At 37.7% G+C, this 57,671-nt stretch carries 50 protein-coding genes (2 of these 50 running past the window's edge); 12 read left to right on the top strand and 38 right to left on the bottom strand.

Annotation, left to right across the window (positions count from 1 at the left end):
* Positions 1–1,093 carry the 3' portion of a hypothetical protein gene (locus tag WNY98_RS02970; RefSeq protein ID WP_024591590.1) on the top strand. 122 nt of this gene lie to the left of the window's left edge, so the window shows 1,093 of its 1,215 coding nt (coding positions 123–1,215); its start codon lies beyond the left edge, outside the window; its stop codon occupies positions 1,091–1,093.
* A gap of 69 nt (positions 1,094–1,162) precedes the next feature.
* Here WNY98_RS02970 and WNY98_RS02965 read toward each other — a convergent pair whose 3' ends face one another.
* Entirely contained in the window at positions 1,163–2,038 is an 876-nt protein-coding gene (locus WNY98_RS02965; protein WP_342877081.1) for a DNA replication terminus site-binding protein, read from the bottom strand.
* 761 nt (positions 2,039–2,799) lie between these two features.
* On the opposite strand from WNY98_RS02965, the gene WNY98_RS02960 reads away from it, so the two are divergent.
* Positions 2,800–4,149 carry a 3-deoxy-7-phosphoheptulonate synthase class II gene (locus WNY98_RS02960; RefSeq protein ID WP_024597884.1) on the top strand — a complete coding sequence of 450 codons (1,350 nt, stop codon included), beginning with the start codon at positions 2,800–2,802 and terminating at the stop codon, positions 4,147–4,149.
* 63 nt (positions 4,150–4,212) lie between these two features.
* Here WNY98_RS02960 and WNY98_RS02955 read toward each other — a convergent pair whose 3' ends face one another.
* A complete protein-coding gene (locus WNY98_RS02955) occupies positions 4,213–5,022 on the bottom strand; it encodes a pyruvate, water dikinase regulatory protein (protein ID WP_024597885.1) in 810 nt (269 codons plus the stop codon).
* 157 nt (positions 5,023–5,179) lie between these two features.
* Here WNY98_RS02955 and ppsA point away from each other — a divergent pair, with 157 nt between their 5' ends.
* On the top strand, positions 5,180–7,555 hold the full coding sequence (ppsA, locus tag WNY98_RS02950) for a phosphoenolpyruvate synthase (RefSeq protein WP_024597886.1): 2,376 nt from the start codon (positions 5,180–5,182) through the stop codon (positions 7,553–7,555).
* Between the two features lie 69 nt (positions 7,556–7,624).
* On the opposite strand, the gene WNY98_RS02945 is transcribed toward ppsA, so the two are convergent.
* Positions 7,625–7,834: a hypothetical protein gene (locus WNY98_RS02945; protein WP_342877080.1), complete on the bottom strand. Its 210-nt coding sequence runs from the start codon at positions 7,832–7,834 to the stop codon at positions 7,625–7,627.
* Between the two features lie 145 nt (positions 7,835–7,979).
* Here WNY98_RS02945 and WNY98_RS02940 point away from each other — a divergent pair, with 145 nt between their 5' ends.
* Positions 7,980–11,027: an FAD-binding and (Fe-S)-binding domain-containing protein gene (locus WNY98_RS02940; RefSeq protein ID WP_342877079.1), complete on the top strand. Its 3,048-nt coding sequence runs from the start codon at positions 7,980–7,982 to the stop codon at positions 11,025–11,027.
* A 152-nt stretch (positions 11,028–11,179) separates the two neighbouring features.
* Here WNY98_RS02940 and WNY98_RS02935 read toward each other — a convergent pair whose 3' ends face one another.
* Positions 11,180–12,373, bottom strand: coding sequence for a cation:proton antiporter (locus WNY98_RS02935; protein ID WP_294119962.1), 1,194 nt, complete (start codon positions 12,371–12,373; stop codon positions 11,180–11,182).
* The gene (locus WNY98_RS02930; protein ID WP_294119960.1) at positions 12,373–13,584 is read right to left on the bottom strand and encodes a tyrosine-type recombinase/integrase; all 1,212 of its coding nucleotides are present in this window, start codon (positions 13,582–13,584) and stop codon (positions 12,373–12,375) included. The genes WNY98_RS02935 and WNY98_RS02930 overlap by 1 nt, the downstream gene beginning before the upstream one ends.
* A 148-nt stretch (positions 13,585–13,732) precedes the next feature.
* Here WNY98_RS02930 and WNY98_RS02925 point away from each other — a divergent pair, with 148 nt between their 5' ends.
* Together WNY98_RS02925 and WNY98_RS02920 are read left to right on the top strand one after the other, a co-directional pair.
* Complete coding sequence (locus tag WNY98_RS02925; RefSeq protein ID WP_024597891.1) at positions 13,733–14,296, top strand: YSC84-related protein; 564 nt, start codon at positions 13,733–13,735, stop codon at positions 14,294–14,296.
* 403 nt (positions 14,297–14,699) lie between these two features.
* The gene (locus WNY98_RS02920; RefSeq protein ID WP_342877078.1) at positions 14,700–15,386 is read left to right on the top strand and encodes a hypothetical protein; all 687 of its coding nucleotides are present in this window, start codon (positions 14,700–14,702) and stop codon (positions 15,384–15,386) included.
* Positions 15,387–15,392: 6 nt separating this feature from the next.
* Here the strand turns inward: WNY98_RS02920 and WNY98_RS02915 are convergent, their stop codons facing one another.
* The 4 genes from WNY98_RS02915 to WNY98_RS02900 all read right to left on the bottom strand — a co-directional run bounded on the left by WNY98_RS02915 (position 15,393) and on the right by WNY98_RS02900 (position 20,083).
* Complete coding sequence (locus tag WNY98_RS02915) at positions 15,393–16,439, bottom strand: patatin-like phospholipase family protein (RefSeq protein WP_342877077.1); 1,047 nt, start codon at positions 16,437–16,439, stop codon at positions 15,393–15,395.
* A 129-nt stretch (positions 16,440–16,568) separates the two neighbouring features.
* Positions 16,569–17,975 carry an alanine/glycine:cation symporter family protein gene (locus WNY98_RS02910; protein WP_007377576.1) on the bottom strand — a complete coding sequence of 469 codons (1,407 nt, stop codon included), beginning with the start codon at positions 17,973–17,975 and terminating at the stop codon, positions 16,569–16,571.
* Positions 17,976–18,101: 126 nt separating this feature from the next.
* The gene (locus tag WNY98_RS02905) at positions 18,102–19,013 is read right to left on the bottom strand and encodes an arginine deiminase-related protein (RefSeq protein WP_342877076.1); all 912 of its coding nucleotides are present in this window, start codon (positions 19,011–19,013) and stop codon (positions 18,102–18,104) included.
* Positions 19,010–20,083 (bottom strand): ornithine cyclodeaminase, encoded by a 1,074-nt coding sequence (locus WNY98_RS02900; protein WP_342877075.1) that lies wholly within the window; start codon positions 20,081–20,083, stop codon positions 19,010–19,012. Before WNY98_RS02900 ends, WNY98_RS02905 begins: the two co-directional genes overlap by 4 nt.
* 171 nt (positions 20,084–20,254) lie before the next feature.
* On the opposite strand from WNY98_RS02900, the gene WNY98_RS02895 reads away from it, so the two are divergent.
* Complete coding sequence (locus WNY98_RS02895) at positions 20,255–20,686, top strand: Lrp/AsnC family transcriptional regulator (RefSeq protein WP_004334897.1); 432 nt, start codon at positions 20,255–20,257, stop codon at positions 20,684–20,686.
* A 196-nt stretch (positions 20,687–20,882) separates the two neighbouring features.
* Here the strand turns inward: WNY98_RS02895 and WNY98_RS02890 are convergent, their stop codons facing one another.
* The 5 genes from WNY98_RS02890 to WNY98_RS02870 form a co-directional block, all read right to left on the bottom strand.
* A complete protein-coding gene (locus tag WNY98_RS02890; protein ID WP_342877074.1) occupies positions 20,883–21,287 on the bottom strand; it encodes a helix-turn-helix domain-containing protein in 405 nt (134 codons plus the stop codon).
* Positions 21,288–21,562: 275 nt separating this feature from the next.
* Positions 21,563–22,537 (bottom strand): transposase, encoded by a 975-nt coding sequence (locus WNY98_RS02885; protein WP_342877088.1) that lies wholly within the window; start codon positions 22,535–22,537, stop codon positions 21,563–21,565.
* Between the two features lie 143 nt (positions 22,538–22,680).
* Complete coding sequence (locus WNY98_RS02880) at positions 22,681–23,694, bottom strand: patatin family protein (RefSeq protein WP_342877073.1); 1,014 nt, start codon at positions 23,692–23,694, stop codon at positions 22,681–22,683.
* Positions 23,695–23,987: 293 nt separating this feature from the next.
* The gene (locus WNY98_RS02875) at positions 23,988–24,977 is read right to left on the bottom strand and encodes an LLM class flavin-dependent oxidoreductase (RefSeq protein ID WP_342877072.1); all 990 of its coding nucleotides are present in this window, start codon (positions 24,975–24,977) and stop codon (positions 23,988–23,990) included.
* 141 nt (positions 24,978–25,118) lie between these two features.
* A complete protein-coding gene (locus WNY98_RS02870; protein WP_342877071.1) occupies positions 25,119–25,862 on the bottom strand; it encodes a siderophore-interacting protein in 744 nt (247 codons plus the stop codon).
* A gap of 122 nt (positions 25,863–25,984) precedes the next feature.
* On the opposite strand from WNY98_RS02870, the gene WNY98_RS02865 reads away from it, so the two are divergent.
* From WNY98_RS02865 to WNY98_RS02855, 3 genes are all read left to right on the top strand, one after another.
* Positions 25,985–26,404: a MarR family winged helix-turn-helix transcriptional regulator gene (locus WNY98_RS02865; RefSeq protein ID WP_076924666.1), complete on the top strand. Its 420-nt coding sequence runs from the start codon at positions 25,985–25,987 to the stop codon at positions 26,402–26,404.
* An 81-nt stretch (positions 26,405–26,485) separates the two neighbouring features.
* A complete protein-coding gene (locus tag WNY98_RS02860; RefSeq protein WP_076924667.1) occupies positions 26,486–26,899 on the top strand; it encodes a S24 family peptidase in 414 nt (137 codons plus the stop codon).
* Positions 26,887–28,146: a Y-family DNA polymerase gene (locus tag WNY98_RS02855; protein WP_076924668.1), complete on the top strand. Its 1,260-nt coding sequence runs from the start codon at positions 26,887–26,889 to the stop codon at positions 28,144–28,146. Before WNY98_RS02860 ends, WNY98_RS02855 begins: the two co-directional genes overlap by 13 nt.
* A 20-nt stretch (positions 28,147–28,166) precedes the next feature.
* Here WNY98_RS02855 and WNY98_RS02850 read toward each other — a convergent pair whose 3' ends face one another.
* From WNY98_RS02850 to WNY98_RS02830, 5 genes are all read right to left on the bottom strand, one after another.
* The gene (locus tag WNY98_RS02850; protein ID WP_342877070.1) at positions 28,167–28,628 is read right to left on the bottom strand and encodes a hypothetical protein; all 462 of its coding nucleotides are present in this window, start codon (positions 28,626–28,628) and stop codon (positions 28,167–28,169) included.
* A 438-nt stretch (positions 28,629–29,066) separates the two neighbouring features.
* Entirely contained in the window at positions 29,067–29,585 is a 519-nt protein-coding gene (locus WNY98_RS02845) for a DUF4240 domain-containing protein (RefSeq protein WP_342877069.1), read from the bottom strand.
* Positions 29,585–29,776 carry a YwbE family protein gene (locus WNY98_RS02840; RefSeq protein WP_007583223.1) on the bottom strand — a complete coding sequence of 64 codons (192 nt, stop codon included), beginning with the start codon at positions 29,774–29,776 and terminating at the stop codon, positions 29,585–29,587. The genes WNY98_RS02845 and WNY98_RS02840 overlap by 1 nt, the downstream gene beginning before the upstream one ends.
* A gap of 68 nt (positions 29,777–29,844) precedes the next feature.
* A complete protein-coding gene (locus tag WNY98_RS02835) occupies positions 29,845–30,126 on the bottom strand; it encodes a hypothetical protein (protein WP_076924672.1) in 282 nt (93 codons plus the stop codon).
* Positions 30,127–30,140: 14 nt separating this feature from the next.
* Positions 30,141–30,353, bottom strand: coding sequence for a hypothetical protein (locus tag WNY98_RS02830; RefSeq protein ID WP_294119928.1), 213 nt, complete (start codon positions 30,351–30,353; stop codon positions 30,141–30,143).
* A gap of 100 nt (positions 30,354–30,453) precedes the next feature.
* On the opposite strand from WNY98_RS02830, the gene WNY98_RS02825 reads away from it, so the two are divergent.
* Positions 30,454–31,263, top strand: coding sequence for an ion transporter (locus tag WNY98_RS02825; protein ID WP_007583228.1), 810 nt, complete (start codon positions 30,454–30,456; stop codon positions 31,261–31,263).
* Positions 31,264–31,351: 88 nt separating this feature from the next.
* Here the strand turns inward: WNY98_RS02825 and WNY98_RS02820 are convergent, their stop codons facing one another.
* Positions 31,352–32,476 (bottom strand): DUF748 domain-containing protein, encoded by a 1,125-nt coding sequence (locus WNY98_RS02820; protein ID WP_342877068.1) that lies wholly within the window; start codon positions 32,474–32,476, stop codon positions 31,352–31,354.
* 477 nt (positions 32,477–32,953) lie between these two features.
* On the opposite strand from WNY98_RS02820, the gene WNY98_RS02815 reads away from it, so the two are divergent.
* A complete protein-coding gene (locus tag WNY98_RS02815) occupies positions 32,954–34,114 on the top strand; it encodes a GGDEF domain-containing protein (protein WP_076924674.1) in 1,161 nt (386 codons plus the stop codon).
* A gap of 151 nt (positions 34,115–34,265) precedes the next feature.
* Here the strand turns inward: WNY98_RS02815 and WNY98_RS02810 are convergent, their stop codons facing one another.
* From WNY98_RS02810 to WNY98_RS02725, 18 genes are all read right to left on the bottom strand, one after another.
* A complete protein-coding gene (locus WNY98_RS02810) occupies positions 34,266–36,155 on the bottom strand; it encodes a bifunctional diguanylate cyclase/phosphodiesterase (RefSeq protein WP_342877067.1) in 1,890 nt (629 codons plus the stop codon).
* Between the two features lie 176 nt (positions 36,156–36,331).
* Entirely contained in the window at positions 36,332–37,471 is a 1,140-nt protein-coding gene (asd, locus tag WNY98_RS02805) for an aspartate-semialdehyde dehydrogenase (protein WP_182720332.1), read from the bottom strand.
* A gap of 220 nt (positions 37,472–37,691) precedes the next feature.
* Positions 37,692–40,394, bottom strand: coding sequence for a TonB-dependent receptor (locus tag WNY98_RS02800; RefSeq protein ID WP_294119919.1), 2,703 nt, complete (start codon positions 40,392–40,394; stop codon positions 37,692–37,694).
* Positions 40,395–40,458: 64 nt separating this feature from the next.
* Entirely contained in the window at positions 40,459–44,547 is a 4,089-nt protein-coding gene (locus tag WNY98_RS02795; protein WP_342877066.1) for a hypothetical protein, read from the bottom strand.
* A gap of 284 nt (positions 44,548–44,831) precedes the next feature.
* The gene (locus WNY98_RS02790) at positions 44,832–46,160 is read right to left on the bottom strand and encodes a tetratricopeptide repeat protein (RefSeq protein WP_342877087.1); all 1,329 of its coding nucleotides are present in this window, start codon (positions 46,158–46,160) and stop codon (positions 44,832–44,834) included.
* A 69-nt stretch (positions 46,161–46,229) separates the two neighbouring features.
* Positions 46,230–46,835: an energy transducer TonB gene (locus WNY98_RS02785; protein ID WP_076924680.1), complete on the bottom strand. Its 606-nt coding sequence runs from the start codon at positions 46,833–46,835 to the stop codon at positions 46,230–46,232.
* A 9-nt stretch (positions 46,836–46,844) separates the two neighbouring features.
* Positions 46,845–47,255 (bottom strand): biopolymer transporter ExbD, encoded by a 411-nt coding sequence (locus WNY98_RS02780; RefSeq protein WP_024591042.1) that lies wholly within the window; start codon positions 47,253–47,255, stop codon positions 46,845–46,847.
* Between the two features lie 53 nt (positions 47,256–47,308).
* Positions 47,309–47,836, bottom strand: a complete 528-nt coding sequence (locus WNY98_RS02775; protein ID WP_024591043.1) for a MotA/TolQ/ExbB proton channel family protein — start codon at positions 47,834–47,836, stop codon at positions 47,309–47,311.
* 3 nt (positions 47,837–47,839) lie between these two features.
* The gene (locus WNY98_RS02770; RefSeq protein ID WP_342877065.1) at positions 47,840–49,219 is read right to left on the bottom strand and encodes a MotA/TolQ/ExbB proton channel family protein; all 1,380 of its coding nucleotides are present in this window, start codon (positions 49,217–49,219) and stop codon (positions 47,840–47,842) included.
* A gap of 10 nt (positions 49,220–49,229) precedes the next feature.
* Positions 49,230–49,982, bottom strand: a complete 753-nt coding sequence (locus tag WNY98_RS02765; protein WP_342877064.1) for a DUF3450 domain-containing protein — start codon at positions 49,980–49,982, stop codon at positions 49,230–49,232.
* 241 nt (positions 49,983–50,223) lie between these two features.
* Positions 50,224–50,838: a DsbA family protein gene (locus WNY98_RS02760; protein WP_342877063.1), complete on the bottom strand. Its 615-nt coding sequence runs from the start codon at positions 50,836–50,838 to the stop codon at positions 50,224–50,226.
* Positions 50,839–50,851: 13 nt separating this feature from the next.
* The gene (locus WNY98_RS02755) at positions 50,852–51,934 is read right to left on the bottom strand and encodes a GGDEF domain-containing protein (protein WP_342877062.1); all 1,083 of its coding nucleotides are present in this window, start codon (positions 51,932–51,934) and stop codon (positions 50,852–50,854) included.
* Between the two features lie 5 nt (positions 51,935–51,939).
* Complete coding sequence (locus tag WNY98_RS02750; RefSeq protein WP_342877061.1) at positions 51,940–53,829, bottom strand: methyl-accepting chemotaxis protein; 1,890 nt, start codon at positions 53,827–53,829, stop codon at positions 51,940–51,942.
* 255 nt (positions 53,830–54,084) lie between these two features.
* Positions 54,085–55,341: a sugar MFS transporter gene (locus WNY98_RS02745; RefSeq protein WP_170071476.1), complete on the bottom strand. Its 1,257-nt coding sequence runs from the start codon at positions 55,339–55,341 to the stop codon at positions 54,085–54,087.
* An 84-nt stretch (positions 55,342–55,425) separates the two neighbouring features.
* Positions 55,426–56,319 carry a transporter substrate-binding domain-containing protein gene (locus WNY98_RS02740; RefSeq protein ID WP_342877060.1) on the bottom strand — a complete coding sequence of 298 codons (894 nt, stop codon included), beginning with the start codon at positions 56,317–56,319 and terminating at the stop codon, positions 55,426–55,428.
* Positions 56,320–56,389: 70 nt separating this feature from the next.
* The gene (locus WNY98_RS02735; protein ID WP_024598161.1) at positions 56,390–56,908 is read right to left on the bottom strand and encodes an RNA methyltransferase; all 519 of its coding nucleotides are present in this window, start codon (positions 56,906–56,908) and stop codon (positions 56,390–56,392) included.
* Positions 56,908–57,420 (bottom strand): YcgN family cysteine cluster protein, encoded by a 513-nt coding sequence (locus tag WNY98_RS02730; protein ID WP_024598160.1) that lies wholly within the window; start codon positions 57,418–57,420, stop codon positions 56,908–56,910. Before WNY98_RS02730 ends, WNY98_RS02735 begins: the two co-directional genes overlap by 1 nt.
* A 97-nt stretch (positions 57,421–57,517) precedes the next feature.
* Positions 57,518–57,671, bottom strand: the 3' end of a protein-coding gene (locus WNY98_RS02725) for a DUF885 domain-containing protein (protein ID WP_342877059.1). The gene runs 1,688 nt beyond the window's last position; the window shows 154 of its 1,842 coding nt (coding positions 1,689–1,842); the start codon falls outside the window, past its right edge; its stop codon occupies positions 57,518–57,520.

Raw genomic sequence — 57,671 nt, 5'->3', positions numbered from 1 at the left:
GCGAATTTCTATTGAAAATGCAGCTCATGGATTACGTGCATATTCAAACACGTTTAATCATTATGATTTGTGGGGACGTTTTGTACGTTCTGGCTATAAAAAATTACCACTTGAAGAAGCACCTAAAAAAACAATTATCACGCGTAAAATATCTGAAAAAGTAGATGGTATTTTATACGATGGCGAAATAAAAATAACTCCCGCTGTTGTAAGTACGCGCAAAGATGGCGAAGACGTAGAATACCTTGTCTGGCCATCAGATAGAGAAGAAAAAGTTGAACGCGCACTTATTCGTTTGGCCTCTAAAGGCAAAATAGTCAAAATTAATTTTAAGTCCGGTATTCAATACGCGGTTGTTTTTTCTATGAACGAATTAGCCCAAGAGCTTAAAGCGGTAGGGCAGTCTATGCCATATCCTGCAATTAAAGAATCTCTTGAAGCATTGCAAGGTTCTAAACTTTCGTTTAAATATTCTGCAACAGATACTAAAAATTCTGATATAGATGATTCGTTTTACGAGTCAAATATGAACTTTTTATCGTCACTTCATTTTAGCGGCAAGAAGGGTCAGGGTGGCAATGTAAAATGTGTCGCCTGTTTAAATGCATTTGTTCATAACATGATTGATAACCTTGAATACAAAGGTTATTACTTTAATAGTGCACAAGAATTAAAACGTGGATTATCGCGTTGGATGATGCTGCGTTTGTATCATCTTTGGCGTTATGCTGCGCCAGGTAAAACTTATCATTTTAGACTGCTGTCTATCATGGAAAAATATGGCTCTATTTATTCAACGGATGATATTACCGAAAATAAATTAAAAGCGCTGCGTCGTGATATGACCACTACTATGAAAGACTTGATTGAAAAAGGCGCAATATCAGAATACAGTATTACTAATGTAAAAGATGATAAAACAGGTAATATTATTGATTACACCTACGAAATGCATCCATCTGATCAGTTTTGTGATGAAATACTTACACTGAATAAACACAACAAACGCATTGAAATTCAAGGTGGTAAACGAATTGTTGAAAATGCAGTGCTGATTGATGAAGATAAAATCGAAGAGATAGTAGAAAAGTAATAAACATTATTTAAATACTTAAACACATTACCAAAAAGGCCACATATTGTGGCCTTTTTAACATAATCACTATCGATCTACCTGCTCTAAATATAGCCTATCGACTAAAAAATCGTACTCGCGTTTACGCGGGTGAGCTTCTGGTTTTTGATAGTCAGGTAATATACCTAATTTTACGTCTGGCTCTGGATTAATCAAAATAAAGGGCAATGCGGCACTAACATGATAGCGGTTTTGTGCAGTATATCTCACATTAACTTGTGGGCTTACACGAGTGGGGCGACGAATCCTTAGTTTTTCTTTTTCACCTAAGCTGGCAACTCGTAACTGTTCTTGAGCTACAAGTGATTGCCATTTTTGTTGATCAATCATTCTTGGATTTCTATAACCGGCCGATTTATCGAGCATCTCGAGAGCCATTTTTTTTGTTAGCGTTTTTGTTGCGTGTTTGTGCATCCAAGTAAATCTAACTGAAAATGGAGAGTCACTTTCACAATGAATTTTGCGATATGCAGCAAGTGTAATTAAATTCGGCATCGCATTATGAACAGCTTCAAAACGAGCATCGTTATTATCTATTGCAACTATGCATGCTTTAAAGTCTGCTTTAGCTTTATTTACTTGAGCAATTCGGTTATTTAATGCTTCTTTATTAGCATTTTTTATAACTAACAAACCGGGATGGCGCTTTAATACACGACTACTTAAGCCTTCTTTTTTATAAATATCGGTAAACGAATTGAGAATAGCCCTATGGGCTATGTCACCAGATATTTTTTCGGTGATAATTGACTCTGGAACAATATTCTCATTAAGACTACTAATATCAGGAAGTCGATAATACTCAGCTTTTGAATAGTCACATTCTTTAAGCTCTTCAACTAACCTTACCGTCAGTTCATTCATTAAATCGAACTGACTTCTAATTTGAACTTTACTTACCATAACCCACCAAGAACACATCTTACTTAAAAGGATTATCGCATATTTCTTAGCTATTTGATTATTTTTTACTAAGTTTTACTCAGTGCTAAGATTTAAATTTTAAATCAAATAAGTATGATGTGTTCTTTTAACTGTGCTTTTTAATATAGTTAAGCAGCGCGTATACGATTGCATGCAGTCAGGAGCAAAGCAAAGCATAGTAGGGGAATGCAAGAGGCGGCAAACCAACAAAACATGTACAACATCTTAATTAAACTATTACTTAAAAGGTGAAACACTCTGCTGATATATTATTTAAATAGTGGAACAGTATTGAGAACGCCATACGCATAAGCAATCGCATACCTTGAAAATACTCATCTCTTATTATATGTAGCTATGTAACGCCTTATCACACAATTTAACAACATCCTACTTGATAGATATAATATTTTATTTAACCTGTAAAGTTAAGATTACAATAGATTGAGTTTAAGCATGATGTGTTCTCAATCAAACTGTTCACTAATGTTACTTTGCTACATTCTATCTCCAAGTAGCTAAAATATAACCAATTGTATTTTATCTCATTGTTTTATAATGTTTTAAATTAAATTAAAAACAAACTTATCAAGTGGCAATAATTCAATTTTTGGCTATAAACCTCATAAATACTTACCTCATAACTAAATAATTAGTAAATAGTGAATTTAGTCCTTGAACTTAGGTGCCTGCATACGTTAATTTCTTCTTATCAGGTAATGTAGGAATGAGGAAAGAACATGCAATCGTGGAACCCAAATAGCTGGAGAGAGCTGCCAATACTGCAGCAACCACAGTACCCAGATCAAGAAATACTAAAATCAGTTGAAGGCCAATTAAAGACGGCTCCGCCTTTAGTTTTTGCTGAAGAAACGAGAAGTTTATTTAAACAACTTGAAGACGTGTGCGAAGGTCGTGCATTTTTACTTCAAGGTGGTGACTGTGCAGAATCATTTAGTGACTTTAATGCCGCTAATATTCGCGATACGTTCAAAACAATCTTACAAATGGCTGTTGTATTAACTTACGGCGGTAAATGCCCTGTAGTTAAAATTGCGCGTATGGCGGGTCAATATGCTAAACCACGTTCAGCAGACTTAGAAACAATTAATGGTGTGTCTTTACCATCTTATCGTGGCGACATCATTAATAATATTGAGTTTACGGAAGAAGCGCGTATCCCAGATCCACAACGTTTAATGACTGCATATCACCATAGCGCGGCAACATTAAACTTATTACGTGCATTTGCACAAGGTGGCCTTGCCGATCTTCACCAGGTTAACCGTTGGAACATGGGCTTTGTAGCTGCAAACCCACTTAAAGAAAAATACCAACAACTTGCAGACAAAATTCAAGACGCACTCGAATTTATGGAAGTGTGCGGAATTAACTCTACAATTGCGCCAAGCTTAAAAGAAACTGATTTATATACCTCTCACGAAGCATTACTACTTGGTTACGAAGAAGCGCTTACTCGTCGCGACCACTTATCAGGTGACTGGTACGATTGTTCTGCTCATTTTGTATGGATTGGTGAGCGTACACGTCAACTTGACCATGCACATATTGAGTTTTTCAAAGGTATTAAAAATCCTATCGGTGTTAAAGTTGGCCCAGGTATGGAACCTGATGACCTAATTCGTTTAATTGATGCATTAAACCCAGATAACATTCCTGGTCGCTTAACGCTAATTACACGCATGGGTGCAGACGTACTACCAGAAAAACTTCCAGCCCTCGTAAGAAAAGTTCAGCAAGAAGGTCGTAAAGTAATTTGGAGCTCTGATCCAATGCACGGCAATACTGAAAAAGCGACGTCAGGATACAAAACGCGTAACTTCGACAATATCATGCGCGAGATCAGCCAATTCTTCGCAGTTCATAAAGCTGAAGGTTCATACGCAGGTGGTGTTCATCTAGAAATGACAGGCCAGCACGTAACAGAGTGTACTGGTGGTGCTTACGGTTTATCTGACGATGACTTAGCACAGCGTTATAAAACGCAGTGTGACCCACGTCTTAATGCCGACCAAGTATTAGAGTTAGGCTTTTTAGTAGCTGACTTACTAAAAGACGCACGTAAATAATATTTGTTAATATTAAAAAAACCGCTTAAATGCGGTTTTTTTGTTTTTAGTCTCATCAATTAGTTAGTACTTACGTCGCTCTAGGTCTGTCTCTGTCAGTATCTTTGCAGATATCTCTTCTACCGAATGATGCGTAGAATTAAAGTAAGCAATTTTATGACGCTTATAAAGCATTTCTACTTCACGCACCTCAATACGACACTGTTTAATAGATGCATACTTAGAATTAGCCATACGTCTATGCCTTATAGCCGCAAGTCTTTCAGGGTCAATCGTAAGCCCAAATAACTTATGTTTATAAGGTATTAAGCACTTAGGTAAACCCTCATTATCTAAGTCTTCTTCTGTAATAGGATAGTTAGCCGCTTTAATGCCATATTGTAGCGCTAAGTATAAGCTGGTTGGTGTTTTACCACTTCGGCTAACACCAATTAAAATAATGTCAGCTTCAGAAAAGTTTTTAATATTGCCGCCATCATCATTCATAAGAGCATAGTTAACTGCATCAATTCTAAAATCATAACTTTTTTCATGAATAGAATGCGTGCGGTGCATTTTTGGAACAGGGGCTACATCTAGTTCTTTTTCTATTTTTTCGCTGTATGTAGTTAAAAAATCATAGGTCACTGCATCAGCCGATTTTATAATTTCACTCAAACTATGATTTACAAAAGTAAAAAACACGAAAGGCTTTTCGCCGGTTTTTGCAGCTGTCGCATTAATTAATGCTTTAATTTCGCGGGCTTTTTCTTCAGTTTCTACAAATGGAATTGTTTTATGATTAAAATCGATAGGGAACAACGACAAAGTAGCATGCCCAAACACTTCTGAAGTAATAGCTGTTCCATCTGATATATAAAAAGCAGTTCTCATAATTAACCTTTTTATTGCGTTTAAATCCCTAAAATGGGTTTCTCACGGTTTACGTGAGGACTATTGCCAGTGTAGAATGATGGTGACCTTTATAAAAGGTTTTCTTTCTTAACTCTCACAGTTAGACCTACAATTAGTTTTTTTTGGAGAAAGATCCGTGCAAGAATACGTTCTCTGGTATCAAGAGCTTGGTATGCAAGATGTTCCTCGAGTTGGCGGTAAAAACGCATCACTTGGTGAAATGATTTCAAACCTAGCAAACGCTGGTGTACAAGTACCGGGTGGTTTCGCAACTACCGCAGATGCTTTTAATGAGTTTTTAGATCAATCAGGACTCACAGCAAAAATTCACGACATTCTAGATACACTTGATGTTGATGATGTAAATACACTCGCTAAAGTCGGTGCAGACATCCGCCAATGGATAATCGACACACCATTCCAACCAAACCTAGATCAAGCCATTCGCGACGCATATAGCCAACTCCACGGCGACACTACAGCAGATGTTTCATTTGCAGTGCGTTCATCAGCTACCGCTGAAGATATGCCAGATGCATCATTCGCAGGCCAGCAAGAAACTTTTCTAAACGTAGTTGGTATCGATTCAGTAATGGTCGCTATTAAACACGTATTTGCTTCATTATTTAACGACCGTGCAATCTCGTATCGTGTTCACCAAGGTTACGATCACCGTGGTGTAGCATTATCAGCGGGTATTCAACGCATGGTACGTTCAGATAAATCAGCATCTGGCGTAATGTTTAGTATTGATACAGAGTCTGGTTTTGAAGACGTTGTATTTATTACATCAAGCTACGGCTTAGGTGAAATGGTTGTACAGGGCGCAGTTAACCCTGATGAGTTTTATGTTCATAAACCAACACTCCTAAAAAACAAACCTTCAGTAGTACGGCGTAACATTGGCTCTAAAGCCATTCAAATGATTTACTCAGAAGACAAAGCACATGGTAAGCAAGTAGACATCGTTGATGTTGCCCCTGAGCTTTCAAATAAATTTTCGATTACAGATGAAGAAGTGCAAGACCTTGCCAAGCAAGCTGTAATCATTGAAAAACATTACGGTCGTCCAATGGACATCGAATGGGCAAAAGACGGTAACGACGGCAAACTATATATCGTTCAAGCTCGTCCAGAAACTGTTCGCTCAAACGAAGACGCTAACGTTATGGAACGTTTTCAATTAAACGGTACTAGCAACGTTGTTGTTGAAGGCCGTGCAATTGGTCATAAAATTGGTAGCGGTGTTGTTCGTGTTCTTGATTCAATCAAAGAAATGGATCAGGTACAAGTAGGCGACATTTTAGTAACCGATATGACCGACCCTGATTGGGAACCAATCATGAAACGTGCAGCAGCGATTGTTACAAATCGTGGTGGGCGTACATGTCATGCGGCAATCATTGCACGTGAACTAGGTATTCCAGCAGTTGTTGGTTGTGGCAACGCAACTGATTTAATTAAAGCGGGTCAAGAAGTAACCGTATCGTGCGCCGAAGGCGATACCGGCTTTATTTACGAAGGTATTTTAGATTTTGAAATACTAACGTCACGCGTTGATAAAATGCCAGAACTACCAATGAAAGTTATGATGAACGTGGGTAACCCCGATCGTGCATTTGACTTTGCACGCTTACCGCATGCAGGTGTTGGCCTTGCGCGAGTTGAATTTATTATCAACCGTATGATTGGCGTTCATCCAAAAGCATTATTAAATTTTGATGCTCAAACAGATGCATTAAAAGCAGAAATCACAGATATGATTGCCGGTTACGAATCACCAGTAGAGTTTTATATAACAAAACTGGTTGAAGGTATTTCTACTCTAGGTTGTGCATTTGCACCAGAGCGTGTAATTGTTCGTATGTCTGATTTTAAATCAAACGAATACGCAAACCTAGTTGGCGGCCAGCAATACGAGCCGGAAGAAGAAAACCCAATGATTGGTTTTCGTGGTGCCGCACGTTATATCTCAGAAGATTTCCGCGATTGTTTTGCACTAGAGTGTGAAGCTATTAAACGCGTTAGAAATACAATGGATATGCAAAACATAGAAATCATGATCCCATTCGTACGTACCCTTGAAGAAGGCAAACGCGTAATTGAACTACTAGAAGAGCATGGCCTTAAACGTGGCGAAAATGGTCTTAAAGTAATCATGATGTGTGAACTTCCTTCAAATGCATTACTTGCTGATGAATTTTTAGAAATGTTTGATGGTTTTTCTATCGGCTCTAACGATTTAACACAGCTAACGCTTGGTCTTGATCGTGACTCTGGTTTAATTGCACATTTATTTGATGAACGTAATCCAGCAATTAAAAAGCTACTTTCTATGGCTATTAAAACAGCTAAAGAAAAAGGAAAGTACGTTGGTATTTGTGGACAAGGTCCTTCAGATCACGAAGACTTTGCAGCATGGTTAGTAGAGCAGGGCATTGACTCTGTTTCATTAAACCCAGATACAGTAATAGAAACATGGTTGTACCTAGCTAAAAAATTAGCAAAGTAACAAGTATGTAAGCTATAAAAATGCCAGCAATTTATTGCTGGCATTTTTATTTGTTAAATTAAAAGTAAATTAGCGGGCTAATTTTTTATCCAAATAGGCACACGACTTAGTTAATGCCTTTTGGCACAGTGATAAGTAATGTCGTGCTTTAGGATAGTAAGGCGAAAAACATAATAAACCCGCCATAAAAAATATGAGTGATGGACCAGGTACAATAGCAAAAAATGATCCTAGCAAAATAAATAACACACCAATGATCTGTAATAGTAATTTTTTCATATAACACGCCTCGCTAATGGTTAACTTGAGTATAATTTAAGCTGGATTAAAATCGACTAAAAGAGTGTTACAAACTGTAAAATCTTCAATTTCTATTCGCCATCACCATGATATAATTAGTCAAATGCCCTAAAATATCGCCGTCATGATAGCAACAATTACACAGCAAGATGCCGCGACAGAACTTGTCGCTAATTACCTAAGTACCATTAAAAATAAAGGTTTTACCGGAGATACCGATGCAAGTTATGCAACGCGTATTACTGCTTCAACCGATAACAGTGTGTATCAGCAAATACCGCAAGGTGTTATTTTTCCAAAAAACGAAAAAGATATTCAACTCGCATTGCAAACAGCATCTCGTGACCCGTTTTTATCATTAACGTTTGGTCCTCGTGGCGGTGGAACAGGTACTAACGGTCAATCGCTAACACCTGGTATTGTTGTAGATTTGTCACGCTATATGCGCGAAATTATTGAAATTAATGTAGAAGAAGGCTGGGTACGGGTTCAAACTGGCGTCATAAAAGATCAGCTTAATGATTTTTTGAAACCTTATGGCTTTTTCTTCTCACCCGATTTATCTACCAGTAACAGGGCAACTATTGGTGGCATGATAAGTACTGACGCATCGGGGCAAGGTTCGTTAGTTTACGGCAAAACAAGCGACCATGTTTTAGGGTTGACAACTTATTTAGTTGACGGCACACCTATGTGCACTTCACCAATCGACATCGATAAAGCAAAAATTATAGCCGACCAAGACTCACTTATTGGCAATTTATATAAAACAGTTTTAGATATTTCGATTAATGAACGCGCTGCTATTTTAGCTAAGTTTCCTCGGTTAAATCGTTTTTTAACCGGGTACGACCTAGAGCATGTACTAAGTGATGACTTACTTACTTTTGACATGAGCCGACTAATCACCGGGTCAGAAGGGTCATTAGGTATAGTAACTGAAGCTAAATTAAACCTGACGCCTATTGCCGAGTTTAAAACGCTTATTAATATTAAGTACGATAGTTTCGATTCAGCATTACGCCATTCACCATTTTTAGTCGATGCACGCGCAACATCAGTAGAAACAGTTGATAGCAAAGTTTTAAACTTAGCGCGCGAAGATATCATTTGGAATTTAGTATCGGACTTAATAACCGACGTACCAAATAAAGATATGCAAGGCCTTAACATGGTCGAGTTTAATGCAGTATCAAACGATGATATAAAAGACAAAGTAGACACGCTTTGTAAACTTCTAGATGAATGCGTAAAAAATCAAACTAATGGCGTTATTGGTTATCAGTTAACTAGTGATAAAAGCGACATACTAAAAATTTACGCAATGCGTAAAAAGTCAGTGGGTTTATTAGGTAATGTTAAAGGCAGTCAAAAACCGCTCGCTTTTGCAGAAGATACCGCCGTACCACCAGAAAACTTAGCAGATTATATTGTCGAATTTAGAGCTCTGCTCGACAGTCATAATTTACAATATGGTATGTTTGGTCATGTTGATGCAGGGGTTTTACACGTACGCCCGGCACTTGATATGTGCGACCCAGAACAAGAAAAACTACTTAGAACTATTTCAGATCAAGTAGTAAAACTCACCGCTAAATACGGCGGTTTAATGTGGGGCGAACACGGTAAAGGTTATCGTAGTGAATATAGCCCTGAGTTTTTTGGTGAGCATTTATATACCCAACTTCGTAAAATAAAAACAGCATTCGATCCTAACAACCGAATTAACCCCGGCAAAATATGCACTCCTATTGATAGTGAAGACTCACTAGTTAGTGTGGATGGACAAAAGAGATCGCACTTCGATAAGCAAATATCAATAGAAGTTAAAACTAGTTTTAACAATGCAATGACCTGTAATGGTAATGGCATATGCTTTAATTACGATGAAAACTCACCTATGTGCCCATCGTATAAAGTGACTGGTGATCGTCGTAATTCACCAAAAGGACGTGCAAGTTTAATGCGCGAATGGCTTCGTCTGCAAGAGTCAAAAAATGTAGATTTGCTCGAAGTAGAAAAACAGCTTAATAAAGGTGAAGTGATTACCTGGTGGGAACGTTTTGTTCATAGCCGCGAAAAACGAAAAGGTATTTACGACTTTTCACACGAAGTTAAAGCGTCAATGGATGAGTGTTTAGCATGTAAAGCATGTACAACTGCCTGCCCAATAAAAGTAGATGTTCCTACTTTTCGTTCACGCTTTTTAAATTATTATCATAGTTATTATGCGCGCCCGTTAAAAGATTACCTTGTTGGCAATATAGAAAATAGCGCGCCATTAATGGCAAAATTTGCAAAAGTTATAAACCCAATTGTTAAAACATCATTAGTCAGTAATGTTATTAAAAAAACCGTTGGTTATGTTGATACACCACAGTTAAGTATTCCAGCACTTTCAAAGCGTGTTACTAAAGTACAACAATTTGATTTTGATTTATTAAATAAATTAAATGCAGAACAACAAAGCGAATACGTATTAATAGTACAAGACCCATTTACGAGTTTTTACGAAGCAGAACTAGTGGAAAGCTTTATTACTTTAATAACCCAGCTTGGTAAAAAACCAATGCTATTACCATTTAAACCAAATGGTAAGCCTCAACACGTAAAAGGTTTTTTGCATGAGTTTAAAGTAACTGCAAAAAATGCCGCCGAGTTTTTAAATAAACTAAATGACATTAATGCACCGTTAGTCGGTTTAGATGCGTCACTCGTTATGTGTTATCGCGATGAATATAATACAATTTTAGAAAATAACCGTGGCAAATTTAACGTGCAACTTGCGCATGAGTGGTTAGAAACACAATCATTCAAAGGGTTAACTGCCAAACAAAATACTGATACCGAATTTTCATTATTAAGTCACTGTACTGAAACAACCGCATTGCCAAAAGCCGCAAATGTATGGCAAACAATTTTTAATGATATTGGTTTAACATTAAAAACAACAAATACAGGTTGTTGTGGAATGGCGGGAACTTATGGCCACGAAGCTCAAAATCAAGATAACTCACGTGCGCTTTACGAAATGAGCTGGAAACCAATTGTAGATAAAAACAAACCAGAGCAACTTTTATCTACCGGCTTTTCGTGTCGTAGCCAAGTTAAACGTTTTGAAAAGTTTAAACCAAAACACCCAATTGAATTACTAGCTCAAGCTCTAAAATAACTTTATAAAATAAGAGTACTTAAATAGATTTATTAAATTAGTTCTTAAGCAAAAAAGGCGTAACAATTAACTTCATCAATAATGAAAGTAATCGTTATGCCTTTTTTAAATCTATTATTTTAATTATCTAATTTAAATAACTGTTTTAAAAACTACTTTTTAGCAAAGCTATCTGCAATAGGTTTAGTGCTAATGCCGTGTATAAATACACTAAATAAAATAGTCGTCATTGCTATTGTCGCAATTTGATATTTGTTTTCTATTTGAGTATCTATAACCATCAATGTAAAAACAATTGATGCTAAACCTCTTGGTCCAAACCACGCAAATGTAAAACGCTCTTTAATATTCAATGCCGTAAACTGTAGTGACAACATAACTGGAATTATTCTAATTAATGTTGTACTTAACAAAGCGTAAATTATAATTTCAGCATTTAATTTAGGAATGACTAAGTAAGCGCAAACAAACCCGAACAAGCACCAAATCATTAGCGATGTAAAATCTGCTATGTGTTCTGAGTCTTCAATTAATTCTGTTCTTACTTCATCTGTTGAGAATTTATCAAACAATAAGCCTGCAATAAATACCGCAATAAACCCACTGCCATGAAAATACTGAGTAACAGAAAACACAGCCATAGCAAAACCGAGTAATAAAAACGGACTCGTATTTTGTGCAAAGTAATGGCGCTTCATAGCAAAATTTAAACACGGTATAAAAATAGCGATACTTGTAATTGCTATTAATAAAGCCAAACCAAGCTCTCGGCTAAATACGCTTAGTGTTTGCGTCGCAGTAATAGCTGAATCAGGATTTTTAGCGAGTAATATAAATATTAAAAATACAGGTACACACAAACCATCGTTCAAACCACTTTCTGTATTTATTCCTTCACGAATTTTTTCGGGCACTTGTGTACTTGCTAATAGCCCTTTGCTTAATGCGGCATCGGTAGGTGTTAAAATAATAGCGAGCAATGCTGCTTGAATAAGTGAAAGCTCAGCAAATAAAAATAAAGCAACGGCAATGCCTAGCAATAAAGTTAAGGGCAGGGCAATAAACAATAATAAACTAGGATACTGAAAACTATGCCTTAAAACACTTAACTTTGACTTAGCTGCATCTGAAAATAAAAATATACTCAGCGTGAGTTCTATAAAAGGTAGTAAGAGATCGACACCTTCTTTTATTTTATGCCCTTCATTGGGTAGTAACATAGCTAAACATATTCCGCCGACAACAAAAAACATCGGACCTGTTACTTCTGTTTTTTCTAACTGGCGAAGTGTTAAAGAATAAATTAAAAATAGTCCGCCTATAAATGCTATTACTAAGTACTCCATTAAATTTTCCTTTTAAGTCCTGATTTTGCTCGCTCTTTAATATTTGTTTGAATATAAATTTGATCGGTAGTCGCAATTTTAGAATGGCCTAAATCTTCTGATAAATGTTTAAGCGGTCTAGTTTGCGCATCATGTGTGGCACCAGTATGACGAAGCCAATGTGCAGTTGCAGCACCGAGTTGTTCAGCATCATCTTTAAAACCATCATCAAGTAATGACTGCTGCGCATAATCAAAACTTTGTTGAACTAAACGCCTGATTTGCCTTACGGTCATTCCACCCTGGCCACGAATTTTATGCACCAGTGGATCTGACTCATCAACACGGGGAAGGGCAGACAAACCTCTATATAATCTATAGCGTTTTAAATATTCAACAAAATCATCACTTAACGTTACATCTCGTAATTTATTACCTTTGCCCATTATACGTAAAAACCAAAATCCATCATTATCTTGCCAAAAATGAGACATTACCGGCGACCACTGCGGGCGCTCAGATAATTCTGAAATTCGTAAATAAAGACCTTTTAAGCAGGCAAGCGTAAATAAGTTTCGCTCTAAATCAGGGTTATGTTCGCATAAATCACGCGTTACACCAAAAACGTATTCCCATTGAATATCGCTTAATGTGTCTGGAATTTGAATTTGAGATTGAACAACTAAATACGGGCTATTTTTTTTAACGACAGGGACAAAGTTAGCAAATGTTTTTTCTTCTAGTAAAGCAAACTTATAAAAAACATTTAATGCTGTAAACATAGACGATAATGTTTGTTGGCTTGCAATGGATTCTTTAAGCATAAAAGGGCGCCAATTTTGGTTTAATCGACGAATACCTTGCTCATCTTTATAACGCCATTGCACTGAAGTGGCAGCCCAGGCTTTATCGGGTTCGACCATAAAATCAACGTAGGCTTCAATGTCTTCACGCTTTAAATCGAATACTGATTTTTTTGCTATTAACCACGACCATAAATAAAAGCGTTCGAGTTCATTTCGAAAACGACTATAAGTGGCTTCTGATTTTCGGCCATAAACATACAAAAACTGATATAAGAATATCAGATCGACCTTTGATTCAGTTACAGTCAAGCCAACTTCCTGTATAAAGGATGCAAGTTCTGGGTACTCTGAATTTAGAGTACCGTCATCTAGATGGGCAATTTGATATCTTAATTGTTTTAATGTATCAACCAAAGCAACAAGCATAATGTATAAATATTCAATTAAATAATAGAGTTACAGAATAACGTTAAAGTCCGATACTGTCTAGTATTGGACATAGTAAAGCTCTAATTATTTTAATACTGTAATTATTCTATGTTTGTTGGTTGCTATATCTTATTAAGGAAAAGTTATGAAAAAACTAATTATACTAAGCGTACTTGCTTTAACTGTTGCGTTAACTGGTTGTGCGACTACGGGTAGTGCATCACCAAGCGAAAAACGTTCACTTGTACAAAGTATGAAAGCAAACACGTTAGATAAATTATACGCTGAAAAACCTGATGTTAAAAAACAAATTGCTAATTCTGCTGGTTTCGCCGTTTTTGATAACGCTAACGTAAATGTTGTTTTAGCTAGTTTTGGTGGCGGTTACGGCGTAGTTAAAAATAACCTTACGGGTAAATCGACTTACATGAATATGGGCGAAGCCGGTTTAGGGCTTGGCTTAGGTGTAAAAGATTTTAATGTTGTAATGGTTTTTCATAACCAAGCTGCATTAAATAGATTTATTGAACATGGTTGGGCATTTGGCGGAAACGCTGATGCGGCAGCAAAATATGAAGATAAAGGCGGTGCACTGGTTGCCGAAGCAATTGCAGATCAAGTTACTGTATATTCTGTAACCGAAAATGGCCTTGCACTACAAGCCGTATTAAAAGGAACTAAGTTTTGGGTAGATTCAGAGCTTAATTAACCACCAAATTACTCTCCTAAAAGCGAGCTGGTTTGTACAATCACGCTCGCTTTATTAAAATACATGCAATTTAACATAACGTAATTTATGGGTATTGTTGATATGCATCTAACTTTTAAGAATTTTGCTTTTATTAGGCTAAGTAAACTTTAATCGATAATTAAATTTTTCTGATTGTAAAAAGTTACCTATTTTCAGTTGCGATAACTAATAAATTAGCTTGATCGTAATAACATTTCCAAACATTTCTTACAAATATGAACTCCTTAAAAATTATGCAATAAAAAATTTCGAACTCTTATTTATAGACCTCCGTTACTTGGAGACCGCCTATTGAATATTTAATTGATTTATATATCCTTTTAATAGATAGTAAACCCATTATTTTATTGAACTTAAAGCTATGAAGTATTTTATTTTACTTAGTAAAAAGATATACCTTGGTATTTTTATATCTATCATTTCAATTTTTATTATTGATACCTATTCTGAGAATATCCCTCTTTTTATTAGTTGGGGGCAGACTTTTGAAAATGTATATAATAAACTTTGCTTAGCTTTCCTGTCTAGTAGCGTGTTTTATTTTTTAATAGTACATATTAGGCAAGTCGATACTGATATTACGATGAATAATATTGCTTATAAGCATCTAGATTATGCTCTATATGAGCACGATAGCTTAATCACATATATTAAAAAAGAATTGAATATAAATAAAGATGATAGTTTATCCGAAGCAGATATAACAGAATTAAATAGCAAGCTAGTGAATACAAATGAACCTGCACCATTTAATATCTTTGATGAGCAAGCGAATTGGTACGAGTTTTTTGATTTTAAATTAGCAAGAGTAAAGTTTCATCTTGACCAGCTAACGCCGATACTACCTTTGTTGAGCTCTGATTTAGTCTCTTTTGTACACCTTGCTCATAAATCTGTAACTCTTTATAAATTTGAGCTTTATAGTTCAAATGATGCTGAATCAGATCCTCTTATTGTATTCGGAAATTTTAATTCTGACTTTAAAGATTACCTCACATATATTGAAAACCTTAAAAAATATAAGAATAAAATGAAGTACATTGAATAATAAATTTTAATCGGTGAATGAATAAGAGACTAAATTATTATTTAATCTCTCATTTAATACTTCAGCCAATTTTTCAGACTCACTAAACACGGTATTCCAATATTTAACACGTGTATCAGCATCAAGATCGATAAAGTCGTTTCTGTCTGGGATTTTTCCGTAAGGTAAGCTTGCTACAAATTCTTTTGATGGGCTGATCATTACTACGTTGTCGTAATTAAGTGGTGATACTTTACGTTTTAAATTTTTATCGAACCACCCTGCTTTTGGCTCGCTATTAAAATGCGGATATAAAATTAAGCCTGGGTTATTAATTTTTAAATCAAAGTGGTAGTCAATTATTCCGCCATCGCGATATATACCTTGCGGCGAGCCTGCAATATTTTTTATGCCCTGCATAACAAGCGGTATTGAACCCGATGCAAGTAATGCATCTTTTAAATTATTTTGAGTAAGCGCTATGTTTTGTGTTTTAAAATTGTAGGTATCGGTAATTGATAAGTCACTTGTTGCTGGGCCAAATATAAAACGCTCATACTGCGAGCTTAATAATTTTCGGTTAACGCGGTTTAACATATAACTTTTTGATAAACCCATTAACTGTATTAATTTATTTTCGCTGGCAATAAAGCCATTCGATTTCGCTACAATAAAGTGCGCTTTAAATATTGGGTTATTTATAATTTCGGTTACTCCGTTATCGCCAAAAACATCTTCAAGTAATGCGCGCGCTTTTATTGTTATTTCACTTGGTGTTGGTTTATTACTTGAGTACCTAGTTTGCGAATACGATTTTGCTAAGCGCTCAATGGCAGCAACGGGATCGTTTTGTGCAAAACACGCAGAGCGAAAAGCCCCGGCAGATGAGCCAATTAAATTAAGTGGTTTAGTACGGTTTTTAAAAAACTCACCAAAAATATATTTATCTAAGCCAAATAATGTAAACCATTTAGGACCGCCACTTGCACCTAAAAAAGAGGTGAAAAGTTCAGGTTTAAAACCTTGTTCGTTTATTATTTTTGCTGCGGTTTTACCTGCGTGAATCTCGATCATTTAAAAAATTATGCCTTAAATTTTAGTTTCTTCAGTTATTTTTACAACACTGAAAGTGAATACTTATGCAAAATAAAAAGCAGCTTTATGTTGCCATAAAACCGCTTTTTATAGTTAAGTGTGCTTGAGTTAGTCCCAAATGCCGTCTTCGCATTTGCCCTGTACTTTTACATCTTTTACTTTAAATTCGGGCTCTAAGCCTTTGTCTCTTTGTGCGTGGTAATCGCTCGTAACAGACAAAATAGTCGGCGTTAACAGTATAATAGCGATAACGTTAACCACTGTCATTAACCCTAAGGCAATATCGGCTAAATCCCAGACTTCTTTTAAAGTGGCCGACGCGCCCCACAACATCATTGATAAATAAAGCAAAGTGTAAATACCGCGCCCTACTTTGTTGTCGAGCTTAAATAAGTGCAAGTTGCTCTCTGCATAGGCGTAGTTTGCCACTACCGATGTAAAAGCAAATAAAGTAATAGCGGCTGCTACAAAGTAAACACCACCTTGTGCTAAGTGAGCAGTCATCGCGCTTTGTGTTAAACGAATGCCTTCCATTTCGCCGCTTATGTCTATATCGGCTAATAAAATGATCACCGCGGTACAGCTACACAGTACTATTGTATCGAAAAATACGCCTAGCATTTGTATGTAACCTTGCGTTACAGGGTGGTTAGGAATTGGGCTGGCACTTGCTGAAGCATGCGGAACACTACCTGCACCGGCTTCATTAGAATATAAACCACGTTGTATACCGTTTTTAATGGCTGCGCCCATTGCACCAGCCCCAGCTTCTTGTAAACCAAACGCTGATAAAAATATATCTTTAAGCATGGCGGGTACTTGCGTGAAATTTATAATCGTAATAATTACCGCAGCAAGTACAAACACAATGCCCATTATTGGTACAACACGCTCTGCAAACCGGGCAATTGCTTTAAAGCCACCGAGTATAATTGAGCCGGCTAGCACGGTAATAACCAGGCCTGAATAAAATGTAGGAACTTCAAACGCGTAATTAAGTGCGTCGGTAATTGTGTTAGTTTGCATTGCGCTAAACGTAAAGCCGTAACCTAAAAACAAACACGCAGCAAACACAATTGCAAACGCCCGGCTACCCAAACCTTGTTGAATATAATACGCAGGGCCCCCTCTAAACTCGCCGCCACTATCGCGCACTTTATATACTTGCCCAAGTACACTTTCGGCAAAGCCTGTAGCCATACCCAATATGGCTATTACCCACATCCAAAATATTGCACCGCTGCCGCCAAGTGAAATTGCCACAGCCACACCGGCTAAATTACCAGTGCCTACTCGTGCGCAAAGCCCTGTACACAATGCTTGGAATGATGAAATGTCGTCTTTTTTACATTTGCTACTGCCTTTTAAAAGGCTAAACATATGTTTAAATTTAAGTATTTGAATTGCTTTTAGTCGTACTGAAAACCATACCCCCGTAAACAAGAGTATATAAATAAGTACCTGACCTTCTCCCCACAAAAGGTTGTTTACGCTTTTGACGACGGTATCGAACATTGCTAATTCCTTCTTATATTTTTATATTAGTATCCTGTTGCGGATATAACGGCTTTTGCTTACGACATCGACTTAAATTTTGGACGAATAAGGCAGCCATACTTTTTGCTGCCTTAAAACTATACATTATTTGTTTTGCAAATGAACTCCTGCAATCATGCATCTAACTGATCCACCAGCCGACTCAATGGTAGGAATCGGTAACGGTACAAGCTTAGCCGTTTTTTGTATGACTGCTATTTGTGCTGTTGTGAGCGCATTAAATGCTGTTTGCGATAACGCTAAAATACGGCCATTGTCACCTTGTAACTCTATGGCGTTACCACAAAATTGATTAATTTGATCGAGTGATAAATCAATTACTTCGTGGTGGCTTTGTAAAAAATGAGTAACTAGCGCTTTACGCTCCTCACTTGGCACCATGTTTAAGCCAACCATTACAAACTCAGTTGCAACGCACATTAATACATTAGTGTGATATACCGCTGTACCTTTTTCATCATATGCATTAAATATAACGGGTTTTAATGCGAGCAAATTACAAACTGTATTAACAACCGATTGAGTTGTTCTTTTAGATTTTGCTGCATAAGCCAGTTTATATTGATGATCGAGAACCAGTGAGCCAGTGCCTTCTAGGAATGAATTTTCTTTCGCTAAATGCGCATAATCAGTCACAACCGTCACTTTATAGTGATCCGTTAAAAAATCAATAATATCTTTTCGATATTCTAACCTTCTGTTTTCTACAAACATTGGGTAGATTATTAATTCCCCACTTTGATGAGTAGAAAACCAATTATTTGGAAACACAGAGTCGGGAGTCTGTGTTTGCTCATCTTCAAAAAGGTGAACTTTTACCCCTTCATTTTTTAATAATTTTACTGCATTTGTGACTTCGTTATATGCTTGTTCACTTTGATTTGGTGCTAAGCATTCACTTTGAAATGCATTGTCGAGCATTGTTTGTGGGTTAGACGTAAAGTGATGCGGACGTACCATAACAACCGCACTCGGAGCTTGATTTACGTGGCTCATACTACGTGCTCTTGTGCTGATGTTTGCTCTGTATTAAGTACCGAAAACAAGTTGCGCGGATCGGCTTGCTGTGTAATTAAATCGAGCAATGTAAATTCACCGCTTTTAATAAGTTGATCGCGTATAAATACAAGCGCTGTAAAGTCTTCGCTCGCAAAGCCTACACCATCAAAAATAGTTAATTCGTCTTGGCTAGTACGGCCAAGCGATTGCTTATTAACGACTTTATGAAACTCAGTTACAACAAAGCTTTCACTCATTTGTTGTATTTCGCCCTCTATTCGAGTTTGAGGCTCGTACTCTACAAATACATTAGCGCGCTCGAGTAATTTAGCATCTAACTCTGTTTTACCTGGGCAATCGCCACCTATGGCATTAATGTGCACACCTTGTGGGATCATGTCGTTTGTTAAAATTGTAGCATTGGTTTTATCGGCGGTGCAGGTTGTAATAATGTGCGCACCTTGCACAGCTTCCTGTGCGCTATTACAAATAGTTACGTTTAACCCATAAGCACTTAAATTAGTAAATGCTTTTTTAGACGCGTTTGCATCTATATCGTATAAACGAATATGGGTTATGCCCAATACAGCTTTAAATGCCAGTGCCTGAAACTCAGACTGTGCCCCATTACCAATTAATGTAAGTGTTGTTGAGTTTTTTGGTGCTAAATACTTAGCCACCAGCGCCGATGTAGCCGCTGTACGTAGCGCTGTTAGTAGGCACATTTCGCTGATCATTACCGGATAACCACTATCTACATCGGCTAAAATACCAAATGCAGCGACTGTTTGAAGTTCTCGAAAGGTGTTTTTTGGGTGACCGTTTACATATTTACAGCTGAACATCTGGCCATCACTCACAGGCATTAACTCTATTACACCCTCTGGTGAGTGTGCTGCATAACGAGGTGATTTATCAAACTCTTTCCAACGGGCAAAGTCGGTTTCTAATTTATGTGTTAGCTCTAACAAAACGTTTTCGATACCTAAGCTATTTATAAGCTTAGCCATTGCCTGAACGCTAACAAACGGAACGCCTTGTTTTGGCTGTGCTATAAAATGACTCATATTGAAACCTCTTAAATAAATGTATTAGTTAATTTAAAACAAGTTTAGCGAGGCCGCATGCTATTTAATATGGCAATTAGTTATACAAATTTTATTAATTTTTATCACTTTGCTATGCAGGTATATACAAATTGTGTATTTTAGTAGGCTATGCTCTAAAAGGTTTAATTTATGACTCCTTATATTTACGATTCCCTTGATAACGCTTTAATTGCTGAATTACGAAAAGACGGTCGCGCCTCTATCTCTGCTTTAGCAAGTTCTTTAAATGTGTCACGCGGGACAGTGCAAAATAGATTAGATCGATTAGTGAGTTCAGGCGCTATTTTAGGGTTTACTATAAGAGTGCATGAACACATAGAAACCGAAGCCGTTCGTGCAATTATGATGGTGGAAGTGATTGGTAAATCAACTTCTCAAGTTATTAAAACTATGCGTGGTATACCCGAACTTACAAAATTGCACACTACCAATGGTGCTTGGGATTTGGTAGCAGAGATACAGGCCGCGAATTTAAGTGAGTTTGATGGAGTACTTAGGCAAGTAAGAGAAATAGACGGTATTTTAAATAGTGAAACGAGCATATTACTCTCATCAACTTAGGTTTATTTTTAGGTTTAAAATGACACCCATTTATTAGGTTTAAAATGGCTAGATTCAACAGAGTCACTTTCCCAATGCCCAATGTTTTTTCTGAGATTAATGTCATCTGGTCTGTCTAAAATACTACATCTTTGACCCCAAACTGTTTTCGTTTTACGGGTTGGATATTTTTTCTTACGCTTTTTATGTTGCCTAGCTAAATATACAATAAGTGATGGTTCATTCTTGTATATATATATTGATAAATGGCCTCGTGAGATACGCTGGGTAAGGTTTTATCAAATTTTATTCGCCCAGCTATGATCTCAGGACTCCACCCAAGCTTGAGCTTATCAGTCACATATCGTTGAGCTTCAACAGACTTAAGCTTAACTCGCTTAGCTCTCTCCCTTACCCTTACTTCGTAATACATTTGAGCTGGATGAGGGTAATAAGTTGGTACGTAATAATCATATTTATTACGCTTTAACTCTCGGCTAATAGTGCTATGTGAACGATTTAGTAATCGGCTCACCTCACGTATTGATTTTTTTTGGTAATGATACCACTCAAATAAACGGCAACGTTCAAAGTTAGATAAATGTGAATATTGAGTACCCATGGCACACCTCCTGAACTTATAGTTTAGTAAAGGTGGTGCACTTCGACCTTGAATCTGGCCCCATTTATTAGGTTTAAAATGACACCCATTTATAGTTTTAAAGAATTGAAGCACTAAATGCTTAAAAATTATTTATCCTGTCTTTTATATGCGGTTAATTACCTTAACTACGACTAATGATTGATTAGAAGCTTCTATTTATCTAAATCGCAGATGAATTAAAACTCTGAGTACACTCAGTCTAAACTTAGATAACGTGTATTAAATAGTAAACACTAAGCAGTTAAAGCTTGGCTGTTTTTGATATTGGGTCGTCGTTTGAAATGTTGATTATTGCAGTAGATTTCTATATTTTCGGCTTTACCAACAGCACCGTGAAATATTTTAGTAAAGCGGGTTGTTAGTTTAAGCCAGTTTTTGTCAGTTATGTTTAATATTTTTAAAATGGGCGTTGTGTTTTGATTTATGTAACCTGATTTGTCTGCCCTTATGCACTTTCCTGTTTGTTCTACTAATTCTAGGTAGTTTTTAAAATTAAATGGTAAGCCTTTACTTATCTTTTGTGAAAGCTTCCCTACAAATTTAGCTAAAAACTTTGGCTGATTACCTGCTATTGCATGTTCAATTCGCTTTTTAATACTGGTAAATGATGATGTTTGAATGGTCTGTGAAACTTTTGCCCTTATAGGGTTTAAGTCAACATATGCCATGCATGCTAGTAGTGCGGGCTCATCCAGTAGAGCTTGCGATTTAAAGCGCCCTTCCCAAAAACGGCCTGTGCAATCATCTTCTTTATTAGCTTGCCTTGCTATATTCTCGTTTAACGAACGCATAAACCAAGAAATGTCTTTTAAACGATTTCTAAATTTCACTATACTATGCTTTAGTAACATTTTTTCTATGTCTGACAGGGATTCACCTTCAAGGTAACGCTTTGATGTATTCGTCCCCTTAAATGCTTTATGCCACCTTATACAAACAGCTTTATCTGTAAGCCTATTTGCTTTTTTATCATCTATATAAAGTACTAAATGTGTATGATTACTCATTACCGCGTAAGCACAAACATCAATACAAAATACCTTTGCCAAAAATAATAAACGCTCCTCCACCCAATCTCTTCGGTGCTCATAACTTTTGCCTGTTTGTGTATCAATTCCGCATAGGTAAGCACGTCTCACACACCGAGAAATACAATGATAGTAACGTGTATTAGAAAGGCTTATTTGTCTTTTTCGTGCAGTAGCCACAGGCATTATGCTCACTTTGAAATTTTATAAAGTATAGACGAGGTTAATAAACATACAAATTTAGGTGGGTGTCATTTAAATGAAGAATAGTACTGCAATTTTAAGTTGCAGTACTATTTGCAATTTAGGTATAAGAATTTGGTTTAATTGTAACTATATTCGCTTTGCGTATAGTTATGCGTGTTGCTGATCTCGAATTGGCTTTGCTGTGCTAAATAAGATCGACCTGCAGCCAAGCCTAATTTATGATCAAAGCGTAAATCGTTATTAGAACTACCTAATAATTTGCTATGCAGTTTTTCGTTTGCAAAAATTTGGATTATTTCTACATCATCTGGTGGATTTGCAATAAACTCAAGCTCATCTAAATAAGCCTTCTCGTGCTGTATTAAGTAGTCTAATGTTTTTGGACAATAACCCGATGCTATAGCAAATGTTCTTAGCTTTTGTACCCATGCAGATTGCGCTTGAAAATTTGCGTCCACTGTTCTTATTACCACAATTTTACGAGCGCCTCGGTTGTAAGCTTCACGCACGGGTAGTGGTGCTGCTAAACCGCCATCGAGATAAAAGTCGCTCTGTGCTTGCTCTTCAGCAAGGTGTATTTCGTTAGCCGCTTTTGCATTTAGCCAAGGTGTTAACTTTACACCTTGTTTGTATAAAAACGGCAGTGCGCTAGAAGCCTTTAGCAAATCACGCCATTGACCACTATCACCAGTTGGCGATAAGTAATAAGCTTTTCTGTCTCGTGCATTTGTAGCTGTTATAAGTAGTTCACGCTCACCTAAACTAGTTTTAGCTGTTTTGAAATCTATAGCTCTGTTTACTTCAGTGGTTTTGTCAAAGTACCAATCTAAATCAACTATGTGTTTACCCACTAATCCACGACCAAGCTGAAAAAAACGCTTGTTACGCGAAAGCCCTCTAATTAGGCGTTTAGCATAGCCTTTTTGACGAGCTAAGTAGCTAGTTAGGTTTTGCGAACCTGCAGAAGTGCCAATAAATAAATCAAATGGGTCGTAGCTTTGCTCTAACCACGCATCCAGTACACCGGCTGTAAATATCCCTCGCTGTCCGCCACCTTCAGCAATCAGTGCAACTTTTGGCTGCGCTGTTTGATTAACTGAATTAGCTGTTGCGGTGTTTAGAGAGCTCACGGTGTACCTACCTTTAATTTAATGACGTTTGGTTTAATACCTACATTATAAAAAATAAAAGTAATATCTTAAAATGGATTATTTAAATCAGTTCGATTGAAAAAACAGAACGCTATGCAAAGCAAAAATAGATATTGAAAATAGAAATCAATTTTACTTTGAATATTTAAATAACAAATACAGACATCACTTAAAGTTAATAAAATGAGTTAAAAAAGTTTAACTTTTGATGATGTCTGTATGTTAACAAGCCCAGTGTGTACGCTTGCTTAACTAACTAGCTAATTGGCTAGTTAGTGCTTTATTTCCATTAAAATTTCGAGTGCACGGTGGCGTTTTTCACTATCAAATACATCATTGGTAAATATAAACTCATCAACTTCTAGCTGTTTCGCTATCATCTCTAACTTGTGTTTAATACTTACATGCCCGCCTACTACGCTTAGACTTAAAAAGTTCTCTACATGAGCGCGTTCTTGTTCACTCCACAACCCGTCCATGCTTTCAACAGGTGGTTTTAGCCACAGCTCGTTACCGCGTATGAGTTCGAGCACACGTTGCTTAGAAGTAGTCGACAGGTATTGCGCTTCATCGTCGGTGTCTGCTGCCACTAAAGGCAGTGCAAGCATTACGTAAGGCTTATCAAGTACACTTGATGCTTTAAATTCGCGCTTATACAGCGCTATTGCATCGTGCACAAAGCGCGGTGCAAAATGCCCTGCAAATACATACGGTAGTCCTTTTTGCGCCGCTAGCTGCGCGCTAAATAAACTCGAGCCTAATAACCAAATAGGAACGTTTGTGTTTTCACCCGGTATAGCACGTATAGGATGCGTACCGTTGTAAGGACCTAACAATGTTTGCAGCTCAGTTACTTCACCTGGGAAGTTTTCTGCGCGGCTCATATCGTTATTTAGCGCACGACTCGTTACTTGGTCGCTGCCTGGTGCTCGCCCTAGTCCTAAATCTATTCGCCCAGGATATAAGCTCTCTAATGTACCAAATTGTTCAGCAACAACTAATGGGGAGTGGTTTGGCAGCATAATACCGCCTGACCCAACGCGTATCTTTTTAGTATTACCTGCAATGTGGCCAACCAAAATTGAAGTAGCTGCACAAATAATACCTGGCATATTATGATGCTCAGCAAGCCAAAAGCGATTAAAGCCAAGCTCATCTGCTCGCTGTGCGTATTTAGTACTTTTATGAAGAGTGTTAGCAACACTGTCCCCTTTGATCATGGGGGCAAGTTCTAATAACGAAAAAGGAATGGAATTTAACAAAATAGCAGCTCCTAAAAATGCATGCTAATAATGGGTTTCATCATTAGCATAAAACACTTAAATGGGTCTGCTATTAGGTCAATTCAAGTTACGCAGAGGTATTAAAGCAAAATAGGTATATGTTATTTTGCTCTAAGGTATTCAGGCAAGCTGTGCATCACGTTGACGCTGCTTTTTATAGCCTTCTGAGTCTACGCCTTTTTTCCAATAACCAGAGGAAATAATATTACCGCGCGGTATATTGAGTTGCTCTGTTAACAATGCTTTTGCTTTGCGAACAAGCCCAGCTTCCAATGCCATAAATATAATGGGCGGCTCTGATGTAATGTGCAAACTTTTGAGTGCGCTTAGCATTGCTGTATCGGCACTATCGGTAATTACCCAGTTTATATCGCGATTTGTTTCTAAATCAATAATATCTTGCTCAGTGGGCGCATGTACAAAAGCATCAATTTTTGAAGTTAAAGGTAACTGCTGCGCATACCCTTTTATTGCATTTACCGATGTTAAATCACCTAGTAATACATAATGCGAATGCTCATAATTATCTAGCTTTTTAGGGCCAGGGCCTGCAATACCTAGCTCGTCGCCTACTTTTGCAATTTTAGCCCAGTCAGTTGCAGGGCCTTGGTGCATATTTATAACAAAATCAAGCGTTAGCGCGCCTGTTTGTGCATCTACATACCTTATTGTATATGACCGTATACAGGCTGTTTTTAAGTTAAAATCTACTTCACCATTTTTTGGGATCAGTACTTTTACATAGTTACCAACATACTCTGAGGTTAAGTCTTTAAAATCATCAGAGCCTACTACAATACGTTGTAGGTGGGGTGTGATTTGCTCTGTACTTAATACGCTGGCTTTACGAACTTGTTTACTCATGTATTACCTCGTTTTACATTAATAATTGGCTGCTATAGAAGCAGGTATTGCACAACGCCCCATTGGTTGATAAAATCAACTATAGCAAACTAATTGACTTTGTCAACCACATTGAGAATCTTATGAATACGCCCTTATCAAATACGTTGTTTGAATTAATGCAAAATTACCGTGTAACAATTCGCGAAGCAATTAACGCAGGCGAACTTGGTATTAATGCTATGCACGTACGCTGCATACATATTATCGCAAACGTAAATAACTGTACGGCTAACGATATTGTTACTAAAACGCAGCGCGACAAAGCGCAAATAGCGAGGCTAATTAAAGATCTTATTGCCTTAAACCTTATTGATAAGCAGGCAAGTGAGCACGATAAGCGCTGTTTTATTTTGTCGCTTACAGAGCAAGGTAAAGTTCTTTTTGATAAGTTATTAGCCTCAGAGCAAAAAATAAATAATCAAATGTGTAAAAACTTAAACCCTCAACAAATCAAAGACTTTTTAGATACCGCGCAACAAATGATCAAAAACATGAATTGATCAGCCATACATTTCTTGGCATAACTTACATAAAACGCATATACTGTACACTTATACAGTATATGCGTTTTAGGTTGTGTTATGTTTGTTATTCCCATTTATATAGAAGCAGGCGTGTGTGGTTTTGAATCCCCCGCAGCGCAGTACACCGAGCTAGGTGTAACCCTTGATGAGCTTTTAATAAAGCATCCAGATGCTACATTTATTGGTATTGCATCGGGTAACTCTATGCAAGAAGTCGGAATTTTTGAAGGTGACTTATTAGTTATCGACCGTGCAGAGCCTGCAGAAAATGGTGACGTTATTGTTGCTAACTTAAATGGTCTTTTTGTATGCAAACTACTTGATAAAACCAATGGACGGCTGCTTTCTGCTTCTTCTTTACATAAGCCTGTACAACTAACCTCTGCAGACGAGTTTCAGCTCGAAGGCGTAGTAACGCTATCAATAAGAATGCACAGGCAAAGCCCAGAGTTACTAAAATGTATGCCTTAGTTGATGCTGTGTCATTTTATGCCAGTGCCGAAAAAGTATTCGACCCTGCTATTCGCTCCAAACCTGTGGTTGTACTTACCAATAACGATGGCTGTGTATGCGCTATTTGCCCTATTGCTCGGCGCTTAAATATTCCTAAATTTGGCCCGTACTTTAAAGTTAAGCATTTACTTGAGCAGAACAACGTTGTTATTCGCTCTAGCAATTACGAGCTTTATGCTGATTTAAGCGACAAGATGATGAATACCATTGGCCGCTTTTGCGATACACAACACATATACAGTATTGATGAATCGTTTTTGCACTTTAATGGCTACACATCATTAATTAAAGACTGGCACGAATACGGCCATACAATAAGGCGAACAGTATGGCGCGAAACAAAGCTTCCTGTAGGTGTAGGTTTTGGCCCGACTCCTACTTTAGCAAAAGCCGCTAACCATGCCGCTAAAAAGCTCAGTGGTTTTAATGGTGTAGCTGTAATAAATAACGAGCAAACTCGCCAAGCTATTTTACAAAGAATGAGCTGCGAAGATGTCTGGGGAATAGGTCGGCGGCTAGCTAAAAAGCTTAAAATAATGAATATACACACCGCCTGGGATCTTGCTCAGCAAAACCCTAGAGCAATGCGCCGTGCATTTAGTGTGGTGGTTGAACGTACTGTAAGCGAGCTTAACGGAATAACATGTTTAAACTGGGATGATGTACGACAAGACAAGCGGGAGATTTATTCGACCCGTAGTTTTGGAGAGCGCATATGCGAGCCAACAGCCCTTAAAACGGCGTTAATTAACCATGTAACTACAGTGGCTAATAAACTAAGAGCGCAACGCTCTCTCACTCACCAGCTTTATATTTTTGCAGCCAGTGGCGCGCACGAAAACAGATATTATAAAAAGTCGTTTGTGTATAAGTTCCCCTCACCCACTAACGACACCTGTGTAATGGCTAATGCTGTATCTGAGGTATTTAATGAGATTTATAAACCGGGGATCCGATTTTATAAGTGTGGTGTGGGTGCTGTAGAGCTAATATCAGAACAGTTTCAGCAAAGTGACTTGTTTAATAAAAGCCCTGATAATCCAAAGCTTATGCAATGCCTAGATACAATCAATAATCGATACGGAAAAGGGATGCTAAGCCTTGCAAGCAGTAAATTAAATGACCGATGGCACATGAACCGTGATTTTTTATCGCCGCAGTACACTACGCGTTGGCGCGATATTCCTAAAATATACTGCGAATGATTTACTACTTAGTAGATGCTTTATTTGCTCTCGTCTGCTTTTTTAAATGTGCACTCTACACTAGGTTCGCTTAATGTGTATTTTAGTGTGTTATCAGCTAAAAATTTGATACTTTGACTGATTGTTTTTTCGTTTGCAGGGTTTTCACAACGGCTCATTCTTAAACCGTTTTCAAGGCCATCACTTTTGTATTTAAGCGTACTGGTTATAAAACAAAAATTTGGTTTTTTAACAGTGCGAGTGCCATTGTGGAGCGATCCAAATACAATTTGCTTTCCCAGTTTAAAACCTGCACTCAAATCACTTTCGTCTGTTAAACTCAAATCGCTATTAACGCATAACCCTGAATTGGTCGACACAACTTCGTATGCCCCCAATTTTGACTTTAAAAACGGTATAAATCGTGTTTTATTGCTCGGCTCAGAAAAAGCATTGGCACTTGTAAAAGCGACAGTTAATAAAGCGAGTGTTAAATATTTCATTTCGTGGGTATATCCTCGTGAGTCAGCGTGTTAAATAATAGCAAAATGCCTAATCACTTAGCTTTTATAACTTTTAACAACTATAACAGAGATTTACTATAAAAGGAGAGAAGTCGTATTACAGGAGCGAGCCCGCGAGTAGGACGCGGAAGCTTTGCTCGGTTTTTACTTATTCTTAAGCCATTAGAATAACGCAGGAGCAGTTGTCGAGCCCTCTAGTTTACAAATGTCGCGCCGCGATTAAATCCTTCTTAGATTGAACAAATTCAACCACCAAAGGTAAACATGCCCTAGATACTCATTACAAACCATTTTGTTGTTAAGCACTTTATTTAATACGTACTTAAACAACAAAACGATTTATACCAATGCGCTTAATTGTAAGGGTAAATTAAACTCATTAAATTGTTTAACTCGTTATACAAATTAGTATTTATTTTATTGCCAGTACTTTGCAAATAATAAAGGGTAGCTTTGTTTTAAAAACTTAGGTTTGTCTTTAAAACGTTTACCTTTAGGTTCATCACTGCCAGATGGGATAAACGGTAATTCGTCTTCGCTGCGTTCTTCAAATAATAAACCGGCTATTAAATCATACTCATCAATGTACGGATAAGGCTGCTCGTTTAAGTAATAAACAGGTGTACACTGCGCTAACGAATCAGCATTTTCTAAAGCGTTTTCAAATACTGTTTTCCCACGAGAAATTAACCAACATCTAAATTCGCTAAAACCGTAATCGTCGTTACATCCAGCCATAACAAAAGCGGCACCAAACAAATCCCAGGTAAAACACTTGCGCATATGTATGCCAAAATGCTTATCAAAATCAATAAGGTGTTGATCGCTTAAATCATTAAGTTTAGTTTTTAGGTTATCGCTCACACTTTGCGGGTCGAGTCCTAAATCAGGCGTTGTTACTAATTCCCAAAAAGCCTGTTCTGTTAACGCTACCATTATAAAATCTCTTTTACTCGGCCAACTTGACCATCTTCTAAACGTACTTTAATGCCGTGTGGGTGATTGGGTGATTTTGTTAAAAGACGCTCAACAACACCCTCAGTTAATGTGCCGCTGCGTTGATCTTCTTTTAATACAATATTTACTGTGGTACCTGGTGAAATTTGCGAACGCGTAGGAACAGCCATAATTTAAACCCTAAAAATAATTTATCTAATTATAACGTCCATGTGCTATCAAACCAACAAAAGCTCTGTTAATTGGCGGAAAATGAAATCTGTGCTGGTTTTGCGTTCAACTTAATACTCGTAAGCTCTTTGAGTATTATATTTGTTAATTCGTTAAGTTGAGGTTTTGCACTTTCAAGGGCTATATCATCATTAAAATAGCATTGTACTTTTAACGTATTGGCCTCATTATTTAAATCAATGGTATGCGTTAGATAATCAAAACCAATTACGCTTTCTTTTATTGCTTCGCATGCATTAGTAAGTGCTAGTCTAATGTGCTTATCGCGCTGCTTTTGAGTTTTAGTCATAATATAAAGGTTACTTATTTAGTTTCTGCTTGTTGCTGTTTTTTAAACTCTTCGTAGTTAGAGTCTTGTTTATCTAAGCATTCGTAATATTCTTTGTCAGCTTTATAGTTACACTCATCAAGGCGCGCCGACTGCAATTCATGAAAACGCGCATCAGAGCTGCAACCAGCTAAAACACATAATCCAACAATAAGTAATGCGCTACTTTTTAGTTTATTGATAAACATTAAATTTCCTTACACTTTCTATATCGAAAAAGCGTTAAATTATTACAATATTATTGTATATTAGCGCCATAAAATCTTAATCTCCAAAGGATCTATTTCTATGATGTCGCAGTTACAAAAGTTGTTTCAGCGTATAGACAAAAGCAAGATATTTCAATCATTTGTTATAGCTGTAATTATTGTTTCTGCCCTGACAGTAGGTGCGCACACTTACTCACTACATCCTACCGTAGAGCTTGCTCTAAATTGGATGGACGTTGGCATTACCGCATTCTTTTTAATTGAACTAGTAATCCGCTTTATTGCAAGTAAAGGCATAAAACATTTTTTTTCTAAAGGATGGAACATATTCGACACCATCATAGTATTGGGCAGTTTATATCCTGCTGCTGGCTCTACTATGTTAATTGCTCGATTACTTCGCATATTTAGAGTACTGCGATTGGTATCGATGATCCCAGAGCTGCGCTTATTAGTTAATTCATTGCTTAAAGCCATTCCACAAATGGGTTATATAGCCCTATTAATGTTTGTTATTTTTTATATATACGCTGCAATGGGCAGCATGATGTTTGCTGAAATAAACCCCGTACTTTGGCAAGATGTTTCAATCTCCATGCTTACTCTGTTTAGGGTGGCAACATTTGAAGATTGGACCGACATAATGTATGAAACAATGGCGGTGTACGAACTAAGCTGGATTTATTACCTTACGTTTATATTTTTAACCGCATTTGTATTTTTAAATATGATGGTAGGTGCCATTTTAGAAGTAATGAGTGAAGAGCACCGCAAAGCGCGAGAAGAGCTCGCAGACGACAGCTCATTACCTGCAACGCAAGGGCAAGTAAACGAACTACAATCCCAAATTGCTGAGCTTAAAGAGCTATTGAGTAACCGCAAAAACTAATCTGAGAAAAGTACTAAAGCACCCACTTAAAGTTTAAAAAGTGGGTGCAGCTTAAGTATTTAACTAAAACGAACATTACCAAAGAGCTTTAATTCTCCTCGTTATCAGATTTTTCATCCGTATCTTCAAAAGAAATAACGTTATCTACTTTCATTTTAAACGCATCAAAAAATGCGTTTTCTAATACCGAAATCACAGCTTGAAAAGTCGAAACATCCGTATTATCTAATTGCCCCTCTATAGGAATACGTGCAGCAACAAGTTTAGACTCATCGTTTTCGAGTATAGAGCCCAGTAAATCAACACTGCCTTCAAATATGGCTGTAAATATTCCATCGTCATCTTTTTCTATATCTTCGCGCCACGAGAACACACTCAAGTTTTGAACGCCCGCTTTTACATAACCATTTAAGTTATTATCTTTAGCCACAAGTTCCATAGCGCCATCAATGCCACCCGCTTCAATATCAAAAGGCGTGTATACCTTAAATACAGTATCGAGGTTTTTAACAGAGAAACGCTGTACCTCTGCGTTAAAATCAAAATTGGCTTGTTTGCTAAAGGGATCTAATTTGCCATCAAACTTTAATGCGGCCTCCCCCATTAATGCACCTTCTACGCTTAGAGTAGTCACTAGTGTTTTTGATAGGTTTTGCGCGTTGGTTATATTTTCAATTCGAGCGTTGATATTTGATATAAAAGTGGGTTTTTCACCACTATTCGTTGAGTTAACTAAAGTTAACTTGCCTTGCTCAATTGTTAAGGTATCAATAGAAAACAGTACTAAATTATTGGCGAGACCTACCCAAGTAGTTTCGTCTTTTACTTGTTTATTTTGCTCAGAAGCATTGGGATCTTTATCGTAAATAACTATTTTAGGACGCGTAAAGGCCATGTTTGTTACTAAATTGCCCTTTAAAAGAGCTGACCACGCGAGTGAAAAATCGAGAGTTTGAATACTCAGTAAAGGCTTAGGAGCTGAAGTTGCATCAACAGCGTAAATTTCAACGTCGTCAATCGCGTAGGCACCGCGATATAAAAACAAATCTACGTCACCAACATGCCCAGTAACACCTTGTGTGTGTTTTAGCTGATAATTTACGTAGTGCTGAACTATATAAGGCGCGGCTATTCGCGTTAATATAAGTAACACAATCAGCGCTATTACACCTTTAAGGTATTTGTCGTGAAATATTTTGGATGAAAAATGCATTGTAATTTCCTTTACTAAAAACGAGGGCCTTTTGACCTTTCAGGATTAAATTTTTCTATATAAAGGGCTGCGTATGTTTAATATTTATTTTTATAAAGCACTTATGAAGATAGGCACACAACATAAACTCTGCTTTACCTAAAATCTAAACGTACAGCTACAAATTTAACCTAGAAGAATAAATAAGCCCTAGCTGGATTCTTTAATTGAGCACATAAATAAACGTGTAAAAATTACTAATAATTGTAATTTAAATACCTGTTAGGAATAAAATTATAAACAAAGCAAAGCCATATAAGCTTAAAGCTCTAGACAACAGTTATTACAGCAAGGGATATACCACTATTCAAATACACAACTTAAGAAATGATTGCATACATATCTATTTACAATTTAGCTAACTAATAACCGGCGTTAGGTCGAATAAACCGCTTTCATCTACTAAAGTAAAATTAACGCAAACAAGAATAAAAATACATGAATCCTATTTTTTATATATTAGTTACCCTCTTTTTCACCAGTATTATTTGGTCTGTCATATTTTTAATGTCGTGGTATACGTTAGGTAAAAAGCAATATGCCATGCTTTGGACAATCGCATTTGCATTCTCTGCATGCCAATGGGCAACAATGTTGGCAGAACCATTATTTAACTCACACACATTATATTGGATGTTAGGAAGTAGCTTCTCTGTAGGTTCAGTACTGCTAGGTACGTGGGGGCATTGCATTAGGGTAAACTCGGGTATAAAAATTCGCTATTTAATTATCTCAGCAATAGTTACTCTTGCTGCTGTCTATTATTTTACAGCTATATATGTGCATGTTGGCTTATTTATGTCCTTGTATGTGTATTATGATGTGATTTTACTTGTACTCAATGCAGTTATTATTTTCAGGCATAAACAAAAATCACTTCCTGCCGAAATAGGCGCTAGTATTACTTATACGCTATGTGGATTACTTTTATTTGTTGCAGCAAGCATAGCGTTACTGCAAGGCAGCCAAGTAAATGAAGAATATATAGCGCTGTATACATTAATTAATTTTATTACTGTCCCTACTGCACATGTAGGCATGGCCGTATTCATAATATTTATGATGGCATCTGATTTAGCTGAAAAAATGAACCACCTTGCAATGAGCGACGAACTTACAGGCTGCCTAAATAGGCGTGGATTCTATAATAAAAGCCAAGAGCAACTAAAAGATAAACTTAATAATTATAACTACGTCAGCTTAATTTATTGGGATATAGATAAATTTAAAAAAATAAACGATGAGTTTGGACATGCAGGTGGTGATTTAGTTTTAGTAGAAGCTGCAAAAATAATGCAAAACTGCATAAACCCATGTGATTTATTTGGCCGCATTGGCGGCGAAGAATTTGCTTTATTAATAGCAAGAAACGACGAATCGACAGCTAAAGATCTTCCCGAAAAACTAAGAAGTGCACTGGCCAGTTACCCAATTCATTTTAACGATAAAGTAATTAATGTAACGGCAAGTTTTGGCGTAATTAATATTAAATGTAATAAAACGACAATTGAGAGTGCAATAAATGAAGCAGATAAAGCACTCTACCATGCCAAGAATGAAGGGCGTAATCAGGTGGCTCATGTGAACACATTAAGTTAATAAAAGTTCATTATTACTGGGGTATTGACCTTTAGCGACTGATTTTTCAGTAGCAGGATTATGTACAATGCATGATGAAAACGCTAAGCAAAACGCACGGCACTGTTGGATCATCCCTACATAAACAAACTTTGTGAAAAAAGTCAGCGCTCTAACTAATAAGTTTAAGCGCGTCGGCAAATCTAACTGGTTTACTGAATATGAAACCTTGATACTTATCAATTTGTAAGCTTTGTAATAACGTTAACTGAGCTGGGCTTTCTACGCCCTCCGCTATTACTTGGCAACCTATCATATGCGACATGTTAGTTACCGCAGATACAATACTTTTATCTTTTGAGCATTCACAAATGTTATCAATATAAGATTTATCTATTTTAATGTAATCAACTGACAGCTCTTTTAAAACCGATATAGAAGAAAACCCGGTACCAAAATCATCAATAGAGATACGTACACCGGTATTTTTTATGGCCGTAATCACTTTTGACAAATACGGTAAATTTTTAATCATGACTGTTTCTGTTATTTCTAAATGCACATTGTATGGTTTAACTGCGTATCTATTTAAAAGCGCAACTAAAAAATCTAAAAAATTATGGTTTTCTAGTTGCAAGACAGACACATTAATCGACAATCCAATCTTACTATTCACCGCATTTAACTTACTTAAACTCGCAATGGCTTGCTCTAGTACAAACTCACCTAAGATATTAATTTTTCCATATCGCTCTGCAATATCTATAAATTCTGAAGGGGGAATAAATTCATCATTAAACTGCCAACGAAGTAATACTTCAAACGTGGTTATTTCATTTGTGCTTATATCAACAATGGGTTGATAACAAAGATGAAAGTCACCTTTTTCTACGCACTCTTTAATTGAGCTACGAAGTACTTCTTCTCTTTTAAGCGATTCATGCATTCGCTCGTCAAATACCGATATTTCGTTACGGCTTTTCTTACCTTCATACATAGCAACATCAGCGTATTTAATCGCGTCTTCAAGAACAAAATTTTCGCGTGTAAAATATAACCCAACTTTAAAAGAAGGGTTTACTTGATAGCTATCCATACTCACTGTTTTTGTTAAGGTTTTAACTAATCGAAAAACACAGTCAAAAAGTTCGTCTTCGGTGTTATTACGGGAATAAAAAATAAACTCATCCCCACCCCATCTACACGCAATAAAATCGCCTTGAGTTTGTGTTTCAACTAATCGTTTACCTGTTTGGGCCAGCACAAAATCACCAAAATCGTGACCGTATTTATCGTTGATGATTTTAAAATCATCCATATCTAAAAATAAAACGGCTTTAATATCGTCATTTTGATTGGCTAAATCAAGTTCAACATTAGAAACAAAACTACCACGGTTAAATAACTTAGTGAGATTATCTTTTTGCTCTAAAAGGATTATTTGCTCGGTGCGAAGTTGCACTTCATTTTCTAAGTTTTCAATGAATTGATCTAACTTAAGTTCATTATTAATTGATAATTTTACATCTTTTGCAGTACGTACAGCAGTGACAAAGCATAAAATAAACCATAAAACGAGCCCTAAAATACCTAGTACATTCTCATCTTCAATAGGCTGTAAAAGTAATAAAATACTAAAAGGAACCAATAAACAGGTTATATACGACAATGAAGAGCGAATATCGGATGCTAAAACATTTACACCGCCACCAGCAAGGGAGCTAAAAACAACGAGTGATATAAACTTCTCCTGCATTTGCATTTTTTCATAAAACAAAATAGGAAAAGCAGCCCATGTTAAAGCCGTTAATAATAAACCTATAAAATACAGGTGATATTTAAAAGCATGGGTGTTGTTAACAAATACATGGCTCGCTATTCGAAGTAATGAAATAAATGATAACGTAAAAAGCCAGTAAAGTTTTTCTTGCGAGGCGGTGTGGTTAATACTACTAAAAATAAGAAAACAAGAAACAACCGTGTTTATAGCAATTGCAGAACTAAAATAGGAGCTAACAAATACTAATCGCTTATTGGCAAAGTTATTTATGTGAGAGGTCATTAATGTTACTTGAATAGGCTGTTGCACAATGTAAACAGTTTACTTAAGTTCAATAATAAACAACAGTGAACATTCATAAAAAAGTATTATCTGAGCCTCTTAAGCGGTTTTATAAGCCATTAAACTAAAAAGGGCTGGCAAATTGCCAACCCCTTTTTGTTAATGTTGATTACTTATCACTCACCATCAACAATTATGCGTAGCATACGACGAAGTGGCTCTGCCGCGCCCCATAAAAGCTGATCGCCTACTGTAAATGCGCTAATGTATTTTGGCCCCATCGCTAATTTACGAATACGGCCAACAGGGATACTTAAAGTGCCTGTGACTTTAACGGGTGTTAAGTCTGTTGCGCTAATTTCGCGCTCGTTTGGAATTACCTTAACCCACTCGTTATGTGAGGCTAAAATTTCTTCAATTTTTTCTACGCTAATATCTTCACGTAATTTAATGGTCATCGCTTGACTGTGACAACGCATAGCGCCAATACGTACACATAAACCATCAATTGGCACCGGTTGCTTAGAAGAGCCTAAAATTTTATTGGCTTCTACTTGCGCTTTCCATTCTTCTTTAGACTGACCGCTTGGCATAGGTACGTCAATCCACGGGATTAAACTGCCCGCTAGTGGCACACCAAATTGGTCTTGTGGTAAGTCATTTGACGCCATTGTTTCACTGACTATTTTATCAATTTCTAAAATAGCAGAACTTGGGTTATCTAATTGCTCAGCAACACTTGCATGAATAGCGCCCATTTGTGCAATAAGCTCTTTCATATTTCGTGCACCAGCACCAGAGGCTGCTTGGTAAGTCATTGGGCTTACCCACTCAATTAGGTCTTGCTCAAATAAACCACCTAGTGCAAGTAGCATTAGCGATACTGTACAGTTACCGCCAACAAACGTTTTAACGCCTTGCTCTAAGCCTTGTTCAATAACATCTTTGTTTACGGGATCTAGCACTATTATGCTGTCCTCACTCATACGCAGTGCTGAAGCTGCATCAATCCAGTAACCATCCCAACCCGACTCGCGTAATTTTGGATATACCGCATTGGTGTAGTCACCGCCTTGGCAAGTAACAATAATATCCATTTTAGCAAGTTCGCTAATGTCACTTGCATCTAGTAATGGTTTTGCGTCGCCTGCTATATCAGGGCCTAGTTGACCCGCTTGTGAGGTGGTGAAAAAGGTGGTGTCGATATGGGCAAAATCACTTTGCTGCTGCATACGTTCTAATAACACAGAGCCAACCATGCCACGCCAACCGACTAATCCTACTTTTTTCATTGTTTGTTCCACTGTTTGATTCATAAAAGATGCCTTAATACATTAAAAATTAAATTCATTGCGTGAGATTTAATTTTCATTAACGCTAAACTAACACTCGTAGACGGCTAAAACTAGCGAATAAAACAGAACTTAAATATTTTTCATACTGAGCATAAACACAAAAAAGCTCTGTATTAAAATACAGAGCTAATAGATAGTGAAGTTTACTATTTCAATCCTTGAGTTTTATTTTAAATAAAGCTTAAAACTCATAGCTATAACTTAAACTAAACTCAGTGCCGGTGTCTTGTCCCCAAAGGGTAAGACCTTCTTGTTCAATTTCTTTTTCTTGGCCAAGCATATTCTTAACCTTAAAATTAACTTTAGAGTTAAAGTTAGGGAAGTAAGAATAAACTAGATCAACTGAGTGAAAGGACTTTTCTTCTGCATCTTCATTACCACGTGTACCAGGTACAATTATACGAGGACCAAACACATTATAAATTAATGAAGTAGAATGAAATCCATCATCCGAGTCATAGCCCATTTGTAAGTTTGCAACCCACTCAGAATGACCAACTAAACGACGCTCATTGTTAGTTACAATATTCGATACCGTATCGGCCTCAAGGGCTTCTTTAAGCTGTGTTTCAAACAGTGAGTCAACACCGTCTGAATCATTAATCCCCAAATTAACACTTGAGTCAGATAGCGTAACGTTGCCTGACAAAAATGCTGAAGACCAATCTTTATTTATAAAGCCAAAGTCAGTTAAAAAATCAACTTCAATACCCGACAATTTACCCGACTGAGCATTTGCTGTTAATAACTGTGGAGATGCACCGCCTACGCCCGCAAGCTCAACCATTTCAATTGGGTTTTCAATGTCTTTATAAAACAATGCAACAGAAAGGTTATTACCTGATGGCATATACCATTCAAACCTAAAATCTACATTTTTTAAATTAGAACTTTGTAAACTAGGTGATCCTCTCACCAGAAACTCAGTTAACGGGTCAACAAAGAAAGAAGAGCTTACATCACGTAGATCAGGGCGAATGGTTGTTTCACTTAAATTTAAGCGAAATTGCATTTCTTCATCCATGATGTACGTAACAGCTAAAGAAGGAAAAAAGTTATCTTCATTAATAGCTACATCTTGGATTTCTTGTAATGTATTTTCAAAGAAATTAGTATGCGCTTCATAACCGACTGATACTTGAGAAAAATCTTCCCATCGAACGCCACCAGTAAAACGCCAAGTGTTTTGATAAAAGTAATCGGCCATAAAATAATAAGCATCTAATTTATGCGCTGCACTGTACTTATCACCATCAGTGGTGCCGTCATCAAAAATACCTGAGCCAGTTACACTTGCATAAAAAGCGTCATTCGCCGTGTTTTCATCAGCAAAAATATCGCTTACGTTAGAGCCGAACGAGTACTCATCGCTTATACCACGGTGCGTAATGCCAAACTTCACATTACTTGCATCACGTTTTTTCTCTGAAAAATCGCCGCCTATTTTTAACTCAAGCTCATAGCCGTCACCATAAAAAGGCATACCCATATTCCAACCAAATGTTTCAACATCGTCGTGTAATACTTGATACTCACGGGTGATATTTGTTGCAGCTACATCTTGCAGTTGTTCAGATTCAAGCACGCCATCAACTAAGTTTTGCTGATAAACAACATCTAAACCACCAGGTGCATTACGGTTTGCTCGACTTAAACCGCCATACCAATCAAAAAATAAATTATTTAGCTCTGCAAAGTTGTGCGTCCCCTTAAGCTGAGTCGAAAACATTTCGCGCTCTTCGTACGTAATATCTACTCGGCGTAATTCGGTGACACCTTCTTCGGTTTCATTTGCATCAAAGTAATCGCGGTTACGTACGCGGTCACTCATGTCATGAAGTGCAATATTAGTAAGCTCAAACTTATGGTTTGAATTTAACTCATATCCTAAATTTAATGTGCCGCTCCAACGTACATTTTGCTCAGTCGATGTACCATCGTAATACTGGGCAAAACATTTGTCTTCACAGCCTAAGCTACCAAGGCTTGAGCCGCTTTGCTCTTGAACTACTTCCCACTCGTTATCGTAAGATACGGCTGCAAGCACACCAAAAGTACCGACCTCACTTTCAAACCTATCACCTAAGGCAATAGAAAAGTTCATAGCAGGGTCAACATCCTTTTCTGAAATACCTACATCCCAATCAAGCGATTGAATCAGGTTTTTACGCTCAGCTAACGTAGTGTTTATATTGCCCTCAAGACCAGCATCACTGGTAAGCGCAGTAGTAAACACATCCGATAATGCTCGCGAACCATCATCTCGACCCATCCAGTCATCATCACCGCCACTGTAAAAGTAACCGGTATCGCTATTAGAAGTATTGTACGATGTACCCACTTGTACTTTTAATAAAAAGTCAGAAGGAATTGATTTAGTGCGAATATTTACATTACCACCACCAAAATGAGCTGGCATATCCGGTGAAAATGACTTCTGTACACTCAAGCTTTCAATAATTTCAGATGGAAATAAATCCAAAGGAACCACTGAGCGAGTAGGATCAGGACTTGGTACATACATGCTATTTAGCTGAGTACTAGAATAGCGTTCACCTAAACCACGCACATAAATAAATTTGCCATCGACTAACGTTAAACCAGTAACACGGCGAAGTGCAGAGGCAGCATCGCCATCACCAGTACGTGATATTTGGTCTGCACCCATAATATCAGCAACAAACGCTTGGTTTTGACGTTCTTGCAGTACAGCACCCGCACTGCCCTTTAATCGTTGCCCTACAGCAACAACTTCTTCTATTTCTTGCTCTTCTACTTGCTGCTCAGCAGCCGTGGCTGTATTTACTGATAAACCAAGTAACGCAGCCATTACAGCGTAGTTTAACTTTGATAAAGCAAGTGTAGAGGGTTTAAAAGATTTCATTTTTATACTCCGAAACAAAACAAGACATTAGCCGAGCTTTCGCTCGGCTATAATGTGGTTTGGGTTAAAGGCCTACTTTTACCCAACCTGCTGTCCAGTCTGTTTGTGCATCCATCGCACCAATGTAATCTACAGAATCAAAGTAACTATCTAAGCTTGATGAATCAAAGCCATTACCAAGTAATAACGACTCAGCAGTTGGCATATAGCCATTATCTGCAAGCCCAAGGTCAGCGGCTACTTGAACTGAATTGCCTGTTTGTCCTAAGAACCAAGATTCAACATTACCTGTACCAATTGCTTGCGTACCAAAGTTGTTAGCGGTTTCACACGCAACGACTGAGTGAGTAACAGTTAATGTACCGTCCTCTGCTCGTGGCGCTGAATCAGAGCCTACTCGTAAACAGTTTGAATAGTCTGCACCACCTGTAACCACTACGTTTTTAAGCATACCCGCAGTACCTGCACGTAAGCGGATACCATTTACACCCACATTACCAATAATTGTTACGTTAGAGATAGTTGGCATTGTTAGTGGCGTTGCACTTGAATCAAACTCAGAGTTATCAGCTTCAATTGCATTGTCGCCCTCAGAGTCTGATTGTTTAATCAGTACATATTGCGCTTTACCCGTCCAACCGAATGACCAATCAAGTGAATCATCACCTATGCTTGTTAAAACAAGGTGACTAATATTTGCAGTACCACCAAAAAATTCAACACCATCGTCTAGATTTTCATGAACGTGAATGTAATCTAGTTCAGTCTGACGACCAACACCCGCAAGTGTAATACCGTTAAGCTCATCGCCATTACCGAGCGTTTTACCCGCTTGTTTAACTGCAACATACTTTAGCGTACCTGAATTATCTTCAGGGTCATTACCACCGAACTGGCCTGCGTCACCTTCAGCAGACACACCACAGTTTGCAAGTTCATCTGCGGTAGCTTCGCCTTCTTGGTCGCCACATGAGTTAGCAGGTGCATTACCCAATAATACTAAACCGCCCCATTGACCAATCGTAGTTTCTCCACCCGTCATATCTTGGATTGACGTCATAGTAATTGGTTGATTTACACTGCCTACTGCTTCAATTTTAGAACCTCGGCGAACAACTAAGAAGTCATCACCCGACTCACCAATTAACGTTGTACCAAACTGAACATAAAGTGTTGTGTTGTCAGCGCGGTCATTACCAACGGCTGTACGTCCTTTTAAAATCCAATGCGCATCGTTAGTCAGTGTTACATCAGATGTAAATACAACATCAGAGGTTAATTGATATACAGGTTTGTCTGTAATTGTAGGGAAGCTAGCAGAAACATCTGTTGCAAGTCCTTGTGCTAATGCATTAGCAATATCGTCAGGAAAGCTTGGTGTAATAGCAACTGTCCAGCCATCCATCCAATTATTATCGCCATCGAATGCGCCGATGTAATCTGTTTTGGTAAAGAACGAGTCAAGCTCCGATGAATCCCCACCAGCACCTAATAAAGGTGAACCCGATTTTGGTGTAAAGCCGTCTGTCGCTAAATTAAGTGCTGAAGCCGTAAGCGTTAAGTTACCCGTTTGACCTTCAAACCAAGACTGCACATTGCCACTACCAATTGCTTGTGAACCAAAGTTATTGTCTTCACTACATGCTACAGCTGAGTTTTCGATAGACAACTCACCCGATTCTGCATTAGCAGCAGAGTCTGAGCCTACACGCAAACAGTTTGAGTAACCTTCAGGGCCCGTTATAACAACATTTCGTAGCACACCTGCAGTACCAGCACGTAAGCGAACACCGTTAGTACCATCAGCACCAACAATTGTTACGTTAGAAATAAGCGGTTTAGTCAATGGTGTCGCATTTGAATCGAATTCTGAGTTATCAGCTTCTATTGCGTTATCACCCTCAACCGAACTTTGTTGAATATAGATATTTTGTGCACGACCCGACCAACCAAATGACCAATCGAATGCATCGTCGCCAATATCAGTTAGTACAATGTTACGAACATTAACTGTGCCACCAAAAAACTCAACACCATCATCTAGGTTTTGGTGAATTTGAATATATTCAACTTTCGTTTGTGAACCAACACCTGCAAATGAGATACCGTTAAGTTCATCGCCATTACCCAGCGTTTTACCTGCATGTTTAACAACAATATAACGAAGAACACCTGAGTTATCATCGCTAATATCACCACCAAACTGACCAGCGTCACCTTCAGCTGATACACCACAGTTAGCTAATTCTTCAGCTGTCGTTTCACCGGTTTGATCGCCACACGAGTTAGCAGGTGCATTACCTAATAATACTAAGCCGCCCCATTGACCAATCGTTGTTTCAGCACCTGTTACATCTTGAATAGATGTCATAGTGATTGGCGCAGTTGCATTACCATTGGCATTAATTTGTGAACCACGACGTACAACTAAAAAGTCATCACCTGTTTCACCAATTAGCGTTGTACCCGCTTGAACATATAATATAGTTGCATCTGCACGGTCATTACCAACTGCAGTACGACCATTTAAAATCCAATGTGCATCGTTAGTAAGCGTTACATCTGCTGTGAACGTTGTATCTTCAGTTAAACGGTATACTGGTTTATCTGTAATTGCTGGAAATTCACTAGAAACATCTGATGCTAAGCCTTGTGCAAGCGCGTTATCAATATCAGTAGGGAAGCCGCCATTAATACCGACAGTCCAACCTTCCATCCAGTTAGTTGATCCATCAAAAGCACCAATTTGACCATTTGCGATAAGCGGTGAACCAGCAAGTGGCGTGTAACCGTCATCAGCAAGCATAAGCTCTGCCGGCGTAAGTACTTGGTTACCATCTTGTCCTTCAAACCAAGATTGTACATCGCCACCGTTAATTACTTCACTACCAAAATTATTTGCAGTTGTTTGACACGCCACAATAGAGTTTACAATCGTTAGTGTGCCATCTTCAGCGCGAGGAACTGAATCAGACCCTACACGTAAACAGTTTTCGTAAGTAGCAGGACCCGTTACAAATACATTTTTAAGAGCGCCCGCAGTACCAGCGCGTAGACGAATACCATTATTACCTTCTGCACCGACGATTGTTACGTTAGATATAGTAGGCAGTGTTAATGGCGTGGCGCTTGAATCAAACTCAGAGTTATCCGCTTCAATAGCGTTATCGCCTACGTTAGCAGCTTGTTGAATGTAAACATTAGTAGCCGAACCCGTCCAACCAAAAGACCAATCTAGTGAATCATCACCAATGTTAGTCAGCACTACATTACTTACATTAACCGTACCACCAAAAAACTCGATACCGTCATCCAGGTTTTCATGAACCTGGATATAATCAACTGTAGTTGCAGAGCCAACACCGGCAAATGTAATACCATTTAACTCATCACCATTACCAAGCGTTTTACCTGCTTGCTTTACAAGTACATATTTTAGAGTACCTGAATTATCATCACTGATATTTCCACCGAACTGACCTGCATCACCTTCAGCTGACACACCACAGTTAGCAAGTTCGTCAGCTGTTGCTTCACCTTGTTGGTCTCCACATGAATTTGCAGGTGCATTACCAAGTAATACCAAACCACCCCATTGGCCAATTGCTGTCTCGCTACCCGTAACATCTTGAATTGATGTCATCGTAATAGGCTGGCTTGCAGTGCCTACTGATTCAATTTGTGAACCACGACGCACAACTAAAAAGTCATCACCTGACTCACCAATAATCGTTGTACCTTGCTGAATATAAAGCGTTGTACTATCTGCGCGGTCATTACCCACAGCAGTACGACCACTCACAATCCAATGTGCATCATTAGTTAATGAAACATCAGCAATCAATGTTGTATCAGCACTTAAGCGATACACTGGTTTATCTGTTATTGCTGGAAATTCACTTGAGACATCCGTTGCTAAGCCTTGAACAAGTGCATTGTCGATATCAGCAGGAAAACCCGTAGTTCCATTTTGAGAATCATCACGCGACGATGTTTCATCTACTGTATCACTGCCACCTTCAACAACATTAGTAACTGTGTCGCCTTCATTTATTGTTGTGTCGCCTTCAGATACAACTAAGTCACCACCACAACCCGCTAAAGATACTGCAGTTGCAATCAAACTAACTTTAAATAAGTCAGATAATTTCATTGTTCACTCCGTTAAAGTATTTAATTATTTTGTTAAGTGCTTTAAATAAACTCAAGTCACCTTAAAACATTAAGTAATGCTTTAAGGTCACTTGAGTTATCAGCAGCGCCTACCTTACGGTAGCTATATGACATTACAGTTACACTTTAATAAACATAAGATGACAAAGTTATTTACATAAAATTCAAGTAGTTAATTTATTAAAAACATAAAAAAACCACACTAAAAATAGTGTGGTTTGGATTTTCGATTATGAAATTATATTTAAACGTTATTACTAAAGCTTAAAGCAGTGCCGTTCTTAATGTTTCTGCATGCACTTTCTCGCGCTTTACATATTTAATCCATTGTTGCGCTAAACGCTGTGATTTTTTATGTTTTTCTGCCTGTTCAAACGCTAAAATTGATGCATCAAAATTTTGTAAGTTGTACTGAGCCATACCCAAGGCAACAAATGCATTTGATTCAAAATCAAGTGAGCCTTTATCAAGTGCTTTACGCGCTGCGTCCGCCGCTTCTTCATATTGCTCAGTGTTAACGTAAACTTCAGCTAAGCGTTGGTCATACTTACCACTGGATGATAAATCAGCTGCTTTTACAAAGTATTCTATTGATTTTTCGTCTTCTTTTGCTTGGATCATCGCCTCAGCTATAAAGGCATAGTTTTTAGCGTTTTGCTCTGCGACACCTTCTTTAATCGCTTTACTCATTACAACGCCTGCTTTGTAAGCCAAACCGTTATATAAATACACTTGCGCTAATTGGCGTAGATCAGATTTAGACGTTAAAAAACCTTGCTGGTAAGCTGCTTCAATAATGGCTAGCTGCTTTTTTTCTTGCCCAGTTTCGCCATACATACCCGATAACTGTACCCAGTACTCAGGTTTGTTATAAAGTTTTACCATGCGCTCAAGTACTTCAACAACTTTGTCAGTTTGATTAAGCGAGTAATACATTGCACGCTGTAGTACTAACCAGTTTTCCTTAGGGGTTTTACCTTCGCTATCACTTAAAGAGATAACTTGAGATATGTACTCAAGCCCTTTTTTATAATCCTTTAACTGATAGTAAGTTTGAGCCCTTAATAAGTAGTAGCCTTCTGTTTTAGGCTTAGTGTTAATACTGTCCCAGTCATCTAAAAATGCGATAACTTTAGTGTAATCACTATTAGCCATAGCTAATTGCGCCAAACTAAACGTGGTGCTTAAACGAAGCGACTCGGGAATGGCCTCCTCTGCAACGACCTTTTCAAACGAGGCAATCGCTTTGGGTAAATCGTTTTCGTTGTAATAAATAAAGCCATAAAAATTATGCATCATCGCAACTTCGTACGAGTTCATACTCGAGGCTCGTTCTTTAATGCTATCAAGCGCTTCAAGCCCTGCTTTAACATCGCCATCATCAGCTAGTTTTTGGGCACGAGCCAGTTGACTATAAACCTTTTCACGTAGCGCTGGGACACGTTTTGTTTTTTGCTCTTGATCTGCATATACCGTAGCTACATTTAACCCTGGCATTAGGCTTAGGGCACTTGGTGCAACAATACTTGTACTTATTGCAGCAGTACAAAATAGTGTTAATTTTAAAAATTTAGCTGTAGGGCTTAATTTCATAACAGATTTAATAAATAGTTTCATAATCGCCTCGCATTTCTGACCGTTTACTCGTGGTTACTTACTAAATTAACCGCTAATTTGGAAAGATATTTTGTTCTGAACACCCGCAACTTCAACGGCTTCACCATTGACTACGCGCGGTTTATATTTAAATTTAAGGGCTGCATCCATCGCCGCTCTATCAAAGAGAGACTCAGGCTCTGCTTTAACCACTTGTGGGTCTCGTACCGTACCTTGCTTAGTTACTGTAAATTCAACAATAACGTAGCCTTCAATGCCACGTGATAATGCACGACGAGGATAAACAGGCGCCACTTTAACAATGGGTAAATACTCACCATCACTTGTTTCAAGTGCTAAACCACCGGCTAAATTTACATCCGCATCCACATTGGCGCCAAAGTCGAAGTTATTAGCGTTCGCAGTCGCGTCGCTATTTTGCATTTGCGGCGATTCCATTGGCGGAGGTGGCTCTTTAGGTGTTGGTGGTTTTTGTGGTTTACGTTCTTTTTTTTGCACGCTTTCTTCTTTTTTAAGCCTGACAAAATCAAGTACGTTACCCTTGGCGGGTTCACTCATTACACCTTCGCCACCAGTAATAAGTGCCTGCATGCCTAAAAACAACATAAAGGTCACTACACCGGCTATAACTAATGCTACTAAATAACGCATTGCCTGCCCTTATGCTTCTTGAGCCGCAATCGACACATCAAACACACCTGCTGCGCGTGCTGCATCCATTACTTTTATTAAAGTATCGGTTGTTGATTTTTTGTCAGCTTGAATAACAACACTACCTTGCGGGTTTTCAGCTTTTAAACGCTCAATATTGGCCTGCACTGCACGTATGTCAATTTGACGTTTGTTAATCCAAATTTCACCCGTGTCAGAAATCGCCACTAATATGTTTGCACGTTCTTTTTTAACAGCTGTTGCTGCTTCAGGTCGGTTTACATCAATACCCGATTCTTTTACAAACGACGCTGTAACAATAAAGAAAATAAGCATAATAAAAACAACATCTAACATAGGTGTCATGTTTATTTCTTCAGCTTCGTCTTCTTGCATTAAATTACCTAAAGGGGCTCTCATTTTTATTCTCCTAGGATGAACGGCTTTAAATGGGCCGCTTATCAAAATTTTGCTTAATGGTCTAAAACCATGCTGTCTTGTAGTAGCTCTACTTCTCGCTTGGCTTTGCGTTGTAAATACGTTGATGCAAATACACCCGATAACGCACCTACCATACCCGCCATTGTTGGAATAGTTGCTTTAGATACACCCGATGCCATTGAGCGCGCACTGCCTGTGCCTGTAATTGCCATCACATCAAATACTTCAATCATTCCTGTTACTGTGCCCAATAAGCCAAGTAACGGGCATAACGCAACCATTACGTTAATAAGCGGTAAATTAGTATTTAGGCGCATACTTGCACGCGAGATCATCGCTTGACGAATTTGCTCTGCATTCCAGCTGTTACGCTCACAGCGAGAACTCCATGTGCTTTTAGCGTCTTTTTTATAACCACGAAAACCATTAAAAAAATAAATAAATCGCTCGAGTATCAATAACCACATCGCGAAGATTAACACCCCAATGACCAAGAGAACTTGGCCACCAGTGTCGAGAAAATCACGGATAGCATTGATTGAGTCAATCAATAGCACCATGGCTTATTCTCCTTTCTCACTACGCTCTGCAATAATACCGGCGCTTTGCTCTTGTAATATAAGCAGTAAACCTTTTGAGCGAGTATTAAGTAGCGTGTAAATAAATACGGTTGGTATTGCAACAACTAAGCCTAATACGGTTGTTACTAATGCTTGAGAAATACCACCAGCCATTAATTTAGGGTCGCCAGTACCAAATAGTGTAATTGCTTGGAAGGTATTGATCATACCGGTTACCGTACCAAGTAAACCTAATAGCGGTGCAACTACCGATATAATTTTGATAAGTGTTAAGTTACGCGTAATTTTTGGCATTTCGCGTAAAATAGCTTCGCTTAATTTAAGCTCTAACGTGTCGTAGGCAACATTTGGGTAGTCGTCTTTAACTTTCATAACACGACCTAGTGGATTGTCATCTCTCGCTACGCTGTCTTTTAGCTGGCGGCGAATTTTCCCACCAACAAGTAATAGCGATACAAGACGCTCAATAGCAATTAATAATGCAAGTAAACCTACACCTAAGATTACGTAACCAACAGCGCCACCTTGATGTACTTGCTCTGCAGTATCTGGGGCTTGAACGAGTAAACCTAAAATTGAACCACCTGTTGGGTCAAGTGCAAATTGCACAACACCTGTCTTAGCTTCTTGTAAATCGCCCGCTGTCGATGTGTAGCGCGATACTGGTTGGCGAGTTAGTTCGCTTAGTGTATTCGTACCTGGGTTGTATTCTAAATACTTACCGCCCGATATAAGGTTAAAAGCACCTACGCGAACAACTTCTTGCTGTGCCTTACTACCACCTTCGACTATAACCGTTGTATTAAAGCGACTTACTTTGCCTTGCTCGGTCATTTCGCGTTGCAACTCGTACCACACTTTTTCAATATCGTCGATTGAAGCAAGCTTTGATGTTGAACCCATTTTTTGAGCGAGATCGTCCATAAAAGCACTTCGGCCCGGAATTTCTGCCGATACAACCGATGTTGCAAATTTATTGCTTGAATCACCAGCAACTTGCTGAAGAACACCATATAGTTCTTTAAGTGATCCCATACGCTTTGATAAAGTGTCGGTTAAATTAGCAAGCTTAACTTCGTTTTCTTCAAACTGTGTTTCTAATCGCTCTGACTCACCAAGCATTTGACTGCGTTTTGCTTGTGTATCTTTTAGCATTTGCACTTGATCGTTTTGACGCGAGGTAAATTCTTGCTCTCGTTGCTTGTTTTGTGCGCTTTGAACCGATTTCCCGTCTTCAATTGATTTAAGTAACGAATCAAGATCCATTGACTCTGCCGCGATACTATTACCTGTAAAACCTAGGCTTAGTGTAAGGCTTGCAGCAAAAAGAGCCGTTTTTGTCATTTGAGTAAACAATTTCATTTTTAACCTCTTATTCTGCTGCGTGTACTGGCAGAGTTAACATATCTGGGGCAAGTTGCTTACGCGCTATGCGAAGACCTTTATTAATTTGGCTTATAGTTGAGTCAGGAAGTGCCGCAAACGTTTTAGTGTTTGTATCCCAGCTGCCTGCTTGCTTACCATCTCGCGTTAAATAAATAAGCTCTAAACGACCAATGCGTAAAAAGTCTACTTCACGCTCTTTACCACTGACTTCTAATAAAGCGGTGTACGCTTCAATTGTGCGTCCGTAATCAACTTCCACTTGATAAGCTTCTAACACACGACGAAATTTTTCACTTGAAGTGATATCAGCACGATCCATCATGGTTTTTAATGAGTCTAAACGTTTTGCACGCTCGTCTTGTAAAAATGGCACATCGAGTGATACAAACTGCTCAAGGCCTGTGATCATACGCATCATTAAAGGTGTAATTTGACGTTCAATAATAGAAACCTGATCCATCGATAGGTTTAACGATTCCATCTCTTCTATTTGATTATTTAACTGCTTAGTTAGCTGAGCGTTGTAAACAGCTAAACCGTCAATTTCTTTATTGAGGGTTTTAAACTGCTGTAAACGCCCTTGCATTGAATCTGCAATCTTGTCTATTTTTGTTTGTGATTGCGCAGCTGATTTATTAATTTCACTGCTTTTATCAATAACCTTATCTAAATCGTTTGCGTGTACTGCTGCACTTGCGGCCACAATACCAGCTAAGATTAATGGTTTAACGCCTTTCATCGCATACACCTTTGCTCGTTAGTTAGCGGATTTGCTAGTTTGTTTTTTAAGGTCATAAACTTTGTTATATAAATAATTTATGACTTAATAATTTCAATGAGCAGGAGTTTATAGATGAAACATGACAAGGATGTTGCGCAAAAAAGTCGCTTTTATGACAATGGTAACAATTAAGACTTACGATGAGATTTTTAAGATGATAAGAGCATTTGTTAACCAAATGCCCTATAAACAAGCTGGGTTATTTTAAAATTGAATTAATTTGATTAAGGGAATAGTGCCAATCGGTATAATTAATTTCTATTGGGTGTGCTTTATTGTCTTTTATAAGCACGAGTGAGGGAAACCCTTGAATAGGTAACGTACGAACGAAAGACAACTCTTCTTTAAGTTCATCATTAAGCTCACTTGATGCTAGCTGCGCAGTAAACTCATTTTTATCTAAGCCTATTTGTTCAGCCAAACTAATTAATGTACTTTCATCAGACGGGTTTTGCGCGTTTAAGTAATAAGCATGTTGAATTGCAGCCACCATTTGAGCTTCTTTATCTGTTTTACGCGCTATAAGTGCGGCTCTACATGCGGGATACGTTGAACGTCTTGGCTGGCAATCGCGCCAAAAGTTATAATTAAATTGCGTACCTAACTGCGCTGAAATTTTATGCCAAGTACCCTCAAGCATCTCTTTCATATTCTGTGGCATTGGGTCTTGACTATCAGGTGCTAATCCACCTACTTTATATTCAATTGCTACTTTACCAGCAAGCTCTGATTTTAGCTTAAGCCAGGTTGGTGAGTAACCCCAACACCAACTACACATAGGGTCATGAACATATATTAATTTACTTTGAGACATATTAATCCTTCAACTAGTTCGAGACGACTCTATTACGACCAGCAGCCTTTGCACTATAAAGAGCTTCATCTGCTTGTTTTAATGAATCATCATAATCAGTTACTTTATTTACTTGGGAAATACCAATGCTACAGGTGATTGAAATACGCTGCTTATCATCGGTAAATATAACGTGCCCTGCGACAGCCTCTCGAAATTTGTTTGCAATTACAGTGGCTGTAGGAACAGTAACCTGCGGTAAAATAACAACAAACTCCTCACCGCCATAACGCGCTTTTAACGCAGTTGCCAAAAACTGAGATTCAAGGAGCTTGGTAAATTCAATCAATACCGTATCACCGAAGTCGTGACCATGCGTATCGTTTAAAGATTTGAAGTTATCTAAATCAATTAACAAAATTGAAAAAGGTAAGTACTGATCTGGGCGTGTTTGGGCAAGCTTTAAAAAATGAGAGGTAATAAAGCGTCTGTTTGCCATGCCAGTAAGGGGATCTGTGTACGCATGTTGTTTTTGCTCTAGCGTAATATCGGCAATAGCCATGTGGCTTTTATGTCTAAAATACTCACCAATAAATGAGAATAAAAACACCATAGAAAATGACGCTATAAATCGTGTTTTTTCTACATCGCCATAGCTAACTTGACCAAAGTCAGGGCCGTATAAAATAACAATACAACAAAACAGTAAAGTAAAACCTAACCAAGCACCTAATCTGACCCCTAAAGATGCAAACGTTACTACTGGATAAAACATTAGCCAATATAGCGCGGTGTTGTCTTTACCACCGGTATAAACAAGTGCAACAAACATCATGCACACAATGCTCATACTTATTAATGCCACTACTTGAAGATTACCTGTTTTTATAAAGTAGATAGAACAGCTTATATTTGTAATGTTAACGATAATTAATGAAGCGGTGAGTATCGGTGAGTAAACCTTATAATTCAAAAACACGAGTACAGCAATCACCACAATTGATATCCCAATCATGGTAAATAAAGAAAACGCTTTGCGTTGCATGTCTGAGCTATAAACACTGTCGATATTTATTAGACTGAGCCAATTTGGTTTATTCACATTTTTTTTAGTCATTAATTTTATACTTTAAACTTTTGAACCATATTTTCTAAGGCACTAAACTGCTGTTTTAGTTTGGTACATTCGTTAAGCGTGTCATTTAAGTTAGCCTTGCCTTGTATAGAAAGCGCACTAATTGTTTGAATATCAGTATCTAATAACTTAACAACTTGGTTTTGCTCATCTGTTGCACTGGCCACAGAATGATTTGCATCGTTAATTTGCTTAATAGCTTGAATAACATGACTCATTAAATTGCCGACGGCATCTGCTTGTTGTACGCTTTTTTCACTGTCTTGAAGGCTTGTTTTCATAAGCTCTACAGCAAGGTTTGAGCCTTTTTGTAACTGGCTCACCGTGTCTTCAATTTCTTGCGTTGATTGTTGAGTGCGGTGTGCTAATTGGCGTACTTCATCTGCTACAACGGCAAAACCGCGTCCTGCCTCCCCTGCTCTAGCGGCTTCTATTGCTGCATTGAGTGCCAATAGATTAGTTTGCTCGCTTACACCTTTAATAACTTCAAGCACTTGCCCAATACTGGCTGTGTGTGTATTTAAACTGTTTATAGTTTGCTGAGCTTTCTCCATATTAGCTGAAAGCTGGTGGATGGTTGCAACACTGTGGCTTAATGCTTCTTGGTTTTGTGTTGAGTGCTCATCTGCATTTTTAGCAAGCTGCGAAGCACTCTCTGCATTACTTGAAATATCCATTGATGTAGCTGAAAACTGATTAATAGCCGCTGCAACGCTATCGGTTCGTTTACTTTGATCATCATACATAGACAGTGATGAATGTGTTTGTGATACCAAGCTCTCAATAGCTGTATCTAATTGCTCAGTGGAGTCTTTTACTTGCTCTATTGAATGCTGAATTTTTTCGATGAAAATATTAAATGAATGACTTAAGTCGCCAAACTCATCATCGTTTTCAACGGTTAAACGCCTTGTTAAATCGCCTTCGCCTTGTGCTATATCTTTAATGGCATCATTTAAACGGTTCATAGGCTGCATTAAATAGCGTAATAAAAGCTGCATCATAATAATGATAGCAATGATCCCTATCACCATAAAAACAGCCGCAGTTTGGCCAAAGTTAGAAACGCTGACATACGCTTTATCTTTATCTATAACAACACCTAGGTACCAATCTACATTTTCAATGCCACTAATTTTTGTAAACGAGATAAGTTTAGACTCTCCGTTTATTTCGTATTGGGTAAACTCACTTTGCAAAGGCGTATTAGTACCAAAAATATCTGATGTATTTTTTAAGTTTAACTTAGCATTAGGATGGCTTAACACTTGACCTTTGTTATCGAGTAAAAAACCATAACCAAGACCTAAAAAGTCAATATCGTTGATAATTTTAGTTACAGTTTGCATATCAATATCGGCACCTGCAACGCCGCTAAACTGACCATTTTGGAGTATGGGTACTACCGCTGAGATTGTAAGCTCGTTAGTTGTTACATCAATATAGGGAGTTGTAAAAGCGGTATTTGATTTGTTTTCGACTAATTTATACCAAGGACGAGAAGTCGCATCAAAATCTGCAGGTAATACAACCGTTTGATCGTTTAATATAAACGTGCCGCTGGATTTACCTATATACGTATTTTTAAAGCTTCCAGCAAGCTCTGCTGTATTTAGTTGTGAAAGGGTGAGTGCTTTAGAATCATTAGCTTTATGGGTTTTAGCAATTGATATAACAATCGCCAACTTTGCATTTAACCAACTCGCTATATTTTGTGAAACAGATTCTGAGTTTTGTTGTAATACTAGGCTTAACTGCTGCTCGGTTTGCTTGCGCATCGCAATGTAGTTATTAAAAGTAAATAACCCTAGCACCAAAACCAAAATTAAGGAGGCTGCAATAGTCACTTTGGAAGTAAATTTCAACGAGTTAAGCATATACACCCTTTTTATTATTTATCGTTATTAGCCTTACTGTTTTAGCAAAAATTTAGCTAAATGTCCTAGTAAAAGAGACTTACAGTTAGGTTATTGATGAAAAATAAGAATAAAGGATTGTAAAACAAAAGGCTTTCGTGGGTAACTGGCTAATATTAAATAATTAATGACTAGATTTATTTTTTATGGAACGTTCCTATTAAATATAGCTTTATAAGTGACTGAATACGTATTCAGTCACTTTTGTATAGTCTGTTATTTCCACTTATTTGCTAAGCGAACAACATTTAATCCGTACCATGCTATAAATACATAACACACCAATGGTACAAAAAAGCTTTGTTGTATATTAACTGTGTCAGCTATAAACCCTTGCAGTAATGGTACAAGTGCCCCCCCTACAATAGCTAAGCATAACCAACCAGAACCCTTACTAGTTAATGATCCTAGTCGCTCGATAGCAACCGAAAATATAGTCGGGAACATAATTGAGTTAAATAAACCAATTGCTAAAACTGAATATAAAGCGACGTCACCTTGAGTAAAAATTGTGATCAATAATAGCGCAATAATACTGAATGCATTAAATGCGATAGCCTTAGAAGGCGCTATTTTTTGTAATAAAACAGAGCCAATAAAACGCCCTACCATTGCCCCGCCCCAATAATAACTAATAAGTGCGGCCGCGGTATGCTCTTCAAGCCCTGCTATGTGTGCCTCACCAAAGTAATTTACTAAAAAGCTGCCGATGGCAACCTCCCCGCCTACATAACAAAATATAGCAAGTACACCCATAGTTAAGTGCGGTGCTTGAGTTAATGAACGAGATTCTACTGCAGCGTTATTTTCTTCTTTATGGGCTTCAATTTCTGGAAGCTTTATAAAGGCAAATATAATAGCGATAAGCAATAAAGCGCCAGCAAGCATTAAGTAAGGAACTTTTACAGACTCAGCAGTTGCTGCAGAAGCGGCTAGACTACCTGCTGTACCAAAAAATAATAAACCACCCACATAAGGCCCAACAGTAGTACCAAGCGCATTAAGTGCTTGTGCCAAATTTAAACGAGAAGAAGCTGTTTTTTCAGGCCCAAGAGCAGCAACATAAGGGTTAGCAGAAACCTGAAGTACCGTTACACCAGCGGCAAGTACAAATAAAGCGCCTAAAAATAGCCAATACTCATGTACTACAACAGCAGGGTAAAACAACATACAGCCAATTGAAGCCACAATTAAACCGGTTAAAATCCCTTTTTTGTAACCAAACTGCTTAACTAAAATACCCGCAGGGATAGAAACAATAAAATAAGCACCAAAAAAGCAAAACTGTACTAGCATCGCTTCAAAAAAGCTTAAATCAAATACGCCTTTTAATCGTGGTATTAGTACATCGTTTAAAACAGTAATAAAACCCCATAAAAAAAATAGGGTCGTCATTGCAGTCAGTGGAAACAGGTAATTTTTATTTGGCTGTTCGTTGACCGCGAATGATTGATTTGTATTTATTTCACTCACGTCGTTTTCACTCCATTAACAAGTTGAAAACGATTCTACATGTTTATATATAAATTAGTCAGTGCAACAAAGGAACGTTCCAATTTATGGTTTGCATTGAGTATTGGTCGTATTGATAATACGGTCTATCTCACCACTATTATGGAACTGATAAAGCCCTTCGTTTATGTCATCTAAGACTAAAAGCCATTTAGGTGTAAGTTTACTAATAGCAAAATATAAAGGGTTGTATTGCAAAGAAATGCTTTCTTGCTCAATGGAAGAAAGCAAAGATTGTTTTTCAGGTTTAGTTAAAGAAGAGTAAGTCACTGAGAATTTAAGAGCTTGAGGGTCGCCTATAATCAAATCAACACGTTTAGCAACCAGGAGCTGAACAAGTTGTAAATCATCAACAGAGGTAATAACTTCAAACTCAGCATTGTCCATCATAGCATCAAACTCAGGCGTATTTTGATACCCTCGAACAACACCAATCTTTTGCCCTTTAAGCGATTTTAAGTTTCCAGTGAAACGGTCTGAATCGCCTTTCCTTTTTAAAAATGCAATTTCGCCACCTTTAAACGAATTTGATAAACCGAGTAATTCTCGACGTGTTTTACCATTAACATAATCGGAGGGGGCTGTATCTTCTATAAAATATTCAGGCATTAATATATCAGCTTTGCCTAGCTCTACATTTCGTACAGCTCTTGCCCAAGGCAAAAATTCTATATATACGCTGTAGCCCTTACTATTTAATAGAGCTATTGAAAATTGATAAACCCAGCCTTTATTACATAAATTATTACCAATATAAGGAGGCCAATCGAGTGTGGCTAAATGGAGTGTTTGTTTGGGGTTTTTCGCTTCATAGAGCACTCCTGATTTGTGGTAATGTCCAGTTAAAACATGTTGAGTACCATTTTGATAATACTCAACTGATGTTTCAGCAAAACAATTACTACTTGTCAGTAATAATATAAAATAAAAGCAGCGCATTTTAGAATCTATTTGTGATTAAGAATATTTATGAGTTTAGTTACAACTAAACCTTTTGCACTAATAAATCTTAATTAGATGCTTTTTCCCATTTCATTTTATTATTTGTATCACGTGAGCTTATAATTGTTGTATCGCTGCTCTCAACGCCGCCTAATTTAGCTAAGCGATCGTACAAAACAACATTACAGGTAGCCGCTAAGTTCATGCAGCCAATAGTTGGAATATATACCACTTCATCACACCACTTTAAAACGTCTTTTGGTACAGAGCCATCTTCGGGGCCAAATACATAAAATGCATTTTCAGGATGCTTAAACTCAGGAAGAGGCGTTGCCCCTTCAATAAGCTCAATGACAACAACGGTAGCACCCTCTGGTTTTACCGCTTCTAAACTATCAGTTTCGGTTAAAGGGATACGCTCAAGTGCGTTCTTAGTATCGGTATGAAATTTTTTGGCGTTTAAGTAACGATTACCGGTAAAAAACACTTGTTTGGCGTCATAACAGCCTGCTGCACGCAATACACCGCCAACATTTGTCGGGCTTTTAGGGTTAATTAAACCAATACTCGCTTTTAACTTATTCATTAATCAGCGTCCTTTGTTGGCCACTCTGCAATGTATAAATCAAAATCATCAAGCTTTACATCACAATCTTTTACTGTTTTGTCTTTTACAGAAATACCTAGCTCATGCATCTTTGTTTTATCGCCACTATTTAATAATGGGTGCCAAGAAGCCAAACCACGACCTTCATGTAAACGACGGTAACTGCAGCTTTGTGGCATAAAAAAGATGTCTTTAAGGTTTTCTTTTGTGAGTTTTACACAAGAAGGAACAAGCGTTTGGCGGTTTTCGTACTCGCTACAACCACAGGTGTTGTTATCAAGATACTGGCATACAATATTAGTAAATATTAATTGTTCACCTTCACGTAACTGATCGGTAGCTGTAAATTCGTCTTCATCTTCGCTATCAATAAACGTATTTAAACAACATTTTCCGCACCCATCACAAATGGCTTCCCATTCGTTTTGACTCATGTCGCTTAAGCTTTTTTTAAGCCAAAATTGTGTATTTGCTAATTGTTGATCAAACATAGTTTACTCGTGCCCCCTAAAGAGCGCGCATTCTACCGTATTGCTGTAAATGGCGCAAAGCCAATACCCTTTCAAAGTACTGGCTTTACGCTACAAATTAGCTTTGAGATTTAACCCAACGCTTAATTTTTTCCTCTAAGATTGGCATTGGCAATGCGCCATCAATTAATATTTGCGTATGGAATGCTTTAATATCAAATTTATTACCGAGTTCTTTTTTAGAAAAATCACGTAACTCTTGAATTTTAAAT

The sequence above is a fragment of the Pseudoalteromonas sp. AS71 genome (genome assembly GCF_038900275.1).
In the GTDB taxonomy this organism is placed as follows: Bacteria; Pseudomonadota; Gammaproteobacteria; order Enterobacterales; family Alteromonadaceae; genus Pseudoalteromonas.
The sequence above is the reverse complement of the archived record's forward strand: the minus strand, read 5'-3'. Positions and strand labels throughout refer to the sequence as shown.

Bases quoted from the DNA above. Each gene is read 5' to 3' on its own strand.
- WNY98_RS02820 (WP_342877068.1), bottom strand. From the start codon at position 32,476: ATGCATTTTTCATCCAAAATATTTCACGACAAATACCTTAAAGGTGTA.
- WNY98_RS02920 (WP_342877078.1), top strand. From the start codon at position 14,700: ATGAAGTATTTTATTTTACTTAGTAAAAAGATATACCTTGGTATTTTT.
- WNY98_RS02915 (WP_342877077.1), bottom strand. From the start codon at position 16,439: ATGATCGAGATTCACGCAGGTAAAACCGCAGCAAAAATAATAAACGAA.
- WNY98_RS02785 (WP_076924680.1), bottom strand. From the start codon at position 46,835: ATGCGTTATTTAGTAGCATTAGTTATAGCCGGTGTAGTGACCTTTATG.
- WNY98_RS02965 (WP_342877081.1), bottom strand. From the start codon at position 2,038: ATGGTAAGTAAAGTTCAAATTAGAAGTCAGTTCGATTTAATGAATGAA.
- WNY98_RS02855 (WP_076924668.1), top strand. From the start codon at position 26,887: ATGTATGCCTTAGTTGATGCTGTGTCATTTTATGCCAGTGCCGAAAAA.
- asd (WP_182720332.1), bottom strand. From the start codon at position 37,471: ATGAATCAAACAGTGGAACAAACAATGAAAAAAGTAGGATTAGTCGGT.
- WNY98_RS02945 (WP_342877080.1), bottom strand. From the start codon at position 7,834: ATGAAAAAATTACTATTACAGATCATTGGTGTGTTATTTATTTTGCTA.
- WNY98_RS02835 (WP_076924672.1), bottom strand. From the start codon at position 30,126: ATGACTAAAACTCAAAAGCAGCGCGATAAGCACATTAGACTAGCACTT.
- WNY98_RS02870 (WP_342877071.1), bottom strand. From the start codon at position 25,862: ATGAGTAAACAAGTTCGTAAAGCCAGCGTATTAAGTACAGAGCAAATC.
- WNY98_RS02940 (WP_342877079.1), top strand. From the start codon at position 7,980: ATGATAGCAACAATTACACAGCAAGATGCCGCGACAGAACTTGTCGCT.
- WNY98_RS02900 (WP_342877075.1), bottom strand. From the start codon at position 20,083: ATGAGTCATTTTATAGCACAGCCAAAACAAGGCGTTCCGTTTGTTAGC.
- WNY98_RS02800 (WP_294119919.1), bottom strand. From the start codon at position 40,394: ATGAAATCTTTTAAACCCTCTACACTTGCTTTATCAAAGTTAAACTAC.
- WNY98_RS02810 (WP_342877067.1), bottom strand. From the start codon at position 36,155: ATGACCTCTCACATAAATAACTTTGCCAATAAGCGATTAGTATTTGTT.
- WNY98_RS02825 (WP_007583228.1), top strand. From the start codon at position 30,454: ATGATGTCGCAGTTACAAAAGTTGTTTCAGCGTATAGACAAAAGCAAG.
- WNY98_RS02740 (WP_342877060.1), bottom strand. From the start codon at position 56,319: ATGCGCTGCTTTTATTTTATATTATTACTGACAAGTAGTAATTGTTTT.
- WNY98_RS02890 (WP_342877074.1), bottom strand. From the start codon at position 21,287: ATGGGTACTCAATATTCACATTTATCTAACTTTGAACGTTGCCGTTTA.
- WNY98_RS02895 (WP_004334897.1), top strand. From the start codon at position 20,255: ATGACTCCTTATATTTACGATTCCCTTGATAACGCTTTAATTGCTGAA.
- WNY98_RS02780 (WP_024591042.1), bottom strand. From the start codon at position 47,255: ATGAGAGCCCCTTTAGGTAATTTAATGCAAGAAGACGAAGCTGAAGAA.
- WNY98_RS02845 (WP_342877069.1), bottom strand. From the start codon at position 29,585: ATGGTAGCGTTAACAGAACAGGCTTTTTGGGAATTAGTAACAACGCCT.
- WNY98_RS02865 (WP_076924666.1), top strand. From the start codon at position 25,985: ATGAATACGCCCTTATCAAATACGTTGTTTGAATTAATGCAAAATTAC.
- WNY98_RS02960 (WP_024597884.1), top strand. From the start codon at position 2,800: ATGCAATCGTGGAACCCAAATAGCTGGAGAGAGCTGCCAATACTGCAG.
- WNY98_RS02750 (WP_342877061.1), bottom strand. From the start codon at position 53,829: ATGCTTAACTCGTTGAAATTTACTTCCAAAGTGACTATTGCAGCCTCC.
- WNY98_RS02790 (WP_342877087.1), bottom strand. From the start codon at position 46,160: ATGAAATTAAGCCCTACAGCTAAATTTTTAAAATTAACACTATTTTGT.
- WNY98_RS02755 (WP_342877062.1), bottom strand. From the start codon at position 51,934: ATGACTAAAAAAAATGTGAATAAACCAAATTGGCTCAGTCTAATAAAT.
- WNY98_RS02910 (WP_007377576.1), bottom strand. From the start codon at position 17,975: ATGTTCGATACCGTCGTCAAAAGCGTAAACAACCTTTTGTGGGGAGAA.
- WNY98_RS02905 (WP_342877076.1), bottom strand. From the start codon at position 19,013: ATGAGCCACGTAAATCAAGCTCCGAGTGCGGTTGTTATGGTACGTCCG.
- WNY98_RS02955 (WP_024597885.1), bottom strand. From the start codon at position 5,022: ATGAGAACTGCTTTTTATATATCAGATGGAACAGCTATTACTTCAGAA.
- WNY98_RS02815 (WP_076924674.1), top strand. From the start codon at position 32,954: ATGAATCCTATTTTTTATATATTAGTTACCCTCTTTTTCACCAGTATT.
- WNY98_RS02760 (WP_342877063.1), bottom strand. From the start codon at position 50,838: ATGTCTCAAAGTAAATTAATATATGTTCATGACCCTATGTGTAGTTGG.
- WNY98_RS02735 (WP_024598161.1), bottom strand. From the start codon at position 56,908: ATGAATAAGTTAAAAGCGAGTATTGGTTTAATTAACCCTAAAAGCCCG.
- WNY98_RS02730 (WP_024598160.1), bottom strand. From the start codon at position 57,420: ATGTTTGATCAACAATTAGCAAATACACAATTTTGGCTTAAAAAAAGC.
- WNY98_RS02795 (WP_342877066.1), bottom strand. From the start codon at position 44,547: ATGAAATTATCTGACTTATTTAAAGTTAGTTTGATTGCAACTGCAGTA.
- WNY98_RS02775 (WP_024591043.1), bottom strand. From the start codon at position 47,836: ATGGTGCTATTGATTGACTCAATCAATGCTATCCGTGATTTTCTCGAC.
- WNY98_RS02930 (WP_294119960.1), bottom strand. From the start codon at position 13,584: ATGCTTGTTGCTTTGGTTGATACATTAAAACAATTAAGATATCAAATT.
- WNY98_RS02840 (WP_007583223.1), bottom strand. From the start codon at position 29,776: ATGGCTGTTCCTACGCGTTCGCAAATTTCACCAGGTACCACAGTAAAT.
- WNY98_RS02850 (WP_342877070.1), bottom strand. From the start codon at position 28,628: ATGAAATATTTAACACTCGCTTTATTAACTGTCGCTTTTACAAGTGCC.
- WNY98_RS02765 (WP_342877064.1), bottom strand. From the start codon at position 49,982: ATGAAAGGCGTTAAACCATTAATCTTAGCTGGTATTGTGGCCGCAAGT.
- WNY98_RS02830 (WP_294119928.1), bottom strand. From the start codon at position 30,353: ATGTTTATCAATAAACTAAAAAGTAGCGCATTACTTATTGTTGGATTA.
- WNY98_RS02925 (WP_024597891.1), top strand. From the start codon at position 13,733: ATGAAAAAACTAATTATACTAAGCGTACTTGCTTTAACTGTTGCGTTA.
- WNY98_RS02935 (WP_294119962.1), bottom strand. From the start codon at position 12,373: ATGGAGTACTTAGTAATAGCATTTATAGGCGGACTATTTTTAATTTAT.
- WNY98_RS02770 (WP_342877065.1), bottom strand. From the start codon at position 49,219: ATGAAATTGTTTACTCAAATGACAAAAACGGCTCTTTTTGCTGCAAGC.
- WNY98_RS02860 (WP_076924667.1), top strand. From the start codon at position 26,486: ATGTTTGTTATTCCCATTTATATAGAAGCAGGCGTGTGTGGTTTTGAA.